Source organism: Variovorax sp. 05N34, from assembly GCF_056397405.1.
Genome location: NZ_JBFTNI010000011.1, coordinates 56,049 through 112,056 on the forward strand (window position 1 = coordinate 56,049; position 56,008 = coordinate 112,056).

53 protein-coding genes (2 of these 53 only partly in view) are annotated in these 56,008 nt (G+C 64.3%); 35 read left to right on the forward strand and 18 right to left on the reverse strand.

Going from position 1 to position 56,008, the window contains the following annotated elements; genetic code table 11:
- Positions 1-507: the 5' portion of a Bug family tripartite tricarboxylate transporter substrate binding protein gene (locus AC1DMA_RS26015; protein WP_478145928.1), read on the reverse strand. It extends 489 nt beyond the left edge of the window; the window shows 507 of its 996 coding nt (coding positions 1-507); the start codon lies at positions 505-507; the stop codon falls past the left edge of the window.
- Positions 508-615: 108 nt separating this feature from the next.
- Here AC1DMA_RS26015 and AC1DMA_RS26020 point away from each other — a divergent pair, with 108 nt between their 5' ends.
- The gene (locus tag AC1DMA_RS26020; RefSeq protein WP_478145929.1) at positions 616-1,521 is read left to right on the forward strand and encodes a LysR family transcriptional regulator; all 906 of its coding nucleotides are present in this window, start codon (positions 616-618) and stop codon (positions 1,519-1,521) included.
- 37 nt (positions 1,522-1,558) lie between these two features.
- Here AC1DMA_RS26020 and AC1DMA_RS26025 read toward each other — a convergent pair whose 3' ends face one another.
- Positions 1,559-1,912: a hypothetical protein gene (locus AC1DMA_RS26025; RefSeq protein ID WP_478145930.1), complete on the reverse strand. Its 354-nt coding sequence runs from the start codon at positions 1,910-1,912 to the stop codon at positions 1,559-1,561.
- Here AC1DMA_RS26025 and AC1DMA_RS26030 point away from each other — a divergent pair.
- Both AC1DMA_RS26030 and AC1DMA_RS26035 read left to right on the forward strand, forming a co-directional pair.
- Positions 1,911-2,528, forward strand: coding sequence for a response regulator (locus AC1DMA_RS26030; protein ID WP_478145931.1), 618 nt, complete (start codon positions 1,911-1,913; stop codon positions 2,526-2,528). The two genes, AC1DMA_RS26025 and AC1DMA_RS26030, sit on opposite strands and share 2 nt — an antisense overlap.
- The gene (locus AC1DMA_RS26035; protein WP_478145932.1) at positions 2,528-4,342 is read left to right on the forward strand and encodes an ATP-binding response regulator; all 1,815 of its coding nucleotides are present in this window, start codon (positions 2,528-2,530) and stop codon (positions 4,340-4,342) included. The genes AC1DMA_RS26030 and AC1DMA_RS26035 overlap by 1 nt, the downstream gene beginning before the upstream one ends.
- A gap of 33 nt (positions 4,343-4,375) precedes the next feature.
- Here AC1DMA_RS26035 and thiL read toward each other — a convergent pair whose 3' ends face one another.
- From thiL to apaG, 4 genes are all read right to left on the reverse strand, one after another.
- Complete coding sequence (gene thiL / locus AC1DMA_RS26040; protein ID WP_478145933.1) at positions 4,376-5,335, reverse strand: thiamine-phosphate kinase; 960 nt, start codon at positions 5,333-5,335, stop codon at positions 4,376-4,378.
- 20 nt (positions 5,336-5,355) lie between these two features.
- A complete protein-coding gene (locus tag AC1DMA_RS26045; protein WP_478145989.1) occupies positions 5,356-6,480 on the reverse strand; it encodes a YbdK family carboxylate-amine ligase in 1,125 nt (374 codons plus the stop codon).
- A 59-nt stretch (positions 6,481-6,539) separates the two neighbouring features.
- On the reverse strand, positions 6,540-7,805 hold the full coding sequence (locus tag AC1DMA_RS26050; protein ID WP_478145934.1) for a cation:proton antiporter: 1,266 nt from the start codon (positions 7,803-7,805) through the stop codon (positions 6,540-6,542).
- 111 nt (positions 7,806-7,916) lie between these two features.
- Positions 7,917-8,312, reverse strand: coding sequence for a Co2+/Mg2+ efflux protein ApaG (gene apaG / locus AC1DMA_RS26055; protein ID WP_478128636.1), 396 nt, complete (start codon positions 8,310-8,312; stop codon positions 7,917-7,919).
- Positions 8,313-8,371: 59 nt separating this feature from the next.
- Between apaG and rpe the strand changes: the two genes are divergently transcribed.
- From rpe to AC1DMA_RS26075, 4 genes are all read left to right on the forward strand, one after another.
- Positions 8,372-9,067 (forward strand): ribulose-phosphate 3-epimerase, encoded by a 696-nt coding sequence (gene rpe, locus AC1DMA_RS26060; RefSeq protein WP_478128637.1) that lies wholly within the window; start codon positions 8,372-8,374, stop codon positions 9,065-9,067.
- A gap of 172 nt (positions 9,068-9,239) precedes the next feature.
- Positions 9,240-10,250 (forward strand): succinylglutamate desuccinylase/aspartoacylase family protein, encoded by a 1,011-nt coding sequence (locus AC1DMA_RS26065; RefSeq protein WP_478145935.1) that lies wholly within the window; start codon positions 9,240-9,242, stop codon positions 10,248-10,250.
- Positions 10,251-10,489: 239 nt separating this feature from the next.
- Positions 10,490-14,281, forward strand: coding sequence for an anti-phage defense-associated sirtuin Dsr1 (gene dsr1 / locus AC1DMA_RS26070; protein WP_478145936.1), 3,792 nt, complete (start codon positions 10,490-10,492; stop codon positions 14,279-14,281).
- A 437-nt stretch (positions 14,282-14,718) separates the two neighbouring features.
- Positions 14,719-14,991 (forward strand): hypothetical protein, encoded by a 273-nt coding sequence (locus tag AC1DMA_RS26075; protein ID WP_478145937.1) that lies wholly within the window; start codon positions 14,719-14,721, stop codon positions 14,989-14,991.
- A gap of 3 nt (positions 14,992-14,994) precedes the next feature.
- On the opposite strand, the gene AC1DMA_RS26080 is transcribed toward AC1DMA_RS26075, so the two are convergent.
- Positions 14,995-15,960 (reverse strand): LysR family transcriptional regulator, encoded by a 966-nt coding sequence (locus AC1DMA_RS26080; RefSeq protein ID WP_478145938.1) that lies wholly within the window; start codon positions 15,958-15,960, stop codon positions 14,995-14,997.
- Positions 15,961-16,065: 105 nt separating this feature from the next.
- On the opposite strand from AC1DMA_RS26080, the gene AC1DMA_RS26085 reads away from it, so the two are divergent.
- Together AC1DMA_RS26085 and AC1DMA_RS26090 are read left to right on the forward strand one after the other, a co-directional pair.
- Positions 16,066-16,440 carry a nuclear transport factor 2 family protein gene (locus tag AC1DMA_RS26085; RefSeq protein WP_478145939.1) on the forward strand — a complete coding sequence of 125 codons (375 nt, stop codon included), beginning with the start codon at positions 16,066-16,068 and terminating at the stop codon, positions 16,438-16,440.
- A gap of 84 nt (positions 16,441-16,524) precedes the next feature.
- Positions 16,525-16,902 carry an antibiotic biosynthesis monooxygenase family protein gene (locus tag AC1DMA_RS26090; RefSeq protein WP_478145940.1) on the forward strand — a complete coding sequence of 126 codons (378 nt, stop codon included), beginning with the start codon at positions 16,525-16,527 and terminating at the stop codon, positions 16,900-16,902.
- Here the strand turns inward: AC1DMA_RS26090 and AC1DMA_RS26095 are convergent.
- On the reverse strand, positions 16,862-18,415 hold the full coding sequence (locus AC1DMA_RS26095; protein WP_478145941.1) for a methyl-accepting chemotaxis protein: 1,554 nt from the start codon (positions 18,413-18,415) through the stop codon (positions 16,862-16,864). The two genes, AC1DMA_RS26090 and AC1DMA_RS26095, sit on opposite strands and share 41 nt — an antisense overlap.
- Before the next feature lie 115 nt (positions 18,416-18,530).
- Between AC1DMA_RS26095 and AC1DMA_RS26100 the strand changes: the two genes are divergently transcribed.
- The 5 genes from AC1DMA_RS26100 (at position 18,531) to AC1DMA_RS26120 (ending at position 22,272) form a co-directional block, all read left to right on the forward strand.
- On the forward strand, positions 18,531-19,046 hold the full coding sequence (locus tag AC1DMA_RS26100) for a CinA family protein (RefSeq protein ID WP_478145942.1): 516 nt from the start codon (positions 18,531-18,533) through the stop codon (positions 19,044-19,046).
- Positions 19,047-19,130: 84 nt separating this feature from the next.
- Positions 19,131-19,622: a cupin domain-containing protein gene (locus tag AC1DMA_RS26105; RefSeq protein ID WP_478145943.1), complete on the forward strand. Its 492-nt coding sequence runs from the start codon at positions 19,131-19,133 to the stop codon at positions 19,620-19,622.
- Between the two features lie 192 nt (positions 19,623-19,814).
- A complete protein-coding gene (locus tag AC1DMA_RS26110) occupies positions 19,815-21,194 on the forward strand; it encodes a CHASE2 domain-containing protein (protein WP_478145944.1) in 1,380 nt (459 codons plus the stop codon).
- Complete coding sequence (locus AC1DMA_RS26115) at positions 21,191-21,538, forward strand: hypothetical protein (protein WP_478145945.1); 348 nt, start codon at positions 21,191-21,193, stop codon at positions 21,536-21,538. Before AC1DMA_RS26110 ends, AC1DMA_RS26115 begins: the two co-directional genes overlap by 4 nt.
- A gap of 29 nt (positions 21,539-21,567) precedes the next feature.
- The gene (locus AC1DMA_RS26120; protein WP_478145946.1) at positions 21,568-22,272 is read left to right on the forward strand and encodes a hypothetical protein; all 705 of its coding nucleotides are present in this window, start codon (positions 21,568-21,570) and stop codon (positions 22,270-22,272) included.
- Between the two features lie 35 nt (positions 22,273-22,307).
- On the opposite strand, the gene AC1DMA_RS26125 is transcribed toward AC1DMA_RS26120, so the two are convergent.
- The 3 genes from AC1DMA_RS26125 to AC1DMA_RS26135 all read right to left on the reverse strand — a co-directional run bounded on the left by AC1DMA_RS26125 (position 22,308) and on the right by AC1DMA_RS26135 (position 24,598).
- Positions 22,308-22,664, reverse strand: coding sequence for a hypothetical protein (locus tag AC1DMA_RS26125; protein WP_478145947.1), 357 nt, complete (start codon positions 22,662-22,664; stop codon positions 22,308-22,310).
- Complete coding sequence (locus tag AC1DMA_RS26130) at positions 22,664-23,869, reverse strand: hypothetical protein (RefSeq protein ID WP_478145948.1); 1,206 nt, start codon at positions 23,867-23,869, stop codon at positions 22,664-22,666. Before AC1DMA_RS26130 ends, AC1DMA_RS26125 begins: the two co-directional genes overlap by 1 nt.
- A gap of 126 nt (positions 23,870-23,995) precedes the next feature.
- Complete coding sequence (locus AC1DMA_RS26135) at positions 23,996-24,598, reverse strand: acyltransferase (RefSeq protein ID WP_478145949.1); 603 nt, start codon at positions 24,596-24,598, stop codon at positions 23,996-23,998.
- A gap of 187 nt (positions 24,599-24,785) precedes the next feature.
- On the opposite strand from AC1DMA_RS26135, the gene paaG reads away from it, so the two are divergent.
- From paaG to AC1DMA_RS26215, 16 genes are all read left to right on the forward strand, one after another.
- Entirely contained in the window at positions 24,786-25,586 is an 801-nt protein-coding gene (paaG, locus tag AC1DMA_RS26140) for a 2-(1,2-epoxy-1,2-dihydrophenyl)acetyl-CoA isomerase PaaG (RefSeq protein ID WP_478145950.1), read from the forward strand.
- A 6-nt stretch (positions 25,587-25,592) separates the two neighbouring features.
- Entirely contained in the window at positions 25,593-26,042 is a 450-nt protein-coding gene (gene paaI / locus AC1DMA_RS26145) for a hydroxyphenylacetyl-CoA thioesterase PaaI (RefSeq protein ID WP_478145951.1), read from the forward strand.
- A gap of 19 nt (positions 26,043-26,061) precedes the next feature.
- Complete coding sequence (gene paaK, locus AC1DMA_RS26150) at positions 26,062-27,381, forward strand: phenylacetate--CoA ligase PaaK (RefSeq protein WP_478145952.1); 1,320 nt, start codon at positions 26,062-26,064, stop codon at positions 27,379-27,381.
- Positions 27,382-27,539: 158 nt separating this feature from the next.
- On the forward strand, positions 27,540-28,553 hold the full coding sequence (gene paaA, locus AC1DMA_RS26155; RefSeq protein WP_478145953.1) for a 1,2-phenylacetyl-CoA epoxidase subunit PaaA: 1,014 nt from the start codon (positions 27,540-27,542) through the stop codon (positions 28,551-28,553).
- A gap of 29 nt (positions 28,554-28,582) precedes the next feature.
- Positions 28,583-28,909, forward strand: a complete 327-nt coding sequence (gene paaB, locus AC1DMA_RS26160) for a 1,2-phenylacetyl-CoA epoxidase subunit PaaB (RefSeq protein WP_478145954.1) — start codon at positions 28,583-28,585, stop codon at positions 28,907-28,909.
- Positions 28,910-28,920: 11 nt separating this feature from the next.
- Positions 28,921-29,694, forward strand: coding sequence for a 1,2-phenylacetyl-CoA epoxidase subunit PaaC (paaC, locus tag AC1DMA_RS26165; protein WP_478145955.1), 774 nt, complete (start codon positions 28,921-28,923; stop codon positions 29,692-29,694).
- Positions 29,691-30,212: a 1,2-phenylacetyl-CoA epoxidase subunit PaaD gene (paaD, locus tag AC1DMA_RS26170; protein WP_478145956.1), complete on the forward strand. Its 522-nt coding sequence runs from the start codon at positions 29,691-29,693 to the stop codon at positions 30,210-30,212. The genes paaC and paaD overlap by 4 nt, the downstream gene beginning before the upstream one ends.
- Positions 30,213-30,225: 13 nt before the next feature.
- Positions 30,226-31,311, forward strand: a complete 1,086-nt coding sequence (gene paaE / locus AC1DMA_RS26175) for a 1,2-phenylacetyl-CoA epoxidase subunit PaaE (protein WP_478128672.1) — start codon at positions 30,226-30,228, stop codon at positions 31,309-31,311.
- A 28-nt stretch (positions 31,312-31,339) separates the two neighbouring features.
- Positions 31,340-31,963, forward strand: a complete 624-nt coding sequence (locus AC1DMA_RS26180; protein ID WP_478145957.1) for a TetR/AcrR family transcriptional regulator — start codon at positions 31,340-31,342, stop codon at positions 31,961-31,963.
- 65 nt (positions 31,964-32,028) lie between these two features.
- Positions 32,029-33,183 (forward strand): ABC transporter substrate-binding protein, encoded by a 1,155-nt coding sequence (locus tag AC1DMA_RS26185; RefSeq protein ID WP_478145990.1) that lies wholly within the window; start codon positions 32,029-32,031, stop codon positions 33,181-33,183.
- Positions 33,184-33,337: 154 nt separating this feature from the next.
- A complete protein-coding gene (locus AC1DMA_RS26190) occupies positions 33,338-34,366 on the forward strand; it encodes a branched-chain amino acid ABC transporter permease (protein ID WP_478145958.1) in 1,029 nt (342 codons plus the stop codon).
- The gene (locus tag AC1DMA_RS26195) at positions 34,363-36,189 is read left to right on the forward strand and encodes a branched-chain amino acid ABC transporter ATP-binding protein/permease (RefSeq protein ID WP_478145959.1); all 1,827 of its coding nucleotides are present in this window, start codon (positions 34,363-34,365) and stop codon (positions 36,187-36,189) included. The genes AC1DMA_RS26190 and AC1DMA_RS26195 overlap by 4 nt, the downstream gene beginning before the upstream one ends.
- Position 36,190: 1 nt before the next feature.
- Positions 36,191-36,931, forward strand: a complete 741-nt coding sequence (locus AC1DMA_RS26200; protein WP_478128676.1) for an ABC transporter ATP-binding protein — start codon at positions 36,191-36,193, stop codon at positions 36,929-36,931.
- Between the two features lie 23 nt (positions 36,932-36,954).
- Entirely contained in the window at positions 36,955-39,000 is a 2,046-nt protein-coding gene (paaZ, locus tag AC1DMA_RS26205) for a phenylacetic acid degradation bifunctional protein PaaZ (RefSeq protein ID WP_478145960.1), read from the forward strand.
- A gap of 111 nt (positions 39,001-39,111) precedes the next feature.
- Positions 39,112-41,688, forward strand: a complete 2,577-nt coding sequence (ligD, locus tag AC1DMA_RS26210) for a DNA ligase D (protein ID WP_478145961.1) — start codon at positions 39,112-39,114, stop codon at positions 41,686-41,688.
- Between the two features lie 182 nt (positions 41,689-41,870).
- Entirely contained in the window at positions 41,871-43,043 is a 1,173-nt protein-coding gene (locus tag AC1DMA_RS26215; protein ID WP_478145962.1) for a hypothetical protein, read from the forward strand.
- 3 nt (positions 43,044-43,046) lie between these two features.
- On the opposite strand, the gene AC1DMA_RS26220 is transcribed toward AC1DMA_RS26215, so the two are convergent.
- Positions 43,047-43,880, reverse strand: a complete 834-nt coding sequence (locus tag AC1DMA_RS26220) for a transglutaminase-like domain-containing protein (protein WP_478128680.1) — start codon at positions 43,878-43,880, stop codon at positions 43,047-43,049.
- Positions 43,881-44,197: 317 nt separating this feature from the next.
- Here AC1DMA_RS26220 and katE point away from each other — a divergent pair, with 317 nt between their 5' ends.
- A complete protein-coding gene (katE, locus tag AC1DMA_RS26225) occupies positions 44,198-46,378 on the forward strand; it encodes a catalase HPII (RefSeq protein ID WP_478145963.1) in 2,181 nt (726 codons plus the stop codon).
- On the opposite strand, the gene AC1DMA_RS26230 is transcribed toward katE, so the two are convergent.
- A complete protein-coding gene (locus tag AC1DMA_RS26230; RefSeq protein WP_478145964.1) occupies positions 46,375-46,509 on the reverse strand; it encodes a hypothetical protein in 135 nt (44 codons plus the stop codon). The two genes, katE and AC1DMA_RS26230, sit on opposite strands and share 4 nt — an antisense overlap.
- 36 nt (positions 46,510-46,545) lie before the next feature.
- Between AC1DMA_RS26230 and AC1DMA_RS26235 the strand changes: the two genes are divergently transcribed.
- Positions 46,546-47,631 (forward strand): M14 family zinc carboxypeptidase, encoded by a 1,086-nt coding sequence (locus AC1DMA_RS26235; protein ID WP_478145965.1) that lies wholly within the window; start codon positions 46,546-46,548, stop codon positions 47,629-47,631.
- Positions 47,628-48,425, forward strand: coding sequence for an alpha/beta fold hydrolase (locus AC1DMA_RS26240; RefSeq protein ID WP_478145966.1), 798 nt, complete (start codon positions 47,628-47,630; stop codon positions 48,423-48,425). The genes AC1DMA_RS26235 and AC1DMA_RS26240 overlap by 4 nt, the downstream gene beginning before the upstream one ends.
- Here AC1DMA_RS26240 and AC1DMA_RS26245 read toward each other — a convergent pair.
- The gene (locus tag AC1DMA_RS26245; RefSeq protein WP_478145967.1) at positions 48,379-49,089 is read right to left on the reverse strand and encodes a glycine zipper 2TM domain-containing protein; all 711 of its coding nucleotides are present in this window, start codon (positions 49,087-49,089) and stop codon (positions 48,379-48,381) included. The two genes, AC1DMA_RS26240 and AC1DMA_RS26245, sit on opposite strands and share 47 nt — an antisense overlap.
- Positions 49,090-49,288: 199 nt before the next feature.
- Here AC1DMA_RS26245 and AC1DMA_RS26250 point away from each other — a divergent pair, with 199 nt between their 5' ends.
- Positions 49,289-49,966, forward strand: coding sequence for a response regulator transcription factor (locus tag AC1DMA_RS26250; RefSeq protein ID WP_478145968.1), 678 nt, complete (start codon positions 49,289-49,291; stop codon positions 49,964-49,966).
- A 199-nt stretch (positions 49,967-50,165) separates the two neighbouring features.
- Complete coding sequence (locus tag AC1DMA_RS26255; protein ID WP_478145969.1) at positions 50,166-50,828, forward strand: hypothetical protein; 663 nt, start codon at positions 50,166-50,168, stop codon at positions 50,826-50,828.
- On the opposite strand, the gene AC1DMA_RS26260 is transcribed toward AC1DMA_RS26255, so the two are convergent.
- From AC1DMA_RS26260 to AC1DMA_RS26275, 4 genes are all read right to left on the reverse strand, one after another.
- Entirely contained in the window at positions 50,762-51,031 is a 270-nt protein-coding gene (locus AC1DMA_RS26260) for a hypothetical protein (protein ID WP_478145970.1), read from the reverse strand. The genes AC1DMA_RS26255 and AC1DMA_RS26260 overlap by 67 nt on opposite strands.
- A 73-nt stretch (positions 51,032-51,104) precedes the next feature.
- Positions 51,105-53,108 carry a hybrid sensor histidine kinase/response regulator gene (locus AC1DMA_RS26265; protein WP_478145971.1) on the reverse strand — a complete coding sequence of 668 codons (2,004 nt, stop codon included), beginning with the start codon at positions 53,106-53,108 and terminating at the stop codon, positions 51,105-51,107.
- On the reverse strand, positions 53,105-54,109 hold the full coding sequence (locus AC1DMA_RS26270) for an ABC transporter substrate-binding protein (RefSeq protein ID WP_478145972.1): 1,005 nt from the start codon (positions 54,107-54,109) through the stop codon (positions 53,105-53,107). Before AC1DMA_RS26270 ends, AC1DMA_RS26265 begins: the two co-directional genes overlap by 4 nt.
- Positions 54,110-54,294: 185 nt before the next feature.
- Positions 54,295-56,008, reverse strand: partial view of an ATP-binding response regulator gene (locus AC1DMA_RS26275; protein WP_478145973.1) — the 3' portion only. 173 nt of this gene lie beyond the right edge of the window; only the last 1,714 of its 1,887 coding nucleotides appear in the window; its start codon lies off the right edge, out of view — the gene reads right to left on this strand; the stop codon is at positions 54,295-54,297.

The following is a 56,008-nucleotide window of genomic DNA, read 5'->3' on the forward strand; positions in this document are numbered from 1 at the left end:
GCCGTTGCCGCCATGGCCGATCGACAGCTTGCCGGGCTGGGCCTTTGCCAATGCGATCAGTTCCTTCAGCGTCTTCGCGGGGACCGACGGGTGGCCCACGATCACGAACGGAATCGCAGCCAGCATGCCGACCGGCTTGAAGTCCTTCAAGGGATCGAATGGCATGTTGGGATAGAGGCTCACGTTGGCCGACAGCGCGCCGGCTGCGCCGACGCCCATCGTGTAGCCGTCGCCCGGCGCCTTCGCCACGGCGGTGAGGCCGACGTTGCCTCCGGCGCCCGGCCGGTTGTCGACGATCACGGGCTGGCCAAGCTTTTCGTTGAGCCTCGGCACGAGCATGCGGACGATCGCATCGGCGCTTCCTCCGGGCGGGAAGGTGACGATCATGCGGATCGGCTTGTTCGGAAAGTCGCTGCTGTTGCTGCTGGCCGCCTGGCCGTGCGCTGCACCAGCAAGAAGCGCGCAGGACGCGCCGAGCAGCGCCAGGGCGCGGACTAGTTTCTTCATGGATCGATGCCTCTGTGGGGGTCGGACTGCCTTGTCTCCGGCGCCATTTGACGCCAGGGATATTCATTCGTAAATCAATAAATTCCGAATGAAATATGATGTTTTCTGATGAATCAGAAGTTCAGCCCCACCATCCGGCAGTTGCGCGCGTTTCTGGCCGTGCATCAGTTGCGCAAGCTCAGTGCCGCGGCCGAAAAGCTCTTTGTGACGCAATCCGCCGTCAGCATGCTGATCCGCCAACTCGAGGACGGACTCGGCGCGCGCCTCTTCGACCGCACCACTCGTTCGCTTCAGCCCACGGCGGCGGCTGAAGAAATGCTGGCGACGGCGGAACGCATCCTTCGCGATGTCGATTCGTTGAGCGCTGGGTTTCTCGAACTCTCGACGCTCCAGCGCGGCCGCGTCAGCCTCGCCATCACGCCGACGCTGGCTTCGTTCCTGATGCCGCCGGCCATCCGCCGCTTCAATGAAGCGCATCCGCAGGTGCGTGTGCTCGTGGACGACTGCGCGCCGGAGCAATTCGTCTCGCGCATCATCGGCGAGCATGTGGACTTCGGCATCGGCACGCCCGAGCGGTCGGGCGCGGAGGTCGAGACACAGACCTTGCTGCGCGATCACCTGAGCCTCGTTTGCACGCCAGAGCATCCCCTCGCGCAAAAGAAGGCTGTGCGCTGGGCCGACCTGGGCGGGCATCCCCTCATCACCGTGCGGCCGGGCTACGGCATCCGCCCCTTGATCGACGGTACGGCCACACGCGCCGGCGTCGCGCTCAACGTGGTCAACGAGGTGTCGTTCCTGTCGACCGCGATATGGATGACGGCGAGCGGCATGGGGCCGTCGATCATGCCTTCGGCCTTCGCAAAGGCTGCGGAGAATCCTGCGCTGGTCATCAAGCCGATCACCGCACCGCGCGTGTCGCGCGACATCTCGGTGGTGACCAAGCGGGGGCGTTCGCTGTCGGCGGCAAGCCGCAGCTTCATCGAAGCGTTGCGCCACGGGCTGAGAGAAAGCTGAGAGAAGGCAGAGAGATAGGCGAGGAACGCCTGCCCGTTCAGGCCGCCTGAAAATGCTGCTCAATGCGCTGAGCGACCGCTTTAGGGTTCGCGCGCAACGCTTCGGTCGCACAGGCACCGAGGAACATGCCCTCGAAATTCATCTCCACGCTCGCGAAGTAGTGGTTGAGCGACGCCCCTGCGTCAAAGAGGCACTGTTCCAGCGACGTGAAGGTGCCGCCGGCGTCCTGCGGTTCGAATCCTTGGGCGCTGATGCGATAGTAGTAAGCATCCGCTGCGATGCGCCGGATTTCGATCAGGGGTTTCATGGCACTCGGATGATTCCCGCAATGGCGCATGCGGTAAATAGTCCATTTGGACGGGGCTGACTTCGCGCAGAATTCGCGGGTCATGTTGCCGCCCCGAATCCTGCTTATCGACGACCATGCGCTGTTCAGGTGCGGGCTGCGCATGGTGCTGCTGTCCGGCATTCCCGAGCTCGAAGTGGCCGAAGCCGCGTCGCTCGAAGAAGGCATGAAGACCGCCATGACRGAGCCGGCGCTGGTCCTTCTCGATATTCAGTTGCACGGCCTCAACGGCCTTGAAGGCATCGCGCTGGTCAACCGCAAGTGGCCGGACGCGGCAGTGGTCATCCTGTCGTCCGACGCCGCGCCGCAGAACGTGCGAATGGCCCTGGAGCGCGGCGCCGCCGCCTTTGTCTCGAAAGCCGACACGGCCGACAACATCCTCGCCGTGATCGAGCAGTTGCGCCGCGGCCAGGAGGTTGTGTCCGCGGTGCAGCCCCATGCGCACGGTGATGCGGACGGGGCCCGCCAGTTGCTGACGCCTCGGCAGTTCGAAGTGCTCGACCTGCTGTGCCAAGGCCTCTCCAACAAGGTGATCGGCAGGCGGCTCAATCTTTCCGAGAACACCGTGCGCGGACACGTGCAGGCCGTGCTTGCCGCGTTGCAGGTATCGAGCCGCTCCGAGGCCGGCTTCGCGGCACGCCGAAGGGGACTGGTCGCCTGATGAAGAACCCGCTGCGCCTTGCCGATGGGCGCACCCTTGTCGAGCAATTGCGGCTGCTGTGCGGCAACGTCGGCAGCTCGGTCATCCCGACCATCCTCGTCGCGCTGCTGCTGGTGTGGGTGCTTTCGAACGAGCACAACGTGCTCGCGCTGCGCGCATGGGCCGGGGCCGTGATCCTCATGAAGCTCATCTGCGCGCGTGAGGCGCGGCGGACGCTCGCCTCGGTGATATCGCCCGAACGCGCCCGGCAGCTGGTCTGGCGGCAGATCGTGCTGAACGCGGTCGACGCCGCGGTGTGGGGTTCGCTCGGTTGGGCGGCGCTGGGCACAACGACGGTGGCGGGCTCGGTGCTCGTGGTGGCGGTGCTGGCAGGCGTCGCCGGCAGTTCGATGTCTTCACTCGCGCCGGTGCTGCCGGTCTTCATTGCCTTCGGTACGGTGCAATTGGTCGTGCTCGCGTCAAAGCTGTGGACGCTCGGCGATCCGGCCTACAACGCACTGGGAATGGCCGGCGTGCTGTACGTCGTCACCCTGCTCGGGCAGGCGCGCAACAGCGCCAAGGCGGCGCGCGCGGCCATCGACCTGCGATTCGAGAACATCGAACTGATCGAACGCCTGCGGGTGGAAACCGAGCACGCACAGGCAGCACAACTGAAGGCCGACGAGGCCAATCTCGCCAAGTCCAAGTTCCTGGCCGCTGCCAGCCATGACCTTCGCCAGCCGATTCATGCGCAGGGCCTGTTTCTCGAAGTGCTGGCGCGCAGCAAGCTTTCCGCGGCGCAGTACGACGCACTCGCCAATGCCCGCGCCACCTGGCAGGCTTCGGCCGAGATGCTCGACACATTGCTCGACTTCTCGCGCATCGAGGCCGGCGTGGTCGAACCGCAGATGCAGGTCTTTCATCTGCAGCCGCTGCTCAACAAGATCGAGAACGAACTCGCGCCGCAGGCCGACGCCAAGGGCATCGTCTACCGTTCGCGCGAAACCCATGTGGCGGTGCGCTCCGACCCTGCGCTGGTGGCGCTGATCCTGCGCAATCTCGTCTCGAATGCCATCCGCTACACCGAGCATGGCGGCGTGCTCGTGGCGTGCCGCGTGCGTGGCACCGAAGTGCAGATCGAGGTGTGGGACACCGGCATCGGCATCGAGGCCTCGCAGCACGAAGACATCTTTCGGGAGTTTCATCAGCTCGGCAATGCGGAGCGCGACCGACGCAAGGGCCTGGGGCTTGGCTTGGCCATCGCCCAGGGGCTGGCGCGTACGCTCGGCCATGCGCTGTTGCTGTTTTCGCGGCCCGGTCGCGGCAGCGTATTCAGGGTCAGCCTGCCGGTTGCGCAGATGGGTGTCGCGAGTGGCGTCGTCGAGGTCGTGCCCGGTCACGCGCGGGTCTTTGACGTGCGCGTGCTCGTGATCGACGACGACGATGCGGTACGCGCCGGCATGCGCCAATTGCTGGGCGCCTGGGGTTGCCAATGCGACGTCGCCGATTCGATCGAAGAAGCGCTGGCGCTGGCGCGCGTCAATCCGCCGGGTTTGGTCATCAGTGACTACCGCCTTCGCGAACTGCGCACAGGCGCCGAGGCGATCGCCGCGCTGCGGGCCGAGTTCGGCGAAACGCTGCCCGCCTTGCTGATCACCGGGGACACCGCGCCGCAGCGCCTGCGCGAAGCCCGCGCGAGCGGTGTGCCGCTGCTGCACAAGCCCGTGTCGCCGAATCAGCTCTATCACGGTCTGATGTGCGTGCTGAACGATGTCGAAATCGATTCGTCGTTTGCGCGGCTCGAAGGGGCCGGCGAGAGCCTTCGGCGCGCCTGAGGCCCCTGGGCCCCTGACACTCCGGCGGCGCAGTCAGGCGAAGTGATCGAAGGACGTGAAGCGCTGCGCGACAGCCCTGCCTTGCGCGTCCACGATGCGCAGCCCTGATTCGGCTTCGATGCGCCCGATGCGCGCGACCGGCGTTGACGCAACGCGGCCCGCCTGTTCGACGGCATCCCGAGCCGAAGGCGGCGCGGTGAAGGCGAATTCGTAGTCGTCGCCGCCCGCGAGCGTGCAGGTGCGCCGCACTTCTGGACTGATCGCCGTGCTCGCAGCAAGAAGGGCTCCGGCAACATCGGCATCGACTTGTGCGCCGACACCGCTGGCCTTCAGGATGTGCCCCAAGTCGCCGACAAGCCCGTCACTGAGATCAATCGCCGCAGTCGCGATGCCGCGCAACGCAAGGCCCAATGCAACGCGGGGCGTGGGTCGCTCCATCCGCTCGCGTGCCAGCTCGAACGCATCACCCGGCAACGCGAGCGTGCCCCGAAACACTTCGAGCGCGAGCCGCGCATCGCCGAGCGTGCCGCTGACCCAGATATCGTCGCCCGCCTTTGCGCCCGAGCGCAGCAGCGCACCGCCAGCAGGCACTTCGCCGAACACGGTGATGCAAATGTTGAGCGGCCCGCGTGTGGTGTCGCCGCCGATCAACTCGCAACCATGCGCATCGGCCAGCGAGAAGAGGCCGCGCGAGAAAGCTTCGAGCCACGCTTCGTCGACCACAGGCAATGCAAGTGCGAGCGTGAAAGCCAATGGCTTCGCGCCGCACGCCGCCAAATCGCTCAAGTTGACGGCCAGCGACTTGTGCCCAAGCCTCTCGGGACTGACCGTCGAAAGAAAATGCCGGCCCTCCACCAGCATGTCCGAAGACACCGCGAGCTGCATCCCGGCAGCCGGCGCGAGCAGTGCGCAATCGTCGCCCACGCCCAACGGAGAGCGCTTTGCCGGCCGCGTGAAGTAGCGCGCGATGAGGTCGAATTCACCGTTGCTCATGTCGGTGGCCGTCCCGTATTTTAGATGGCGGAACTGCGAAACCGCAGTGCCGATTGCCGAACCACTTCGGCCAGCAGTTTTTCCTTGCCCTGAAGCTCGCGCAGCCAGCGCGCGTCGTTGCGGTTCGCTTCGACGCTCGTGCGCAGATCGGACAACGCCTTCGTGGCGTTGAGCGCTTCGCTGTGCCATTCGAGCTGCGTCATCGTCATCAGGATGTGGTCGCGCAGCGGCATGTGCTCGCCGCTTGCAGGGTCGACGTAGACGGCGTCGAGCCCGAAGCGGCAGGCCTGAAAACGGTTGTACGTGTAGACGAGATAGTCGTCCTCGGACGGCGTGAAAGGCTGCTCCTGCAGAAACCAGGCCGCCAGCGATTGCACGTAGCCCGCGAGCGCCGCGGCCCGCTCTACCGTCAGCGGCGTGTCGAACACGCGGATCTCGATGGTGCCGAATTCAGGCTTGGGGCGAATGTCCCAGTAGAAGTCCTTCATGCTGCGGACCACGCCGGTGCGCGTCATTCGCATGAAGTAGTTCTCGAACTCTTTCCACGACAAGGTGAACGGCGCCCGGCCCGACAGCGGAAACGCGAACACCGAATTCAGCCGCGCCGAATCGAACTGCGTGTCCTGCCCCTGCACGAAGGGCGACGACGCGGACAGTGCGATGAAGTGCGGGATGTAGCGCGACATGCGGTGCAGCATCAGCAGCGCGCCGTTGGCGTCGGGGCAGCCGATGTGGACGTGCTGGCCGAAGATGGTGAACTGCTTCGACAGATAGCCGTAGAGCTCCGACAGCTCCCGAAAGCGCGGCTTGTCGTAGATGCGCCGCTCGTGCCACTGCTGGAAGGCATGCGTGCCGCCGCCGACCACTGCGATGTTGAGTTTGTCGGCATTGCGCACGAGCGCATCGCGGATCGGCGTCAGTTGCGCGATGACGTCTTGCGCCGAATGGCACACGTCGGTCGAAATCTCGATCATGCTCGACGTCATCTCCGGCACAACGCTGCCGGGCAGTGGCGTCTGGGCCATCAGCCGGAGCATGTCCGCCGCGTAGGGCGCGAGATCGTAGTCGTGCGTGTTGACGAGTTGCAGCTCGAGCTCCACGCCCAGCGACAACGCCACGGAATTGTTGAAACGCTCCAGCGGCACGATGCGGCTCGCCGGCGTCGCAGGCGTGCCATCCGCCTGGAGTTCCATAGGGCGTGAGCTCATCGCTGTTCCTCCACAGTCCCAAACGCCTCAGGCAGCCACGGCCTGGAACTCTCGCCCGCGCCGTGAATGGCAATGGTGGCAATCACCGCGCCCAGCACTTCCATCAGCAGGATGGCGGGCAGGGCCACTTGCGTGATCATCGCACCCAGGAGTGGCGACGCGGTGACGAAGGCCGACGTAATCAGCAATGCAATCGAGGACAAGGGCGACATGGCGCAGCCGACCCAGAAAGCCTGCTTCCAGCTTGCGCCGCTGCCCGGATTGGCGATGGCGACGCCGGCGACCTTGGAGAAGGCGCGCACGCCGATCACCGCCAGCACCAGGCTCGCGACCGGCAGGCTCCAGTCGGCTTGCGCGGCGACGATCGACACCAGCACGAACATCAGCATCGTGATCAGCGAAGCAGCCGTGCCCAACTGCCGGGGCCAAGTCCACGGCTTGGGATTGAGCGCCTTGAGCAGCACCCCGCCGATCAACGCCGCCAGCGGCGCCGAACCGCCGAAGTGCGCCGCCAGCGCAGCGCCCGCGGCAATGATCGCGAGCAGCAGGATCGACGTGTTTTCGCTGGTCGGGCTCATCACGCGCAATGCCGAGCGCAACGAAAGCGCCATCAGCGCGCCGACCACAAACGACATCCCCAGCACCACCAACACGGGCGACAGCTTCTGCAGCAGCCCCGTCGGCGCATGCTCAATCAGCCCAGCCTGCGCATAGCCGAGCGACAGCGCATAGAAAGTATTGAGCGTTGCCAGCGTCATCGCGCGCTCGGTCACAGGGCCTGATGCGCGCGTGTCAATCACGACCCGGCTCAGTACGGCCGGAGACGCGACGATCGCCATCAGCGCAATGGGGTTGGCGACCGGGTCGGGCACTTCCATCCAGTGCAGCACCCAGAAGACCGCGAAGTACGTGATCGTCGATTCGAGCAGGCTCTGCACCAGCACCATCGGGTTGTGCCGAAACCAGCGCAGCGGCAGGCGTCCGCCCGCCTCGAAAAGCACGATCGCCACGCCGAGTTCGACCAGGAAGAGGCTGATGCCCTGCAGCGGCCAGATCGCGCCTTCGAAGCCGGCAAAGCCCACCACCGTGCCGACGATCGAATAACCGATCACCTTGGGCATGCCCATGTAGCGTTGCACCAGATGGCCCGAGGCGGCCGCTGCCGCCAGCAGCAAGGCCCACAAAACGGTCGGCAAGCCGGCCGAGGGGCGGACCCACTCGGACCAGAAGCTCAGCAGATCGCTGGAAAAGAAAGACGTCATCAATAAGATTCAAACAAGGGGGAAACGCTGCGCTGCCACCCTTCGGCGCGGGGCCCGGCGAAACATCCAGGAGCGCACGAGGCGTTCATGGTGCGAAGAAGGAAAGTGCGATCAGTGCAGCACGCGCGAGGAGGGCATGCCCCCCGCGTCGGCTTCCAGCACGAACATGGCAATCGGGACGTCGAAGCGCTCCGCACGTTCCGTCACGATAAAAAGGCTGCCGTGCATCGTACCGCTCGGTGCCTGAAGGCGGCAGCCGCTGGTGTAGCGAAACGATTCCCCCGGCGCCAACAGGGGCTGCTTGCCGATCACGCCCAGCCCGTCGACTTGCTGCGTGTTTCCGTCTGTGTCGTGGATCACCCAGTGCCGCGCAATCACTTGGGCCGCCACGTCGCCGTGGTTGGTGATCGTCACCGCATACGCAAAGGTATAGACCCGGTCGGCGGGCGACGACTGGTCGGGCAGGAAGCGCGGTTCGACCTGCACCGTCATCGGGAAGTTGGACATCGCCGGATGGTAAGGCACGCCGTACGCGGGTTTGCCCTGTACTGCGACAATCCGGCCCCATGAGCAGCCCCTTTCGCATCGCCCCTTCCATCCTTTCCGCCGATTTCGCGCGCCTGGGCGCCGAGGTGAGCGACGTCATCGCCGCCGGAGCCGACTGGATCCATTTCGACGTGATGGACAACCATTACGTCCCCAACCTCACCTTCGGCCCCATGGTGTGCCACGCCCTCAAGCCGCACGCGCAAAAGCCCGACGGCACGCCCGTGCCTATCGACGTGCACCTGATGATCGAGCCCGTCGATGCACTGGCCGCCGCCTTTGCGCAAGCCGGCGCAGACTTCATCAGCTTTCACCCGGACGCATCGCCGCACATGCACCGGAGCATCCAGGCCATCAAGGCCGCGGGGTGCAAGGCCGGGCTCGTCTTCAACCCCGGCCTGGGGCTCGAAGCGCTCGACTGGGTCATCGACGAAATCGACCTCATCCTGATCATGAGCGTGAACCCCGGCTTCGGCGGCCAGAGCTTCATCGATTCGGCGCTGCGCAAGATCGAACTCGCGCGCAAGCTCATCGACGCCACCGGCCGCGACATCCGGCTGGAAGTCGATGGCGGCATCAAGGTCGACAACATCGCGCGCGTTGCCAGCGCCGGCGCCGACACCTTCGTGGCCGGCAGCGCGATCTTCGGTGCAGGGGACTACAAGAGCGTCGTGACTGCGATGAGAGAGCAACTCGACGGATCGCTCAAGGCTTGACCTTGTCGATGTAGACGCGGTCATTCTTTGTGGCCGGGGCCTTCGCGGTGAGCATGACTCGCTCCTGATTTGTTGCTTTTGATTCATTGCTCTTGGTGGGCCATGTTGTCGCACGGCATCGCGGCAAACACGGTAGGAACTGCCTACTCGGCGTTGTAGGATGGCCGGCGAAATGACAGCCCCCAGCATCGAGCCCACCCTCAACGACCCCCTCAGCGACTCTCTTCGCATTCACGGCATCGCGTCCCCCACGCCCGGGCCGAAGCTCATCGTGCTCGGCGGCGTGCATGGCGACGAGACCTGCGGCACCGTCGGCATCGAACGCGTGGTGGCCGACTTCGACACCGGCAAGCTGCAACTGCTGCGCGGCGAGCTGACGATGGTGCCCGTCGCGAATCCTCTTGCACGTCGGCGCATGCGGCGCGAAGGCGAGCGCAATCTCAACAGGCTTTTTCAGCCGACACCGCCGGGCGTCGAACCCGCCGACTACGAAGCCCGAATCACCAACCTACTGTGCCCCCTGCTTGATCGGCACGATGTGCTGCTCGACCTGCATTCGTTTCAGAGCGCCGGAGAGGCCTTCGCGATGATCGGGCCGCGTGACAACGATGGCACGCTGGAACCCTTCGCGCGTGCTTTCGAGGAAGGGCAGCTTGCGCTGCATCTCGGCACGCCGCGTGTGGTTGAAGGCTGGCTGGATATCTACGCCGCCGGAGTGGCCCAGCGCACGGGCGGACAGTCGGCTGATGAGGCGGAAGTCGCCTTTGGACGCGGCACCAATGAATACATGCGAAGCCGCGGCGGCTACGGTGTGACGCTTGAATGCGGGCAGCATGAAGATCCGGCTGCGCCCGAGGTGGCGTATGCGGCGATTCTTTCCGCGCTGCGATTGCTGGGAATGATTGCGGCCGACCCGCAAGCCGAGCCGCCGAAGCCGCCTTCGTTGCTACGGCTGGTGAGCGTGACCGATCGGCTGCATGAGGACGATCAGTTTGTGCGGGAATGGGCGACGTTCGATGCGGTCGCGAAGGGCGAGGCGATCGGCGTGCGCGAGGATGGGAGCGTGCTGCACGCTGATCGGGATGGGTTCATCGTGTTTCCGAATGCTGAGGCTTTGCCGGGGAGTGAGTGGTTTTATTTTGCTGTGGGGAGTGAGCGGGATTTGCGGGTGAGGGGGAGTTAAGGCCCAGCCACTCTAATTCGAAGGCTCGGACGCAGCCGCGGCAATCACCGGTCGTTTAAAGAATTAGCTTCGAGTGCCGGCGCACATCCGTCATCAAGTCGCTCGACAATTGCAGTCGGGGTGACGGTCCACGATTGACCGCTCGAGATAGGTAGTCATGCAGGCTGCGATGTCGCGAGTTTTCCCGCTTCGTCGGGTAGTGGCATGATCCGTTGATTGTTAGCAGATGTAGCCATTCGATGCAGTTTGTTCGCCACGGCCCCGATATCCCTGAACGACTTTTGCAGTCTCACGAAGACGGGCGCGTAGTGTTTTTCTGCGGCGCAGGGATTTCCTACCCCGCGCGGCTACCCGACTTTTCCGGTCTGGTGGATAGGCTCTATGAAGCCCTTTCAGTCACGCCCAGTCTGGTACAGCAGTCCGCAATCAAGGCTGGGCAGTTCGACACCGCCATTGGCCTGTTGGAAGCGGATGTCGTTGGTGGCCGAGGAAAAGTGCGAAGTGAACTAGCGAAGATCCTGACGCCTAACCTCACGGCCCCAGACGCGACTGCCACACATGAAGCCCTGCTAACGCTGGCGCAGAACCGCGAGGGCCGCACGCGGCTCATCACCACGAACTTCGACCGTCTGTTCGAGGAAGTCAGGACAGCGAAATCGCTGTCATTTGCGGACTTCAAGGCCCCTCTACTTCCCGTGCCGAAGACCCGCTGGGACGGCCTGGTGTATCTACATGGCCTGTTGCCTATTGCGCCAACGGGAGGCGATCTGGATCGGTTGGTGGTTTCCAGCGGTGACTTTGGCTTGGCCTACCTGACGGAACGCTGGGCGGCACGCTTCGTGAGCGAACTGTTTCGCAACTTCACCGTCTGCTTTGTCGGCTACAGCATCAACGATCCAGTTCTGCGCTACATGATGGATGCGTTGGCCGCCGACCGTCTGCTGGGGGAATCTCCGCCGGAGATGTTTGCCTTCGGAAGTTTTTCGAACGGGAAGAAGGTGAATCGCGACAGCGAATGGAAGGCAAAGAATGTCACACCCATTCTCTACCGCGAGCACCAGCATCACGCCTATTTGCACAAGACCCTGCGCGCTTGGGCCAATACTTACCGCGACGGCGTTCGCGGCAAGGAACGTATCGTGATCGAATGCGCCATCGCGCGCCCGCTGGTGAGCACGAAACAGGATGATTTTGTCGGGAGGATGCTATGGGCGTTGAGCGATCCGGGCGGCTTGCCCGCAAAGCGGTTCGCGGAACTCGATCCCGTGCCGCCACTGGACTGGCTGGAGCCATTGAGTGAGGAACTCTATCGCCATGCTGACCTCGGGCGATTCAGTGTGCCGCCTCAAACTGCCGTGGACAGCAAACTTGCCTATAGCTTGATTAGCAGACCCACCCCATACCTCCTTGCACCATGGATGAGGATTGCCGACTCCGGGCATCGCAGTGGAGGCTGGGATGCAGTGATGCTTCAAGTGGCCCGGTGGCTGCTCCGTCACCTTGACGACCCAACGCTGTTGATCTGGCTGATAAAGCGCGGTGGTCAACTGCACGACCAACTAATCTGGTTGATCGAACGCCGTCTCCACGAACTGGACAAGCTCGCAAATGGCGGCGACACCATCGAATTGCATCGCATTCGAGCGAATGCGCCCAACGCCATTCCCCGTCCCGCGATGCGAACACTTTGGCGCTTGCTGCTCAACGGGCATGTGAAGTCCGGACTGAGTGAGCTAAGCCTCTACAGTTGGCGCAAGCAATTCGAACACGATGGGTTGACGGCGAGCGTGCGCTTTGCTCTTCGGCGAATATTGACACCCTGCCTGTCATTGCGCGAGCCGTTTCGCTGGTCTGGCGCGAGCGATGGCTACGAAGCGCAAGATAGCATCAAGAAAATTGTGGAATGGGAAGTTGTGCTGGCATCGGATCACGTCCATTCTGGCCTGCGTGACATGCCGAAGGATGAACAGTGGGTCGCGGCCCTACCGGATCTGCTGGACGACTTCAGCGCCTTGCTCCGCGACGCGCTCGACTTGATGCGTGAGCTTGGCGGCGTCGATAGCGAGAACGATCATTCGTATTTCCATCAACCTTCGATTTCACATCACTCGCAAAATAAGGACTTCCACGACTGGACAGCACTGATCGAACTGACCCGCGATGCGTGGTTGGCCGCCGCAGCGAAGTCGCCGGAGCGAGCGCGAACGGTGGCTGAGACTTGGGCGCACGGGGCGTATCCGATATTCCGACGCCTCGCGCTGTATGCCGCCGCACAGGGTCTGGTCATTTCGCGTCGGCAGGCTCTCGACTGGCTGTTGGCGGATGAGCGGCGGTGGCTCTGGTCCGAGGAAACCAGACGCGAAACCATGCGCCTGCTGGTCTCGTTGGCACCCCAACTGGATGCGGCGATGCGGGCCGAACTGGAGCAAGCCATCCTTTCCGGGCCGCCCCGCAATCCACAACTCGCCGACGTCGAACCCGACGCTTGGAACAACATCGTTGATCACGGCACGTGGCTGCGGCTTGCAAAAATTGTCCAAGCAGGCGCAACCCTCAGCGAGGCTGGGCAGTCGCGGCTCGATGCTCTCTCAGCGCAGTACCCGTGGCAGCTTGCACCGGATGAGAGCGACGAATTTCCCATCTGGATGGGAGGCGGCTGGGTTGGTGACCGTGATCCATGGAAGCCATTCATTCCCATTCCGCGCACAAGGCGCGGTGTTCTGAACTATCTGCTGGCGCATCCCGTGCTGGACAACTCGCAGCAGGACGACTGGCGGAAGCTGTGCTCGGAGATGTTTCAGGCTACGGCCTACGCCTTGTGCAAGCTCGGGCAGAAGAAAAATTGGCCGGTCGAACGCTGGCGCGATGCGCTGCAAGCTTGGGCCGAAGAAAGGCTATGCGACAGTTCGTGGCGCTTCATGGCTCCGGTTGTCGTCAGCGCCCCTGATGACTTGGTGCAAGCCTTATCGCATGGCATCAGTTGGTGGCTGAAGACAGTCGCAAAAGGCTTCAGGGGTCATGAAGCTCACTTCCTGATGCTTGCGCAGCGCATCTTGCGCTTGGATTTTGAGGATCGTGGCGAAAGCGAAGATCCGGTGCTACGCGCCATCAATCATCCCGTCGGCCATGTGACCCAGGCATTGCTCGACTGGTGCTATCGCCAAGAACCGGACGATGGGCAAGGGCTGCCGGAATTCATCGAGCCCATCTTCACGGAGCTTTGCGATACACGGGTCGCCAAGTTCAGGCACTCTCGGGTATTGCTGTCAGCCCATGCCCTCTTTTTGTTTAGGGTGGATCAAGGTTGGTCAGAGCAGCACCTTCTGCCATTGCTCGACTGGAACCGTTCCGAAGTCGAAGCGCAGGCTGCCTGGGAAGGCTTCCTTTGGTCGCCACGTTTGTATCGCCCGCTGATGGAAGCGATCAGGCCCAGCTTTCTCGACACGGTGAATCACTATGTGCAGTTGGGCAAGCACAACCAGCAGTTTGCGGCGTTCCTGACATTCGCTGCGCTGGATCCCGGCGACACTTTCACGGTCACGCAATTGGCCACTGCCATCCGCGCACTTCCTCCTGACGGCCTGCGCGAATCGGCTCAAGCCTTAGTGCGGGCGCTGGAAGGCGCAGGCGATCAGCGGGAGCATTACTGGAAAAATCGGGTTCTGCCGTTTTGGGAAAAGATCTGGCCGAAGTCCAACGATCAGGTCTCGAACGCCAATGCCCAATCGCTAGCTCTTCTGTGCATTGCGGCAGGCGGTGAATTCCCGTCAGCGATGGCCGCCGTTGGAAACTGGTTGCGCGTGATTCAGCACCCCGACTATGTGATTCGTAGGTTGCAAGAATCCGACCTATCCACCCGTTTTCCAGAAGACGCACTGCGGCTGCTATTCACTACCTTGGGCGAGCAGCCGTTGTGGTTGTCACCGGCACTGCGCCAATGCCTTGCTGCGATCGGTCAAGCAGCGCCGTACCTACTTCAGGATCGCAGATTCATGAGGCTGGACGAATTAGCGAGGAGATTTGTGGCATGACGGCAAGGGCAGAGATATTTGAGAGCCCTATTGGCCGGGCCGCCGCGTGGAAGAACCTCCAGAAGCAGAACACCGTGCGTCCGAACAATGCTTCGAATTTCATGAGCAATGAGAGCCCGTTGTTCTAACTCACCTTAAGCCAGTACGCCACCAGCGCCGAAATTTTTGAGGCCGGTGGCTATACTCCGCCCGTCACGCCGAACAAAAGGCGTGATCGGGTTTGGAAGCCCGAAGCAAGCGATCAGGGAAGCTAGCCGCAGTCAACTCAAACGTCTGCGGCTTTGCTGTTCGTGCCCCAGTTTTGGCGGCTCGAACGGGGAGCCGAAAGGCTCGCCGGTTCTCCCTGGAGCTGCCCGGTCTTCCAACCTGTTCGAGCTGCCGCCCTCGTTTGGAAGCGAGCGTGGCGGTTGTAGCAAACCGCAGCTTCAGGAGGCCTCATGGTCCACCCTACTTGCGCGCTCGCGCGCCACCCGAACGTTCCCCCCGCACACGAACACTCAACCGTGGAGGCCGATCTCAGCGCATTAAGAGAGGCCTATCGCGCAATCGCATGTGTTCACAACCTGCTGCTTCATGTGCGAAGTCCGCACACACCCGAGCGCGACGATCTTCGCGGCGAAGTGGAAGCGCTGGTGGCGCTGATCAACTCTGAATTCGAGCGCCGCGCCAAGGCCGCAAGGGCCAGCATTGCTTCAATGCCGCGCCACTAGGCTCTAGGCGAATACGGATGTCGGCCGCTGGCGCGCGTCGTCGCGGCTCTCCGATAGCTGCCCGGGCATCATGCTCGCCACAAAGTCGATGAACGCTCTTACCTTGGCCGGAACGTGGCTCCGGCTGGGGTAGTACACGTAAAGAGGAAAGGTCTCGCCGGCCCAGTCCCTCAGAACAGGCTCCAGCGTGCCCGCACGCAGATGCATGTCGATTCCGAGATCGATCACCTGCGCGATACCGTAGCCCGCAAGGCAGGCGCCGATTTTGGTTCCCGCATCCGTGACTGTCAGATTCCCCTTGACGGCGACCTTCACCTTCTCGTTGCCACGCCAGAACTCCCATTCGAAGGGCCTGCCGCTCGCCGGATCGATGGCGTGGATGCATTCATGGCCGTCATCGACGAGGTCCTTCGGCGAGTTGGGTCGGCCGCGTTGCGCAAGATATGACGGCGCGGCCACTGTCAGGACTCGCGGACTGTAGAGCCTGCGACAGACCAAGCTTGAAACGGAGGGTGGTCCAAACCGAATGGCGAGATCGAATCCGTCGCTCACCAAATCCGACAGGTCGTTTCGGGTCTCCAGCTTCAATTGAAGTGCAGGATGGTCTTTCAAGAACTGCGCCAACTCCGGTGCCAGCACCAGGCGCGCAAACACGGCGTCACACGCAACGCGCAATGTTCCGCTGACGACCGAGGTTTCGCCCGAAGCGCCCACAGTCGCCTCTTCAATTCCCTGGAGCAACGGCAGCACCTTTGACAGCAGCGCATGCCCAGCGTCCGTGACTTCAACATGTCGGCTGGTGCGATGCACGAGCTTCGCGCGCAGGCGGTCCTCCAGTCGTTGAACAGCGCGACTCACGGCGGGCTGAGTCTTGCCCAGGCGAGATGCGGCGCGGCCAAAGCTCTTGGATTCGGCTACAGCAGCAAGGGCAAGCAGGCCGCTTACAAGTCCTCCATCGAGGTCTTCCATGATCTATGTGTTCCTGTAATGGCAGCGATAACCGCTTCGCAGTAGCCGAGCGCGGAGGGATCTTTCACTATACGAGTCCTTTCGACCCTTCAGGAAAGTCAGCAAATGACCCAGACCCAAGCCGTACTCGCCTTGATCGATGACTATTTCAATCTGGCGTACGAGCCTGCGAGCCGTGACTTCAATAAAGTCTTCCACCCGAGCTGTCTCATCCAGTGGATTCAAGAAGGCCAGCTCAACACCATGTCGTCTCCGGACTATTCGGCGCTCATCCACGGGAGGCCGAGTCCTCGATCAACCGGCGCGCCCAGGGATGAAGCGGTTCTCTCCATGGAGAACATTTCGGACATTCTTTCAACAGCGACAGTGAGGGCGCGGGTTGGAAACAGGCTTTTCAACGATCACTTCGTGCTGCACAAGATCGATGGAAGTTGGCTCATAGCGAACAAGGCGTCCTTCATTGTGCGTACGTTCGAATGAAGAATGGAGCGGCCGATGCCCCGCTCATAAACTCGCGCTCCGCGAAGGGCGCAGTGCCCTTCTCCCTCTCCCGTTCCACACGCAATGATTTCCGCTTCATTCATCTTCAACAAGGCCGAGTTCGACGACGAGTACTACCAGCTGGACGAACAAATCGCGCAAGCGGCCAAGGCCACTTCGGGGTACATCGGCGAGGAAAGTTGGGAGAACCCGCAAAGCGGAAAGGTTTGCACGGTGTACTACTGGGAGGGAAGAGAAGGGCTTCGCGAACTGATGGCGAATGCCGATCACCTCAAGGCCAAGTCCGCAAGCTCGCGTTGGCTGGCGGGCTATCAGGTGGTGGTGTCGGAGGTTCTGGCGACCTACGGCACCCAGGGCTACGAACACATTCTGAACGGCCGCGGGTTCGACAACAGCGGCCTCAGGTCACCGCTGGGTCCGCAAGCCCCGGCGTCAACGTAAAAACACTCACTGCCCGCACCAGGCTCCCAGCCTCCATCTGCAGCGACTGCGCCGCCGCCGAAGCCTCTTCAACCAGCGCCGCGTTCTGCTGAGTCACTTGATCCATCTGTGTCACGGCCTGGTTGATCTGTTCAATGCCCGAGGTCTGTTCCTGGCTCGCCGCGCTGATCTCGCCCATGATGTCTGTCACCCGGCGCACACTGGCCATGATCTGTTCCATCGTGCGGCCGGCTTCGTCCACCAGCGAACTGCCCGCGTCGACCTTGCCGACGGAATCGTCGATCAGACCCTTGATTTCCTTGGCCGCGGCCGCCGAGCGCTGTGCCAGTCCGCGAACTTCCGAAGCCACAACCGCGAAGCCACGGCCCTGCTCGCCCGCACGGGCGGCTTCCACTGCTGCGTTGAGAGCCAGGATGTTGGTCTGAAAGGCGATGCCATCGATCACGCCGATGATGTCGACGATCTTTTTGGATGACGCGTTGATTGATTCCATGGTGTCGATCACCTGACCGATCACGTCGCCGCCTCGCACCGCCACTTCCGATGCCTGCGCCGCCAGTTGATTCGCCTGCCGTGCGTTGTCCGCGTTCTGCTTGACTGTCGTCGTGAGTTCCTCCATCGACGCCGCTGTCTGTTCCAGCGAGCTGGCCTGCTCTTCGGTGCGCGACGACAGGTCCTGGTTGCCCGTTGCGATCTGGGTGGTTGCGCTCGCGATGGTGCCGGTGCCTCGGCGCACTTCGCCGACGACGGTACTCAGGCTCTCGTTCATGGCCTTGAGTGCCTGCATCAGTTGACCGGTTTCGTCTTTCGATCGCACTTCGATCCGGCTCGTCAGGTCGCCGCCTGCGACCACTTGCGCAATCATGACTGCCTCACCGATCGGCCGGGTGATCGTGCGGCTGAAGAGCACACTGGCCACGCCGCCGACCACGCACACGCCGAGCATGAGCGACAGGCTGATCCAGAAGGCGTGGTTCGCGTCCTCGGCCGCCTGTGCCGCGACCACCGCACTGTCCGTCTGGATGCGGCGTGCCGCTTCGCCCAGCAATTTTGTCGCTTCGCGATCGACGCCGGCGACGGCCACATCGCCTGCGTGTGGCTCGAATCCGCTGGTCTTGAATGCCTCGAAGCCCTTCCTGTAGGCCAAGCCCATCGCGATGTGGGCGTCTGCGAATTTTTTTACCAGCTCAAGGCCCTCGCCCGGCGGAAGGGACACCTGCAGTGCCTTGGCGGCGGTCGCCACGGCGGTCTCCTGCTTTTCAAAGGCCGACCAGTGGTCGGCCAGTTCGGCGGGGTCCTTGCCGCGCAGCAAGGTGTCCTTCCATTCCTGGACCTGAGCCTTGAAGGTCAACAGCATCTGAGTGATCGCGCGCTCGTCGGCGACTCGGGCCTGCACCGTGTTGCCATAGGTGTCGAGCGAGCGGTTGAGAAAAAACATCCCGGAAAGCGCCGCTGCCAGAAGCAGCGCAACGCCGGCTGCGAAGGCCAGTGGAAGCTTGATGCTGAGTTTCATGAAAGTTTCTCCCTTGATGAAGGACGGTCGAGGGAATCCGGATCCCGCCTCCATATGTGATCCCTATCGGCAGAACCGGGCGAAACTTGAGCACCTTTTTGCTGGATCATCAGTAATGGCCACACCGAGCAGCACCACTCTCCCTTCACTCGCCGAGATCGCGCAGCGCGTTGGCGCCGCGTTGAAGGAGCGCAAGCAAACGGTCGCAGTCGTCGAGTCTTCCGCCGGCGGCCTCGTTTCAGCCGCGCTTCTTGCCGTACCGGGCGCATCGAGCTACTTCCTCGGTGGCGCGGTCGTCTACTCCAGGCGCGCAGGCAAGGCGCTGCTCGGCCTCACGCCGGATGACGTCGCAGGCATGCGCGCGGAGACCGAGCCCTACGCGCTAATGGTCGCAGGCAAGGTCCGCGACATGCACCGCGCCTCGTGGGGCATCAGTGAAAGCGGCGCCGCTGGGCCATCGGGCAGTCCGTATGGCGATGCGCCAGGCCACGTGTGCATCGCAGTCGTCGGCGCAGCTTCGGCAAGCAAGACTATCGCAACCGGCAATGACGACCGCGCAGCGAACATGGACCTGTTCGCGCGCCATCTTCTTGTGCTCTTCGAAGAGACATTGCTCGCCGCCGATCGCTGAACGCCGGCACGCGCTCCCGGGGCTGGATGTCAAAGCCCAAGAATGCAAGACTACGTGGATCCCCCGAATCACGCGGAGCAAGTCATGTCGCCTACAGCCCCGATCACTGACGCCAACCCCACGGTCGCTGAAATGGAGGCCCGAGTTGCGCGTTTCCGTTCACTTCAACCCACGGACGACTACGCCGATGCAGGCATCCCCGGTTGCGAGCGAACCACCTGGCGCGTGCTGGGTACGCCACCGGCGGCGCCGCTCGCGGCAGAGGGCTTTCATCTCAACATCGTCTGTTGCAATCCGGGCAAGTCTGCGCCGCTGCACAACCACCTGACGCAGGAAGTGTTCGTCGCACTGTCGGGTCGGTGGGAGGTCTTTTGGGGCCCGGCTGGCGAACGCAATGTGGTGCTGGAGACGTGGGACACGATCTCGATACCGCCCGGTGTGTCGCGCGGATTCAGGAATATCGCGGCGGAGCCGGCCTATCTCATGGGCATGGCAAGCGGCCGTGATCCCGGCAACATCAATTGGCCATCCCAGATTCGAGCCGCGGCGGCGGCGGTTGGAGTTTCCCTGCCTTAGACGAGATGGATCGGAGAATTCTGCTGCGGAGTCTCGATCTGAAATCAATCCTCGGAGAGGCCGCTGATGCCCGCAGCCCTGACGCGAGGTTCGACCTTTAGATAGATTGCGTCGCCGAGATTGCCAAGGGTAGAGTTGGATTCGGTGCGTCGCCTGAGATCTCCAACTCAAACCCTTCAAAGGGCAACTGCGATGAGTTTCAACATTCGCACGAAGATCGCCCGGGCCTTCAAGGTCGTGTTGGGCCCTTTGGGATTGAACAAGCCAACGCGGGAGCCGTGGCCCAAGATTCTTCAAGTCGCAGCAGTCATTGCCCTGCAGACACTGGCGTACGGCATCGAGCAGCAAATCGAGCACCAAATTCTTGGCGAAAGGGTCGCCAACGTCGTCATCGCGGGTCAAAGCTGGTATCAGCTGATGGTGTCGGCGTACCCACGAGCGCTTTCGCCAAAGTTCAGCACCGTGGTGCACATAGACCCGAGGTTGGACCCGACCGCAGAATATTTTCCGAACAATTCATGCGTGCAAAGAAAATATTTTGCGGATCTCTTGCCTGTTCTGGCGGGCTTTGCGCCGCATGTCATCGTGCTCGACCGGCGCTTTCTGCCGCTTGGATGCGAACCAATGGCGTCAAACGATCCGACCGAAAGGCTGCAGCAGGCGATATCGCATGTCACCACGGTATTGCACGTCCCGATCATTCTCGGGATGGGTATCGAGGAGGCTCCTCCGACGCCGAGCGGCGATAGAACTGCGGCCCATGTCATTCCGTCGTTGGGTTTCGCGCCGTCCCCGCTGCTGACGGTCGGCATCCTCAATACAGACCGTACACCCGAAAGGCTCGCTCTCGGATGGACCGTCAAGGTGCAGCCTGGGGGATCGGAGGAATGGGTCAACGGACTTGCCCTGCAATCGGCGCTCCTCCGCGAGCCCAGGCTTGTGGATGACTCCTCCGTCCTCAAGCACCTCAAGGGGAGCGGCGAATCACCCTATATGAGCCTGATACGGCCCGAGAATCTTGTGCTCGTGCGATCAGGAGACTTGCTGTGCCTTCCGATGCCGTCCAGCGATCGGAGTCTGTCTAAGCGATGCCTTGATCTGAAGCCTTCTCTTCAAAATCTGGACCGCCTCCGTGGCAAGGTGGTTTTCGTGGGTGAGGTCGGACGGGGTGTCGACCGACACAGCACGGTCATCGGAGACATCTCCGGCGTCGATCTGCAGGCGAACGCACTTGAAGCACTTTTGGACGAGAGATTCTTCCCCCCCGCGCCGGCTCTCATCGATATTGTTTTCGGAATCTTGTTCCTGTTCGCAGTAGATTGGGCGCTTTCGCACAAGACCACCCTGGTGGCGATTGCGCGTTTCGTGTCCGTGGCGTGCATCACTCTGCTGTTGCTCGCTTTGACCATAAGGAGCACCGGCTACTACGTTTCACCATTGGGAGTGAGCGCGCTGGTCGTCATGAAGCTTATTTGGTGGGCAGGGGAACGCACAGGATTGTTTGGATCAGCCCACGCTCACCCCGACACAAGTGGTGTCAATTCGCAAACCAAGGACGGAGGCTCAGCATGAACGTCGACAGACCTCGTTTAGCTTTCGGGCTTCTTGCGCGAGCCTGCATTGCCTTGGCGGCTGTGGTCGCAACCGTCAGCGCCAATGGTCAAACGGAGACCGCTCCGCCCAAACATCAACGACCGCCAGGCGATGAGGCAGGTGGTGTGAGCAACAAGCCAGAGACTCAAAAGGAAAGCGAAGCTGCCGGTGCCACCGCCGGCGCCACGGCCGGTGCCGCGATGGGTGCCATGACCGGCTCAGCCAAAGAGAGCGCAAAGGCGGAAGCCCGGCGGGCGGAGGCAGCCACCAGCAGCAAAGCGCGGGCCAAACGGAGCGATTCGAACAAGATGAAGCAGGACTAGTAAACGCAAGAGGCTGTGGGGAGAAGGCAATGACCATCGCCAACAGCAGCCGGATCAGCGGCCTCGACGTTTTCCCGCCGCAGCGAAACTACATGCTGCTGACGCTGTCGGATCTCCTGGAAGCGCGCCGGCACTATCACGTCCACCTGGCCCGCCTCCCCAATGTCGTCGGTACCGCCGTGGGGCGCTATCTGATCCACGAGAAGGATTGGTTCGCGACCCACGCGCCAGGATACCTGCACGATGGCGAGCCTCAAGACAACGGAAAACCCAACCGCGGCGCTGGCGTGCACACCGAGTATGAAGAGACGATGCTGCGCCGGAATGCGGTGCCCTTTCTCGACAGCATTCAGAAGGCGCTCTCGTCGGGAGCCAGCCACGCCAGGACGCCAGCGACGGGCCACGCGGCGGCAGTCGAAACGGTGCGGCTGATGCAGCGCACCTTCAAGACTATCAAGCCACTGTCGATCGTTGATGCCTACGACGCAGGGGATGACCTGTGGGATACCTTCGGCACCAAGACGGTGGGCGTGATGGTCGACGGGGTGCGAACCCTTCGCGCGATCTGGCGGGGCGCATGGAATGTTGCGGGTGGCGAAAAACGCATCGTGGCCAGCCGGCTCGTCGGCGTTCCTCCCAAGGACCTCATTGACCTCTACATGCGCAACACGTGGATGCCGTCGAAGACGTCGAAGACGTTGAAGACGGTTGCGGCGGTCTTGAAGGGCTTGTAGCGGGGTGCTACCGCGGCGCCGCTTACGGGCGCCGCTTACGTCTTCGGCAAGCTGAGATAGTAGAAGACGAAGGACACGCCGCACCCCAACACAAAGAGGACGAGCGACACCAAATTCGAAGAGCCCTTCTCAAGCCAGGTCGGGGGCTTTCCCTCGGATGCCGGCTGCAGGCGTTTTGAGGCCTCGGCGGCGGTGGTCTTGAAGCTGCGTCCGTCGGCCAGTGTCACGGTGATCTCTTCGTTTCCAGGTGCCTGCCGGATTGCGTCGATGGCATCCGCGGAAAACCCATGACTGGTCAGAATTCCTGTCACCGCCGCCAGGTGAGGCTTGCCGCGCACAAAGTAGGCAATGACGGCCGAAATGACGATTCCCACAATGAGTATCCAGGTCATCACGTCTCCTTGGTTGATGAAGGCATGGTGGGAGCGGTGTGCGCCCTTCGGTGCAGTTCCACGACCGCGCGCCAGGTCGGAGAGAGYGCCACATTTTGCGCGGGGAAGTGCCCCGCAACAATGGTCCAGATGTTGTCGAAGAAGATATGGCAATGACGCGAGATCGTGTCGATCCGATCGGCAAGGTCGGGATGTGCGGCCTTGAGTTGCATCACCAGGAACGTCAAACGAGTACGGGGATGTGGATGCATGTCGTCACCATGGGCCCTGAAGTAGAGATGGCCCATGAAGGCCTCCGGCAGGAGTGAGTAGTCGATGCGAAACGCCAGGTAGTTGATGGTTCGATAGATCAAGCTCATGGTTTCGAACATCACCAGGACGGCAATGAGCGCAGGCATCGTGTTGTTGGCCGGCTGGTGGCTGGACAAGGTTCCCCGTAGCGCGTGCACGTCCGCATCGCACTCTCGCTGCTGCAAGGACCCCAAGCCGGCAGCGCCGGAGAAGTGACCCAGCGACAGATGCGACAGCTCATGCAAAAGACAAAAGGCGAAGGCATCCGACAAGAACTCGGCTGCGAACAGGTGGCTCCTCATGCTCGCGTAGTCGACGCCGTGCTCCGGATACGGCCAGTTCTGAGTGACGAGGCCGAATAGCGACTCGGCGACGCCATGCAGCGTGATCGCCGCTCTCTGGAGGTCCATCGCTGTGCTCTGGGAAAGAACCTTTTCCAGGTCGGTGGGTTGCGCAGGGCGGCCGTCTCCGGCGCGCGCAAGCACCTCACCGACGAGCATGTGCAGGACCAACATCCCAGTGCTGAATACGACGGCAGTCTTTCCGTCCAGGTCATTGCGAGTCACGCTGGGGTAGATGGAGGCCAGCGGCGCGGTGCCCATCAGCAACGAATCACCCAGCACGATGCCGGCGGGAATGGCGCCGGCTGCATTCAGCCTGCGGTAGGCCGCCTCCAGAAGAGGGAAGGTCAACTTCTCCTGGAAGCGCGATGGGGGCGAGGGGCCCCGAAGTTCAATGGGGCCTTGGCCACCCATCGTGATGAGTTCCAGTATCGAGATCTCCACTTCATGCGGCACGACATACTGGGCGGAGTAGGCGAAGCTCGGGTCGTCAACCCGGGCGAGAAAGCCAGCCTCTCGCCAGGCTTCTTGCTGGATGTACTCCAGCAAGGTCAACGCGGGCGGGGGCGGCACTTTTCGCCGACACAAGAACTGCAGCGCTCGTATTGGCACGTTGATCCTTTCGCCGCGGAGGACTGGTTCGCAAGAATACCGTGTGAGTGCCCCTACGCTGCGTCGAACGCCCGCCGGCTGACCAAGCTACCCGCGCTTCGTCGCGATCAACGGCTTCACATCCGGCGCATTGACGCGCGGCCGATTGGCCTCGACAGCGGGCAGCGCGTCGACTTCCTTCATGCTCGCAAGACTGCGCCGCGTGAGGTCCTGGTAGGTGCGGGTGCCTTCCAGCTTCCACGCGACTTCCTGATCGCTCAGCTCGCGCATCACCTTGGCAGGAATACCGGCGGCGAGCGAGCGCGGAGGGATTTTCTTGCCGGCCGGAACGAAGGCGCAGGCCGCGAGGATGGCCGCTTCGCCGACTTCGGCTTCGTCCATGACGACGGCGTTCATGCCGACCAGCGCGTCACGTCTGACGATGCAGCTGTGCAGCACGGCGCCGTGGCCGATGTGGCCGTTTTCTTCGACGACGGTGTCATGCGCGGGGAAGCCGTGAATCACGCAGGTGTCCTGCAGGTTGGAGCCGCGCTCGAGCACGATGCGTCCGAAGTCGCCGCGCAGCACCGCGCACGGCCCGACATAGCAGTCGGGGCCGACGATCACGTCGCCGATCAGTACGGCTGTCGGATGCACATAGGCGCTGGGGTCGATGACCGGCACCACTTCTTCGATCGAATAGCAAGGCAAGGCTGTCTCCTTTGAGTTGACGGGAAGGGGCGTCGGCAGATCGTCGGCAGATATGCGGGTTTCCCCGTGGGTCTTTTGACTTGCGCCCGACTGGTGTGCATCTTATGATTCACCGACCGGTCGGTCAATAATACTCGTGACCCGATCGGCCCCACCTCTCGACTGCGCCCATGACTGGAGACAAAGCTTGTCCGATTCACTCGTCCTTGCATCGCAAGACGGCCCGGTATTGACGCTCACGCTGAACCGGCCCGCCGCACTCAACAGCTTCACCGGTGCCATGCACGAGCAGCTTCGCGCTGCACTCGATGCGGCGGCGTCGAATGCCGAAGTCCGCTGTCTGATCCTGACGGGTGCGGGCCGCGGCTTCTGTGCCGGCCAGGATCTTGCCGACCCGATGGTCGCTCCGTCGCCTGCCGGCGAGCCGCCCAAGGATCTGGGCTGCGCGATTGAGATCCTCTACAAGCCCCTCGTGCGACGGCTGAAATCAATGCCGTTTCCGGTGATCGCCGCGGTGAACGGTGTCGCGGCCGGCGCGGGTGCGAACCTGGCGCTCAATTGCGATCTCGTGCTGGCGGGCCAATCCGCGAGCTTCATTCAGGCTTTCGCCAAGATCGGGCTTGTGCCAGACACGGGCGGCACGTGGTTGCTGCCGCGCATCGTGGGTCGCGCGCGCGCCATGGGGCTCGCGATGCTGGGCGACAAGCTCGGCGCTGCCGAAGCCGAGCGCATCGGCCTGATCTGGAAGTGCGTCGACGATGCAGCGCTGGCCGAAGAGGCGCGCAAGCTCGCAGTGCGCCTCGCCGCAATGCCGGTGAAGGCGCTGGCCGCCACGCGCAGCGCCATCGATGCAGCGCAACACCTCACGCTTGATCAGGCGCTGGACCGCGAAGCCGTTGTCCAAGCCGAGCTCGGCCGCGCACACGACTACCTCGAAGGCGTTGCCGCCTTCGGCGCAAAGCGCGCTCCCGTCTTCACCGATCGCTGATTCACCATGACCGCACCCCAATCCGACCGCACGCCGCAACAGACCGCGGAGCTCGTCCGCGAGCGCATGTTCGCCAATGACCGCGCCGCGAAGAGCCTCGGCATGGAAATCGCAGAAGTCTCTCCGGGCAACGCAACGATCTCGATGACGGTGCGCGAGCACATGCTCAACGGTCATGACATCTGCCACGGCGGATTGATCGCGACGCTCGCCGACACGGCTTTCGCGTATGCCTGCAACTCGTACAACGAACTGACGGTGGCTTCGGGCTTTTCAATCGACCTGATGGCGCCGGGCCGCGAGGGTGACGTGCTTACCGCGCGCAGCTTCGAGGTGTCGAAGGCGGGCCGGACCGGCGTCTACGACTGCGAAATCACCAATCAGCGCGGCGAGCGCATTGCCGTGTTCCGCGGCCGTTCGTACACCATCAAGGGCAAGCCGGCCGTCGCCGCGTGAGCCGCCCGAGGAGACATCCATGCCTGTGAAGCAACCCGCCCCGGGTGAACTCGACCCCATCGAGACCGCGAGCCGCGACGAGATCCAGTCGCTGCAGTTGCAACGCCTGCGTTGGTCGCTCAAGCACGCTTACGACAACGTGCCGCACTACCGCAAGGCGTTCGACGAAAAGGGCGTTCATCCGGACGATCTGAAGCAACTGAGCGACCTTGCCAGCTTCCCCTTCACGACCAAGAAGGACCTGCGCGACAACTACCCCTTCGGCCTGTTCGCGGTTCCGAGAGAGCAGGTCTCGCGCGTTCATGCGTCGTCGGGCACCACGGGCAAGCCCACGGTGGTCGGCTATACCAAGAACGACATCGACACCTGGGCATCGTTGGTCGCACGTTCGATCCGCGCTGCAGGCGGCCGTGCGGGCGACATCATCCACATTGCTTATGGCTATGGCCTTTTCACGGGCGGACTCGGCGCGCACTACGGTGCCGAGCGGCTGGGCTGCACGGTGATTCCGATGTCCGGCGGGCAGACCGAAAAGCAGGTGCAGCTCATCCGCGACTTCAAGCCCGAGATCATCATGGTCACGCCCAGCTACATGCAGGTGATCGTCGAAGAATTCGTGCGGCAAGGGCTCGATCCGCGCGAATGCTCGCTCAAGGTCGGCATCTTCGGCGCCGAGCCGTGGACCGAGGCCATGCGCCATGAGATCGAAGGCAAGGCCGGCATCGATGCGGTCGACATCTACGGCCTCTCCGAAGTGATGGGCCCAGGCGTCGCCAGCGAATGCATCGAGACCAAGGACGGCCCGGTGCTTTGGGAAGACCACTTCTATCCGGAGATCATCGATCCCGAAACGGGCGAAGTGCTGCCCGAAGGCTCGGAGGGCGAGCTTGTCTTCACGTCGCTGACGAAAGAAGCGCTGCCCATCATCCGCTACCGCACGCGCGACCTCACGCGTCTCTTGCCGCCCACTGCACGTTCGTTCCGCCGCATGGGCAAGATCGTCGGGCGCTCGGACGACATGCTGATCATCCGCGGCGTGAACGTCTTCCCGACGCAGATCGAGGAGATCGTGTTGCAGCACGCCAAGCTCTCAGGCCAATACCAGATCAATGTCAGCCGCGATGGGCTGCTGGATACGGTGGAAGTGCAGTGCGAGTTGCAGCCGCTTGCTGCGCCGACGACCGATGCGGCCGAGGTGCGCGAGATATCGCAGTGGCTCCAGCAGCGGATCAAGACGATGGTGGGCATCTCGACCACCGTCAACGTGCTGACGCCGGACTCCATCGAACGCACGCTGACTGGCAAAGCCCGCCGCGTGATCGACAAACGACCGAAATGAAGCCCAGGCTTCGCGCACTTCGTGTCGCTTCGCCATCCCCCTCGCTGGGGGCAATACCGGCGGACCGGCGGAGCCGGATCCGTGGTGTTTCCCGAAGAGGGGACGTTCGGTGGGGCCGGGGAGCGCAAGGCGCAGCGAACAACTGAAAGGATCAGATCATGTACACGCAAGCCATGGACACGATGGGCAAAGAGCCCGGCGACGGCAAGAAGGCCGTGCGCTCCGCTGACGAGATGCAGCTCGAACAACGCTTCGATGCCCGCATCGACGCTGGCGACTTCATCGAGGCGAAGGACTGGATGCCCGAGCACTACCGCAAGACGCTGGTGCGCCAGATCAGCCAGCACGCGCATTCCGAAATCGTCGGCATGCTGCCCGAGGGCAACTGGATCACGCGCGCGCCGACGCTCAAGCGCAAGGCCATCCTGCTGGCGAAGGTGCAGGACGAGGCGGGTCATGGCCTCTATCTGTATTCGGCCGCCGAGACGCTGGGTACTTCGCGCGACCAGATGGTCGATGCGCTGCACACGGGCCGCGCCAAGTACAGCTCGATCTTCAACTACCCCACGCTGACTTGGGCCGACATGGGCACGATCGGCTGGCTGGTTGACGGCGCCGCGATCATGAACCAGGTGCCGATCTGTCGCTGCTCTTATGCGCCGTATGCGCGCGCCATGGTGCGCATCTGCCGCGAAGAGAGCTTCCATCAGCGCCAGGGCTTCGAAGCGCTGCTCACGATGATGCAGAAGGGCACCGACGCGCAGAAGGCGATGGTGCAGGACGCGGTCAATCGGTGGTGGTGGCCGTCGATCATGATGTTCGGTCCGCCGGATGACCAGTCGCCCAACTCGGCGCAGTCAATGCGCTGGGGCATCAAGCGGTTCTCAAACGACGATCTGCGCGCCAAATTTATCGATGCCGCCGTCGAGCAGGCCAAGGTCTTGGGCGTGACGCTGCCGGACCCGGACTTGAAGTGGAACGAAGAGCGCCAGCACCACGACCACGGCCCCATCGACTGGAGCGAGTTCTGGCGCGTCATTGCCGGCGACGGCCCTTGCAACCGCGAGCGCCTCGGTGCTCGCGTGAAGGCGTGGGAAGACGGCGCCTGGGTGCGCGAAGCCGCGCTGGCCCATGCCGCGCGCCGCGCAGCCCCCGAACCGCTCGCGGCATAGCTCGCAGGCACACAGCAAGGAACACGATCATGAGCAGCAGCACCAATTCGACAACAACCGAAGCATCTGGCGTCGCGACCGAGTGGCCCCTGTGGGAGGTCTTCGTACGCAGCAAGTCCGGCCTCGACCACAAGCACTGCGGCAGCCTGCATGCCGCCGATCCGAAGATGGCGATCCAGATGGCCCGCGACGTCTACACGCGCCGGCAGGAAGGCACCAGCGTGTGGGTGGTGCGTTCAGACCAGATCGTCGCGAGCGATCCGGGCGACAAGGACATGTACTTCGATCCGATGGAAGACAAGGTGTACCGCCATCCCACGTTCTACCAGCTGCCAGGCTCGGTAGACCACATGTAAAGGCGGCCGTGATGCAAGGCTCCATTGCGCTCGATCTCCAACCTGCCGTGCAGTATTTGCTGCGCATCGGCGACACCTGCCTGATCCATGCGCAGCGCATCTCCGAGTGGTCGGGCCACGCGCCGATCCTCGAGGAAGACATCGCGATGTCGAACATGGCGCTGGACCTCATCGGCCAGGCGCGCGCCGTGCTGACGCTTGCCGGCCAGATCGAAGGGCAAGGGCACGACGAAGACCAGCTCGCGTTCCTGCGCGACGAGAAGGACTACCGCAATCTCACGATGGTCGAACTGCCGCGCGGCGACTTTGCGTTCACGGTGATGCGCAACGCGATGGTCGCCACGCTGATGAAGCTGCTGTGGGAACGCTTGCACAGCTCCAGGAACGCCGAACTCTCAGGCATCGCCGGAAAGGCCGTCAAGGAAGCGCGCTACCACCAGCAGCATGCGGCCGACTGGGTCGTGCGCCTGGGCGATGGCACGGATGAATCGCGGCAACGCATCGAGAAGGCGCTGAAGGACCTGTGGCTCTATGTGCCGGAGTTCTTCGATTCGGATGCGGTCGACGCCGCCGCGCACACCGCTGGCATCGGCCCGCGCTGGGTTGACCTGAAGGAAGGATGGCTCGCCGACATGAAAGCCATCCTCGAAGAAGCGAAGCTGTCACAGCCCGAAGAAGCCGCATTCCGCAGCACCGGCAAGCGCGGCGTACACAGCGAACACATGGGCTACATCCTCGCCGAGATGCAGCACCTGCAACGCGCCTTCCCAGGAGGCGTCTGGTGACCGCGTCGCCTGCCTCCGTCGCCGCGCGGTGCGATCAAGCGTGGGACGTGCTCGCCACGGTGCTCGACCCCGAAGTGCCTGCGCTGTCGGTGCGCGACCTGGGCATCGTGCGCGACGTGATCGAGCATGACGACAAGCTGGAAGTGGTGTTGACGCCGACTTATTCAGGCTGCCCTGCCACGGAGGTCATCGAGCACGACGTCCTCGCGGCGATCGACAAGGCCGGGCTCGGCCCCGCCTACGTCACGCTGCAACGCGCTCCGGCGTGGACCACGGACTGGATCAGCGCCGAAGGCCGTCGCAAGCTCTTCGAGTACGGCATTGCGCCGCCAGGACCGGTATCGCCGGACGGCGCCGTGCCGATCCGCATCTTCGGCCGCAAGGCGGATGCGGTCGCTTGCCCGCGCTGCGGCAGCAAGAACACCGAGCGCTTGTCGGCATTCGGTTCGACCGCGTGCAAGTCGATGTATCGCTGCATCGCCTGCCGCGAGCCTTTCGAACACTTCAAACCCATCTGAAGCGGCCAATGCCATGAGCGTCATGTTTCACCCACTGCGCGTGCGCGCGGTCGAGCCCGACACCGAAGAAGCGGTGATTGTTTCGTTCGACGTCCCGACCGATCTGCGCGACGTCTTCGGTTTCACCCAGGGCCAGTACCTCACCTTGCGCAAGGACATCGATGGCCAGGACCTGCGCCGCTCGTATTCGATCTGCGCGGGTGTGGACGATGGCGAGCTGCGCGTGGGCGTGCGCAAGGTCAAGGGCGGCACCTTCTCGAACTGGATCAACGAGCAGCTCCAGCCGGGCGACACCATCAACGTGATGGCACCGCAAGGCCGCTTCTTCGTGCCGATCGAGCCGCAGTCGCGGCGCCAGCACGTGGGCATCGTCGGCGGCAGCGGCATCACGCCGATTCTCTCGATCATGAAGACCGTCCTTGCGCGCGAGCCGCATTCGCGCTTCACGCTGATCTACGGCAATCGCAAGCTGCAGTCGACGATGTTCAAGGAGGAGCTGGAAGACCTCAAGAACCGCTACATGACGCGGCTGGTGCTGCATCACGTGTTCTCGGGCGAGCCGACCGATGCGCCGCTGAACATGGGCCGCATGAACCGCGACAAGATCGGCGAGTTCCTTCGCACGGTGGTTCCGGCCGGCAGCATCGACCACGCGTACATCTGCGGACCTTTCCAGATGAACGACGAGGCCGAGGCGGCGCTGCTCGCGGCTGGCGTGCCCGAAGAGCGCATCCACATCGAGCGATTCGGCGTTGCGGCGCCCGAAGGCGCGCCGGTGGGCGCCGTCATCCACGAAGCACGGCCCGGCGATGCCGAACTCGCGAAGATCGTCATCATTCGCGACGGCTTTCAGCGCGAGATCGAGTTCCACAAGGACCAGCCGAGCATTCTGGATTGCGCCTCGGCCGCGGGCCTCGAAGTGCCGTTCTCATGCACCTCGGGCGTGTGCGGCACCTGCCGCGCCAAGCTGGTCGAAGGGCAGGTGCGAATGGAGCGAAACTTCGCGCTCGACAAGAACGAGATCGCTGCCGGCTTCGTCCTGACCTGCCAGGCCCATCCGCTGAGCGAGCGCGTGGTCCTGTCGTTCGACGAACGCTAGAACATCCAACCCGAAAAGAAAAAATTCCATGGCACGCGGACGCTCACCCGGATATGAAGACCAGCGCGAAATGATCCTGGATCGTGCCGCGCAGCTCTTTGCCAACCGGGGCTATTCCGCGACGTCGATGAACCAGGTGGCCGAAGCCTGCGGCTTCTCGAAAGCGCTGCTCTATCACTACTACCGCGACAAATACAGCCTGCTGGTCAGCATCGCGGAAAACCATGTGTCGCGCCTTGAAGACCTCGTGGCCGATGTCGACCAGCAGGCCCTGTCGCCCGAAGCGCACCTGCGAGAGTTGATCCGGCGCTTCGTCCGGGAATACGCGGGCGCGCGGCATGCGCACCGCGTGCTGACCGAAGACGTGAAGTTCATGGAGCCCACGGACCGCGAGCGCGTGCTGGGCACCCAGCGCAAAGTGGTCGCCGGCTTCGCGCACGCGGTGATGGCGTTGCGCCCCGACTTGCGCAAGACCACGCTCGCCAAGCCACTGACAATGCTGCTGTTCGGAATGATCAACTGGATGTTCATCTGGATGCGGTCCGACGGCGAGCTCGACTACGACGCGATGGCGCCAGTAGTAGCAGACCTCTTCCTCGGCGGCCTTCCAGGTGTCAGACTTCCGCGGCCCGTTGTCCAGGCGGACGCCTGAGACAGCCGGACATCAATACCTTTTCATTTTTTCCAAACCAGCAAAACGGAGACAACCGCATGAGCATGAAACACCTCAAACCCTTCGCCGTGATCGCGGCGCTGATTGCATCGGCGTTCGCGCACGCCGACATCAACGTCGGCGTCACCGTGTCGGCGACGGGGCCTGCCGCATCGCTCGGTATTCCCGAGAAGAACACCATCGCGCTGATGCCCAAGACCATCGGCGGCCAGAAGGTCAACTACATCGTTCTCGACGATGCGAGCGACACCACGGCGGCGGTGAACAACACGCGCAAGCTGATCTCCGAGAACAAGGTCGACGTCATCCTCGGCTCGACCACCACGCCCAATTCGCTCGCCATGATCGACGTCGCGGCCGAGAGCCAGACGCCGATGATCTCGATGGCTGCCTCGGCCCGCATCATCGAGCCGATGGACGCCAAGCGGCGCTGGGTGTTCAAGACGCCGCAGAACGACATCATGATGTCGCTCGCCATTGCCGAGCACATGGCGGCCAATGGTGTGAAGACGGTGGGCTTCATCGGCTTCTCCGACGCTTATGGCGAAGGCTGGTTCCAGGAGTTCTCCAAGGCGGCCGATCTGAAGAAGATAAAGATCGTTGCCAACGAGCGCTATTCACGCACCGACACGTCGGTCACCGGCCAGACGCTGAAGATCATGTCCGCCAAGCCCGATGCGGTGCTCGTCGCGGGGTCCGGCACGCCGGCCGCACTGCCGCAGAAGAGCCTGAAGGAGCGCGGCTATAGCGGCAAGCTCTACCAGACGCACGGCGTGGCAAACGCCGACTTCCTGCGCGTGGGCGGCAAGGATGTCGAAGGCACCTTCCTGCCGGCCGGTCCGGTGCTGGTCGCGGAGCAGTTGCCCGCTTCCAATCCGGTGAAGAAGTCGGCGCTGGCATACGTGTCGGCTTATGAAGCCGCTTACGGCAAGGGTTCGGTGTCGACCTTTGGCGCGCACGCCTGGGATACCGGTCTGCTGATGACTGCTGCGGTTCCGGTCGCGCTCAAGAAGGCACAGCCGGGTACACCTGAATTCCGCGCTGCGTTGCGCGACGCGCTCGAACAGATCAAGGAACTGCCTGGTGCCCACGGCGTGTTCAACATGACACCGAACGATCACCTAGGCCTCGACCAGCGCGCACGAGTCATGGTCAAGATCGAAAACGGCGCCTGGAAATACATCCCCCCCGCGCAGTGAACGACGTGAGCTGGTTCCGCGCTATCTCTAAAACGTGCCCGGCGCTCCGGATCCTCTTTGCGGGAGCCGCCGCGGAACCGGCTTCGCCGGGCCGCTGGCAGCGCCCCCTTGAGGGGGGTGGCGGCCACACGCAGTGGGCGAGCCTGGGGGTGTGATGGATACTCAGATTGCTCTTTTGCTGGGGCAGGACGGCATCGTCAACGGGGCGGTCTACGGACTGATGGCCCTGGCGCTGGTGCTGGTGTTTTCCGTCACGCGGGTGATCTTCATCCCGCAAGGCGAACTCGTGGCTTTTGGCGCGTTGTCGATGGCGGCGCTCAACGGCGGGCGTACGCCGGCGACGCTGTGGTTGCTGCTGGCGCTTGCGGTCGCAACGCTTGCAGTTGAAGCCTGGCGCTGGAAGCGGGGCGCCACGGTGGATTGGAAGGCCACGGCTGTGTGGACGGTGGCCTTTCCGGTGCTGGCCTGCGCGCTGGTGCTCGGGTTGCATCCGTCGTCGCTCGCGATGCAGGCGGTGACGGCGCTGGTGCTCATCACGCCCCTGGGGCCGTTGTTGTACCGGCTGGCGTATCGGCCCTTGGCTGATGCGACGGTGCTGATTCTGTTGATCGTCTCCGTTGCGCTGCACGGCGTGCTGGTCGGCCTGGGCTTGCTGTTCTTCGGCGCCGAAGGATCGCGCACGCCTGCTTTCTCCGAGGCGCAATTCGATGTCGGCGGTGTGCCGATCAGCGGCCAGTCGATGGTGGTGGTCGGCGTCGCCTTCGTGCTGGTGGTGCTGATGTTCGTCTTCTTCGAACGCTCCATCGTCGGCAAGGCCCTGCGCGCCACGGCAATGAATCGCGTCGGCGCGCGGCTCATGGGCATCCCGACGGATCTTTCGGGGGATTTGAGTTTTGCCCTCGCAGCATTGATCGGCGCCGTCTCCGGCCTGCTCATCGCGCCGCTGACGACTGTCTATTACGACACCGGTTTTCTCATCGGGCTCAAGGGTTTTGTCGCGGCGATCGTGGGCGGACTCGGTAGCTATCCGATCGCGCTGCTCGGAGCGCTGCTGGTGGGGCAGCTCGAAGCCTTCTCTTCCTTCTGGGCCAGTGCATTCAAAGAGGTTCTCGTGTTCACGCTGATCATTCCCGTCCTGTGGTGGCGCTCGCTGCGCAGCCGTCATGTGGAGGATGAGGAATGACGCGGCGCTATCTCACGTTGCTGTGCATTGCGGCGCTGGCGCTCAGTTGGGCCTGGCTTCCGGAATTCACCGTCACGCTGTTCAGCTACATCGGTCTCTATTCGATGGTCGCGGCGGGCCTTGTCATGCTCACCGGCATCGGCGGCATGACGTCCTTCGGGCAAGCGGCTTTCGTTGCCGTCGGCGCGTATGCGACTGCCTGGGTCTGCACGTCGCCGGTTGCCGCTTCAGCGTTGGGCGGGGTGATTTCGCCGGGCGTGCTGCCGTGGGTCGGGCTGGTGCTCGGGCTCGTGCTCACCTTTGCGATCGCGTGGGGATTGGGCGCCATCACGCTCAAGCTGTCGGGCCACTACTTGCCGCTGTGCACGATTGCATGGGGGCTGAGCCTCTATTTCCTCTTCGGCAACCTGGAGTTCCTCGGTGGGCAGACCGGGATCACCGGCGTTCCGGCGCTCACGGTGGCGGGTTTCTCGCTCGCATCGCCGCGCGCATTGGGCCCGTTGATCTGGGCGGTCCTGCTGCTCGCACTCTGGGCGCTGCACAACTTGCTCGACTCGCGCGAGGGCCGCGCCATCCGCGCGCTCAAGTCCGGCCGCGTGATGGCCGAGTCGATGGGTGTCGATACGGCGCGCTATCGGGTCAAGGTGTTCGTTCTTGCGGCGCTGCTCGCGGCGCTGTCGGGCTGGCTCTATGCGCACATGCAGCGCTTCGTCAATCCGACGCCCTTCAACCTCAACATCGGCATCGAATACCTGTTCATGGCCGTGGTCGGAGGCGCCGGACATCTTTGGGGCGCAGTGCTTGGCGCAACGCTGATCACGCTGGTCAAGGAGCAGTTGCAGGACATCCTGCCCAAGCTGCTTGGCGCAAGCGGCAACTTCGAAGTGATCGTGTTCGGGCTGCTGATGCTCTTCGTGCTGCAACGCTTCGCCGAAGGGATGTGGCCCACGCTGGCGCGCGTGTCCGGTCGATTCCTCAAGCCGGACCCCGTGCCTGTGCCGAAGACGACCACCACGCTTGCCACTCGCAAACTACCTCCTGCGAGCCAACTGCTGCTGGAGGCGGACAAGGTCACGAAGCGCTTCGGCGGGCTCGTCGCCAACAACGCGGTGGCGATGACGCTCAAGGCCGGCGAAGTGCATGCGCTGATCGGCCCGAACGGCGCCGGCAAGAGCACCTTCTTCAACATGATCTCCGGCGTCGACGATCCGAGTGAAGGCGAAGTGCGCCTGATGGGCGAGCCGATGCGTGGCAGGCCATCGCGCGAGTTCGCGGCACGCGGGCTCGGTCGCACCTTTCAGCATGTGCGTCTGCTCGGCACGCGCAGCGTGCTGGAGAACGTGGCGCTTGGTGCCCACCGGCGCGGGCGACATGGCTGGTTGAGTTCGATGTTGCGGATGGACCGTGCGGAAGAAGCCGCACTTCTGGCCGAAGCCCGCCGCCAGATCGAGCGCTGCGGGCTCGGCGAATACGCCGACGCGCCGGCCGCATCGCTGGCGCTGGGCCAGCAGCGCGTGGTCGAGATCGCACGCGCGCTCGCGGGCCAGCCCGCCGCACTGCTGCTCGACGAACCGGCAGCGGGCCTGCGCCACCTCGAAAAGCAGGCGCTCGCAACGCTGCTTTCGCAACTGCGCGCCGAAGGGCTGGGCATCCTCGTCGTCGAGCACGACATGGAATTCGTCATGAACCTCGCCGACCGCATCACCGTGCTGGAGTTCGGCACCGTCATCGCCGAAGGCACGCCCGCTGAAGTGCAATCCAACCCCCGCGTGCTGGACGCCTATCTCGGCGGCAGCGACGAACCGATCCCGATGGCTGCATGACATGAACCCGCTCTTCGAACTCCAGGACTTCAGCGTCGCCTACGGCGCGGTCGAGGCGGTGCATGGCGTCGCATTGCGCGTCGACGAGGGCGAGATCGTCACGGTCATCGGCCCTAACGGCGCGGGCAAAACCACGTTGCTGTGTGCGGCGATGGGCTTGCTGCGCTCCACCGGCAGCCTCACGCTCGCAGGCGAGCGCATCGCACGGCCAAGCGTCGAAGCGATGGTGGCGCGCGGCGTGGCGCTCGTGCCCGAGCGGCGCGAGCTCTTCGGCGAAATGTCGGTCGAGGACAACCTGCTGCTCGGCGGCTTCTACCGCTGGCGCACGGGCAAGCGCGATCAGCGCGAGCGCATGGACGAAGTGTTCGCGATCTTTCCGCGCCTGAAAGAGCGCCGCGCGCAGCTCGCCAGCACGCTATCGGGTGGCGAGCGGCAGATGCTTGCTATCGGTCGCGCGCTGATGGCGCGTCCGCGTCTGCTGATGCTCGATGAGCCGTCGCTCGGCCTCGCACCGTTGATCGTGCGCGAAGTGCTGCATGTCGTCTCTTCATTGCGCTCGCATGGCGTCTCGGTGCTGCTGGTCGAGCAGAACGCGCGTGCCGCCTTGCAGGTCGCCGATCGCGGCTACGTGCTTGAAACCGGCGCGGTCGCATTGACCGGCCCTGCGCAGGCACTGCTGCACGACCGCCGAATCATCGACACCTACCTTGGCCTCGGCAACAAGAACGCCGTCGCTGCCTGACTGTCCGCAGAACGGAGAAATTCATGACCCAGACCCTTCAAAGCTTCATCGGTGGCCGCTGGCTCGGCCAGCAGGGCGCGCAAGAGCTTCGCAGTGCAATCAACGGCCGAGCCGTGGCGAGCACGCATGCCGAAAGCATCGATTTCGGCGAGGCGCTCGATCACGCACGCAACATCGGCTTGCCCAATCTTCTGGCGATGGATTTCCAGCAGCGCGCGCAACGCCTGCGAGCGCTGTCGAAGTACATCGCCGAGCACAAGGAAGAGCTGTACGCGATTTCTGCGCACACGGGCGCCACGCGCGCGGACAGCTGGATCGACATCGAAGGCGGTGCCGGTACGCTGGCCGCTTATGCCGGCATCGGCGGCAATGAACTGCCGTCGGGCAACCTCGTGCATGAAGGCCCGGCGATGYCGCTCGGCAAGAAGGGCGGCTTTGCGGGAACGCACATCCTGGTGCCTCGCCGAGGTGTCGCGGTACACATCAACGCGTTCAATTTCCCCGTGTGGGGCCTGCTCGAAAAATGGGCGCCGAGCTTTCTTGCGGGCATGCCCTGCATCGGCAAGCCGGCCACTTCGACCAGCTACCTGACCGAAGCGCTGGTGCGGATGATGCACCGCTCGGGTCTGTTGCCGGAGGGCAGTCTGCAACTGGTGATCGGCAGCACGGGCGACCTGCTCGACCGGCTCAATGGCTCCGATGTCGTGACCTTCACCGGCTCGGCGGACACTGCCGCGAAGCTGCGCGTGCATCCCAATGTCGTGCGCCAATCGATCCCTTTCAACGCCGAGGCCGACTCGCTGAACTGCGCCATCCTCGCGCCGGATGTCTCGCCCGACGATGAAGAGTTCGATCTTTTCGTCAAGGAAGTGGCGCGCGAGATGACCGTCAAGTCGGGCCAGAAGTGCACCGCCATCCGCCGCGCGATCGTCCCGCGTCAACATCTCGACGCCGTGGCCGACAAGCTGCGTGCGCGGCTCGCGAAGATGGTCGTCGGCGACCCCTCGCTCGAAGACGTGCGCATGGGCGCGCTCGCATCGCACGCGCAGCAGGCCGACGTCGCCGAGCGCGTGCGCATGTTGATGCAAGGCGCGGAACTGGTCTTCGGCGAGCGCGATGGATTTGCGCCGCGCGGCGAAGGCGCAGCGGAGGGCGCGTTTTTCTCGCCGACGCTTCTGCTTTCACGCGAACCGATGCGCCACGATGCCGCGCACGATGTCGAAGCGTTCGGCCCCGTGAGCACACTCATGCCTTATGAAGGACTCGATGAAGCGCTCGCGTTGGCAGCGCGCGGACGCGGCAGCCTTGTCGCCACGCTGGTCACCAAGGACCCGGCCACCGCCGCCAAGGCCATTCCCTTTGCGGCCGCACACCACGGACGCCTGCTCGTGCTCGACCGCGAAGCCGCAGCCGAATCGACCGGCCATGGCTCGCCTTTGCCCTTCCTCAAGCATGGCGGCCCGGGCCGCGCGGGCGGCGGCGAAGAGCTGGGCGGTATGCGCGCCGTCAAGCACTACCTGCAACGAGCGGCCGTGCAAGGCTCGCCGAGCATGCTGGCCGCAGTCACCGGCGAATACGTGCGCGGGGCGAAGCTGAACGAATCCGAAGTGCATCCTTTCCGCAAGCATTTCGAAGACCTGCAGATCGGCGACTCGCTGCTCACGCACCGGCGCACGGTGGGCGAGGCCGACATCGTTGCCTTCGGTGGCATCTCCGGCGACTACTTCTACATGCACTTCGACGAAGTGGCCGCGAAGGAGAGCCCCTTCGGCAAGCGCATTGCGCACGGCTACTTCGTGCTGTCGGCCGCCGCGGGGCTCTTCGTCTCGCCGGCGCCGGGGCCGGTGCTGGCCAACTACGGTCTCGACACGCTGCGCTTCATCAAGCCGGTGGGCATCGGCGACACGATCCGCGCGCGCCTGACCTGCAAGCGCAAGATCGATCGGCAGAAGAAGGATGCCAACGGCGTCGGACAAGGTGTCGTGGCCTGGGACGTCGAGGTGACCAACCAGGATGGCGATCTGGTCGCGAGCTACGACATCCTGACCCTCGTCGCCAAGCGGAGTTGATCGGCGCGGGCGTTCCACGCGCAAGGTGCAATCCTCCCGACGCTCGTCGCCGTTGCTTTCCTACAGCGGTGCGTGTCGGCGCATCCTAGGGTCCCAGCCTGGAGACCCGACATGCCCGCATCCGAACTCGAAGCGCTGGCGCCCTACCACCGCAAGCGCGACTTCAAGAAGACACCGGAGCCGAAGGCGGGCGGCAAGGCTGGCAAGGGGACGCTGTCCTTCGTCGTGCAGAAGCACCACGCGAGCCATCTGCACTACGACTTCCGGCTCGAACTCGACGGCACTCTGAGGAGCTGGGCGGTGCCGAAAGGGCCATGTCTCGATCCCAGCGTCAAGCGCATGGCCGTGCAGGTGGAAGACCATCCGATCTCGTACGCCGACTTCGAGGGCACCATCCCGCCGAAGCAGTATGGCGCCGGCACGGTGATCGTGTGGGACCGCGGCGAATGGTCCGCGCTGGGCGACGCGCGCAAGTCCCTGGCCGAAGGCAAGCTCAAGTTCGAACTGCGCGGCAAGAAGCTGCGAGGGCATTGGACGCTGGTGCGCATGCGCGGCAGGGGCGAAAAGAAGGAGCCCTGGCTGCTGATCAAGGAGCGCGACGACGAGGCGCGTGATCTCGCGGACTATGACGTCGTCGAGGCCGAACCCGACAGCGTCTTGACCGGACGAGACGTCGACAGCCCGCCGCCGGTCACCTACGGAACCAAGCCCGAGGCCGCCGCGAAGAAGACAAAGGTGAGCGCAAAGGCGAGCGAGACACCCGCTGTGGGCGCCATCGGTCGCAAGGCGCCATTGCCTGCAATGCTTTCGCCCGAACTCGCTACCTTGGTCTCCGCGCCACCGCTCCGGCCGGGCGATTGGTTGTATGAGCTCAAGTTCGACGGCTATCGCATCCTCGCTCGCATCGACGGCGACAAGGTGCAGTGCATCACGCGCAACGGCAATGACTGGACATCCAGGCTGCCAGGCGTAGCCAGGGCACTGGCGAAGCTCCCGACGAGATCGGCGTGGCTCGATGGCGAGATCGTCGTCCACAACGAGCACGGTGCGCCCGACTTCCAGGCGCTGCAGAACGCCTTCGACAGCGGATCCACTTCATCGATCGTCTACTGGCTGTTCGATGCGCCTTTTCTGGACGGGCGCGATCTGCGGGATGTTCCGCTGGAAGAGCGACGCGCAGCGTTGGCCCGGCTGATGGGAGACAAGCCGCCCGATCTCCTGCGCTTCAGCGAAGCCTTTGACGTCGCGCCGCGCGATTTGCTGGCTTCGTCGGCGAAGGTCGGCTTCGAGGGCATCGTCGGCAAGCGCAAGGGATCGAGCTACGTGTCGCGACGCTCGCCGGATTGGATCAAGCTCAAGAACCAGCGGCGGCAGGAGTTCGTCATCGGCGGCTACACCGCGCCGAAGGGCTCGCGCACGGGCTTCGGCTCGCTGCTGCTGGGTGTGTACGACGACAAAGGCGCGCTCCAGTATTGCGGCAACGTCGGCGCAGGATTCGACGTCGGTCGCCTGACGGACATCAAGGCGAAGCTCGACGAGGTGCAGACGAGAGAGTGCCCGTTTCAGACGCGGCCTGCGGGCGTCAAGGCGCAATGGGTCGAGCCGGTGCTGGTGTGCGAAGTGGCCTTTGGCGAATGGACGCAGGACGGGCGCATCCGCCACTCCGCATTCCAGGGGCTTCGCACGGACAAGCCCGCCGGGCAGATCCGTCGCGAGACCGCGGCGCCCCCTCAGCAGGCGACCCCGACCGAGGCGAAGTCCAAGAAGTCGACCAAGGAACCGAAACCTCAAGGAGCTTCGAAAGCCATGCCGCAGCGCATCACCCATGCCGAACGCGTGATCGACGAGCAGAGCGGCACCACGAAGGGCGAGCTCGTCGCTTATTACGCCGAGGTCGCCGAGCTCATTCTTCCGCACCTCAAGGGCCGGCCGGTGGCGCTGGTGCGTGCGCCGGAGGGCGTGGGCGGCGAGCTCTTCTTTCAGAAGCACATGAAGCAGAGCGAGCTGCCGGGCGTGAAGCTGCTCGACCCGGCGCTCGATCCGGGGCACGATCCGCTGCTGCAGATCGACAACGACCAGGGCATCCTGGCCGCGGCGCAGATGAACGTCGTCGAGTTCCACACATGGAACGCGACGTCGAACAACATCGGCAAGCCCGACCGGATGACCTTCGACCTCGACCCTGGCGAAGGCGTCGAATGGTCGCGTATCCAGGAAGCCGCCATGCTGGTGCGGACCCTGCTCGACGAACTGGGGCTGCCGGCATTTCTCAAGACCAGCGGCGGCAAGGGCCTGCACGTGGTCGTGCCGCTGCGTCGAAGCTACGACTGGGATGCCGTCAAGGGCTTCTCTCAAGCCGTCGTGCAACATCTGGCGGAGACCATCCCCGAGCGCTTTGTCGCCAAAAGCGGGCCTCGCAATCGCGTGGGCAAGGTCTTCGTGGACTACCTGCGCAACGGATTCGGCGCGACGACCGCATGCGCGTGGTCGGTTCGGTCCCGGCCGGGGTTGTCCGTGTCGGTGCCGGTGGCATGGGACGAACTGCCCGTGCTTGAAAGCGCCTGGCAGTGGACGGTGAAGAACATTGGCGCCCGACTGCCCACCGGCAATTCACCGTGGGCGGACTATGAGAAAAGTCGCACCGCCTTGAGCGCCGCGATGAAGCGGCTGGGCTACGTGGCGGGATAGGGCGACCGTCGCCAGCGCGCTGCCGCATAGATGGTTGTTGCATGGATGCAACTCTCCCTCCTCATCTTTGAGGATGACTCACCGGTTTTTTATGTGACAGGTTGTTTCACAACCTACGATTTATTGGTCAGGTGATCGTCAGTTCGACGCACCGACGCAATAAAAACGAAAGAGAAACCGAGATGAGGGCACCGTTTTCCGTCGCGAGCGCGACGATGTTGATCTTGAGTCTCGCCGCTTGCGGCGGCGGTAGCAGCGGCGGCAGCGCCGGCTTTTCGCTTCAGGCGCCGGGCGGCTCGGCCACCGGAGCCACCGGAAACACCCAGGCGCCGCAAACGACGCCGGAGGTCGCCGCCGACGCCCGCAACGGCACCTACCAGGTGTTCAGCGGTGCCGGCACGGAATTCAAGTTCAAGGTCGACTTCGACCTCAAGCAGTACGCGCTCCTCGACAGCGCAGGCGCCCTCATTCGTTCAGGCACGTTGATGACCGACCCTGAAACGGCCGGCACCTACGTCATGGTCGACGCGGTCACCAAGCTGGCGACCTCTAATAACGCGCGTTTTCGCGTCTCGGCGGATACGCTCGTCGGCGTTGCGCCGTTGCCTCTCCCGTTCGCCAATACCACCAACATCAGCGAGTCGCTTCCGTTTGTCGCCACGCGTTCACTCGTGACCGACAAGACCCAGCTCGACGGTCTGTACAACCGCCTGGACCTGACCTTGACTGCCGGATCGGGAAATTCGTTGCCTCAACTCAGTTCGCGGTTGCATGAAGTGAAGATTTCGGGCCAGGGCACCGGCCTCGACCAGTGCAACGAAACCAACACCTTGTCGAATCTCGCCAATTGCACGGGGACCGGCAAGACCCTGGTCCACTACACAGCCGCTGCCACTGCGGACGCGCAAGGGCACTGGACCTTCACGAACGACTCCGATGCGAGCGACAAGCTCGTCTTTGCGGTGGCGCGCATCGGCGGGGAGAACGTGCTGCTCGAATCGGATGCGGACGCACGCATGCCAGCGAATCGCGTCTTCCGCGTCGGCTTGCCGAGCGGCGCTTCGTGGCCGACTTCGACTGCGTATGGCGGCAGCGAAATGGGCGACTGGAGCAAGTACAGCATCGGTCCGACGTCGATCGACGTGACCAGCAAGGCGCTAGACGGCAGCAGCAGTTCCGAAAGCTACCCGCTCTCCGTTCCGTCGACCACCGAGCCACAGGGATGGAAGAAGGCGAGCTTCACCGTCGGCCAGACGACCGGAGTCGCCTTTGCGATGCAAGGCAAGGGCCTCTACGTCCTTATGGGCAGTCCCAGCATCCGCAACGGTTACCTCCATGTCGGCCTGACCCACTGAGGCTCACGCAAAGGTCGGCTGCGGCAGCACCTCATCCGTCGTCACCTCGAAGCGCTCCAGCGTGCTGGCACCGAACACCATCGTGATCGGCACGTCGGCCGCGTCCCGGCCGCGTGCGATCAGGATGCGACCGATGCGCGGCACGTTGTGGCGCGCGTCGAAGGTGTGCCAGCGGTCGCCCAGGTAGACCTCGAACCAGGCGCTGAAGTCCATCGGCGAGGGTATCGGCGGCACGCCGATGTCGCCGAGGTACCCGGTCACATAGCGTGCGGGGATGTTCATGCAGCGGCACAGCGTGATGGCCAGGTGGGTGAAGTCGCGGCACACGCCGACGCGTTCGCGATAAGCCTCCAAAGCGGTACGGGTGGCTCGCGCGCTCTGATAGTCGAAGCGCAGGTGCTGGTGAACGAAATCGCAGATGGCCTGCACGCGCTGCCATCCGGCCGGCACGCCGCCGAAGAGCCCCCACGCAAGCTGCAGCAGTTCGCTGTCGACCTCGCAATAGCGGCTGGGCAGCACGAACTGCAGTGTCGACGTCGGGAGGTCGGCAGGCGCATGCTCGATCGCATCGAATGTCGCCGGGTCAGGCAGGCCGGTGTCGTACACCACGCCCTGGCTCTGCAGGCGCACCTTGCTCACGCCGGAGGGTATGGCCACGCGCGCGCACTCGTTGCCAAACGTGTCCGTGTAGAAGTCTGTTCGCAGCGGCGGGCTGATCGTCGTGCTTTCGCCGGGCTGGATATCCTGCGCACGTGACGAGTGCACTCGCAGCATGTAGATCAATGCCGTGGGCGGAGTGACGCCCAGTTCGATGTCGAAGCCGATTTTGATGAGCATGATGCGCTGCGATCGAGTGGGTTGGGTCGGGTTGGGCCGGGTTGGGCCGGATGGGGTGGCGAGCGACTCATCCTATGCTCTTCGCGCCGGTGCCGGTGAGGGAATGAGCGCCTCAAGAAGCGTAGGCAAACGTCAGCCAGCCTCATCAGCCCCGCGCTTTCGTCGGTGCGCTCCTACTGTGAATCACTGGAGACTCCCACACGCTGCGGCGCGCGGCCACTACGGATTGCGGCACGGGGGCCACATACGCTTGCGAATTGGCACGCACTGCGCACTGCCCTGTCAGCACCGCCAGCTATCCCCGAAGGAATCTCCCGATGACGCAACAGAACAAGGCCGCCGCCCGGCGCCTCAAGCAGAGCGACGGCTATAGCGCGAAGCAGGAGCAACTCGAAGCCTTCACCGTCGACAGCAGCGCCACGCCGCTCACGACGAACCAGGGCGTTCAGATTCCGGACAACCACAACTCGCTGCGTGCCGGTGCGCGCGGCCCGACGCTGCTCGAAGACTTCATCCTGCGCGAGAAGATCACGCATTTCGACCACGAGCGCATTCCGGAACGCGCGGTGCACGCCAGGGGCTCCGCGGCGCATGGCTACTTCGAGGTCTACAAGTCGATGTCGCAATTCACCAGCGCCGACTTCCTGCAGGACCCGTCGGTGAAGACGCCCGTCTTCGCGCGCTTCTCGACCGTCGCAGGCTCTCGTGGATCGGCCGACACGGTGCGTGACGTGCGTGGATTCGCCGTCAAGTTCTACACGCGGCAAGGAAACTACGACTTCGTCGGCAACAACATTCCCGTGTTCTTCGTCCAGGACGCGATCAAGTTCCCCGACCTCGTCCATGCGCTCAAGCCCGAGCCGCACAACGAGATTCCGCAGGCGGCGAGCGCGCACGACACCTTCTGGGATTTCGCCTCGCTCATGCCCGAGACCACGCACATGCTGATGTGGGCGATGTCGGACCGTGCCATTCCGCGCAGCCTGCGCATGATGGAAGGCTTTGGCGTGCACACCTTTCGCTTCGTCAATGCGCGGGGCGACAGCCACTTTGTGAAGTTTCACTGGAAACCCAAGCTCGGCATTCATGGCCTGGCGTGGGACGAAGCGCAGAAGATCGCCGGCAAGGACGCCGACTTTCATCGCCGCGACCTCTGGGAGGCGATCGAGAACGGCGACTTCCCTGAATGGGAACTCGGCGTGCAGATGATTCCGCAGGACAAGGAGCATGCCTTCGGTTTCGATCTGCTCGATCCGACGAAGCTCATTCCCGAAGAGATGGTGCCGGTGCAGCGAATCGGGCGCATGGTCCTCAACCGCAATCCTGACAACTTCTTCGCCGAGACCGAGCAGGTGGCCTTCCACCCCGGCCATGTGGTGCCGGGCATCGACTTCACGAGCGATCCGCTGCTGCAGGGGCGGCTTTTCTCGTACACCGACACGCAGATCTCGCGGCTGGGCGGCGCGAACTTTCATGAGCTGCCGATCAACAAGGCCGTGTGCCCCTTCCACAACTTTCAGCGCGACGGCATGCATCGCCAGACCATCGCGCGCGGACAGGTGGCTTACGAGCCGAACTCGCTGGGCGATGGCAAGGAGTACCGCGTCGATGGCGGGAGCGCCGGCTTCCAGTCGTACCCCGAGGCGCTGGAGTCGCCCAAGGTGCGAAGGCGCAGCCCTTCGTTCGACGACCACTTCACGCAGGCCCGCCTCTTTTTCAACAGCCAGAGCGCGGCCGAGAAGGAGCACATCATCGGCGGCTTTCGTTTCGAGTTGTCGAAGGTGGACGTGCCTGCGATTCGCCAGCGCATGGTCGACAACCTCGCGCACGTCGACGAGAAGCTGGCGCGCCGGGTGGCCGAACCTTTGGGCATTGCCGCGCCCGATGCAAAAGCGGCTGCCGGCCGCGCGGGCTTTCGCGAGCACCGCATCTCGATGCCGATCGACGAATCGCCCGCGCTTCGCATGGTCGACACCGGCGACGGCTCGGTCAAGACGCGCAAGGTGGCGATCCTCGTCGCGGACGGCATCGATTCAGCCTCTCTCAAGCCCATCCGGGAAGCAATCGAGAAGGCGGGCGCCCAATGCAAGGTGATCGGCCCGCAGCTTGGCACGGTCGCGAGCATGTCCAAGCGGCAGCTCGACGTTGACGCCACCTTCGTCAACATGCCGTCCGTGATGTTCGACGCGGTGCTCGTGCCCGCCGGCGCTCAAGGTGCCGAGGCGTTGTCGCGCAACGGCGATGCGGTGCACTTCGTGCTGGAGGCCTACAAGCACTGCAAGGCGATATGCACAGTGGGCGACGGCGTCAAGCTGCTGTCGATGCTCGGCGTGCAGCCCGGCGCGAAGAGCTTTCCCGCCGGCGTCATCGTCGCCGAAACACCGGTGACCAATCTCGGCGACATCGCGGCCGCAACGCAGATTGCGCAGGACTTCGTCGCCGCCATTGCGAAGCACCGGCACTGGGACCGCGCCAACGTGGACAGCGTGCCGGCCTAGCCGGCCGGCGTGCGCCAGCGGGTCGACCAGCGCGACCGCGCCAGCGCGACGCATTCGACAGTGCCCCACAGGATGGCGAGCGCCACGCCGCGCACCTGGCGGCCGGATGAATGCTGGAAGAGACGGCTCATGATCACGCCAGCCTAGCCTGTGCGTGTGACGGATTGATGTCGCGGCAGGCCGCTATCCTGCGCGCACCACTCTTCCCGCTGCGCGTGACTTCAACGGACCTGCCAACAGACCTGCCCGAACTGCTGGAGCTGCAAAGGCTTGCTGAACTCGCCGGTGCGCACATCACCCGGCGCGTGCTCTGCCAGGTCGATGCGGGCCAACGGCAATTCTCCGTCGAGGCTTTCATGCTCGGCAGTGCGCGCGCGGACGCGCCGGCAGTCGGCTTCTTCGGCGGCGTGCACGGCCTGGAGCGCATCGGCGCCGAAGTCGCCATTGCCTGTCTGCGCAGTCTCGTGATGCGCCTGCAATGGGACGACACCCTTCATCGCCAACTGGAGTCGGTGCGCCTGGTCTTCGTGCCCCTGGTCAATCCGGGAGGGCTGTGGCTTGGCACGCGCGCGAATCCGAATGGCGTCGACCTGATGCGCAACGCACCGGTGGAATCCCGCGAGCGCGTGCCGTTCCTCATCGGCGGCCAGCGCGTCAGTGCCGCGTTGCCGTGGTATCGCGGCGCGGAGGGCGCGCCGATGGAGCGCGAGAGCGCCGCGCTGTGCGAACTCGTCGAGGCCGAACTGCTGGGCCGGCCGTTCAGCATCGCGGTGGATTGCCATTCGGGCTTCGGCCTGGCTGACCGCATCTGGTTTCCTTTCGCGCACACGTCGCGGCCGATTGCGCATCTCGCGGAGATGCATGCGCTCTGCGAGATCCTGGACGATTCGCTGCTTCATCACCGCTACGTACTGGAACCGCAGAGCCGCCAATACCTGACGCACGGCGACCTGTGGGATCACCTCTATCTGCGCGCCTGCGACAGGGCCGAAATCTTTCTTCCGCTGACACTGGAGATGGGCTCGTGGCTGTGGGTCAAGAAGAACCCGAGGCAGATTTTTTCGCGTCACGGCATCTTCAATCCGGTGATCGCGCATCGTCAGCAGCGCGTGCTGCGCCGTCACGTCGCATGGCTGGAATTCCTCGTGCGTGCGGCATGCAGTCACGAGCGCTGGGTGCCCACCGGCGCCCGCAGGATCGAACACACGCGCCGTGCGATGGCGCGGTGGTACGGCAAGGAAGGCGCGACATGAACACGTGGCTGCTGCTGCGCGGACTGACACGCGAAGCGGCGCATTGGGGAGCCTTTCCGGCGATGCTGCGCGATGCCTTGCCCGGGGCGCGCGTCATCGCGATCGATCTGCCGGGCAACGGCGGACTGAATGGGGAACGAAGCCCCGCCCGCATCGAGGACACGGTGGAAAGCTGCCGCCGCGAGTTGCGAAAGCTGGCAATCGAGGAGCCCGTCTGCCTGCTCGCCATGTCGCTCGGTGCGATGGTGGCGATCGAGTGGGCGCGCCGGTACCCCGACGAACTGGCCGCTTGCGCGATCGTCAACACCAGCGTGCGTCCTTTCAGCCCTTGGTACCAGCGCCTCCGGCCATCGAACTATGGGGCGCTGGCAAGCCTGTTGATGCCAGGGCGAGGCGATCGCCAGCGCGAGCAGACGATCCTGCGCATGACCACGCGCCACCCCCGGCAGCCAGCGGCGGTCATCGACGAATGGACGGACTTGCGCCAAGCCCGCCGCGTGCACGCTGCCAATGCATTGCGGCAGTTGATTGCCGCTGCGCGCTATCGTGCGCCTGCCGAGGCGCCGGCTGTGCCGCTGCTGGTGCTGGCGAGCCAATGCGACGCGCTAGTGAACGTGCAATGCTCGCGAGCACTCGCGCGGGCATGGAGACTCGCCATCGCCCTGCATCCCACTGCCGGCCACGATCTCCCGTTGGACGATGGGCCATGGCTGGCTCGCCAAATCGCCCAGTGGGCGAGCCTGTCGTTCACTTGCGGCCGTCAGCCGGGCGCAGCACGTTTCCCTTCAGGGTGACGGCCTTGCCGATGGGCGGCGCCGTGCTCGTTTCCACCCTGCGCACCGATCCGTCCTGCATGCGGACGCTGACGTCATAGACGGTCTTCGTGTGCGTGTGCTTTTCGATCGAGTTGCCCGCGAATCCCCCGCCGACCGCGCCGAGCACTGTGGCCGCGGTGCGGCCGTTGCCGCTGCCGATCTGATTGCCGACCAGGCCGCCCACCACGCCCCCGGCCACGGCGCCGACGCCCGATGTGGGTTGCTGGCGTTCCACCTTGCGAACCGACTCGACATGCCCGCAAACCGAGCACGGCTTGACCGGTGCGGGCGCCGGTGCGGAGCCAGAGGCGGCACCCGCAGGATTGGCCTGCACCACCTTGGGCGGAATGACCTCGGGGGCCCTGACGGGTGGCGGTGCCGGTGCCTGTGCCGGGGCCGCAGGTGGCGGAGGCGCGACTGCCTGCACCGGAGGCGGCCCGGGGAAATCGTCCGGCGTCTTGGCGGGCGGTGCGGCGGCGACGGCCGTCGAGGCCGGTGTGGGTGCTGTTGCCGTTGCGCTGCCGGTCACTTCCTTGTGAACCAGCGCGCCGCCGAGCGCCGCCACGGCGATCGCCAACACGCAGATCGCCGCCCAGAGCGCCTTGGACGGTTGCGACGGTTGCGGTTGCGTTTGCGGTTGCATGAAATCCTTCCTGTCATGGTGCGAAGGCACCGGATCAAGAAACAGCATCGCCGGCGCAGGGCGGCTGTCAATGCGCCCGAATCCCACAAACACTGTGCGTCTGCGGCTACATCGCTTTTGAAAGCCCGCTGTAATTCGCGTTCGTATGATGAACATCCGGCATTGCTCCCGCATTCATCTGCCATCTGCTTATTCATTCATGACGCCATCCAAGGACGACGCCTTCCATCAACTTTCCACGCAGACGCAAACGCCGCTCGTCTGCGTGGTCGACACCGACGAAGCTTTCCGGAATGCGGCATCCCATCAACTGAAGGTCGCCGGTTACCGCGTTCGCGCCTATGGCTCGATCGGCGAACTGCTCGAGACAGCGACGGAGACTGGGGACGAGGCGGCATGCCTTGTCCTGGACCTCCACATGGCCGCACCCGATTGGCTCGACCTGCAGGACGTGATCACGCGCAGCGCCGAGCCTCTTCCCGTCGTCGTGGTGACAGCAAGGGCCAGCGCGCGTGACACCCTTCAGGCCATGAAGGCCGGAGCGCGGGATTTCTTTCTCAAGCCGGTGGACGGCGAGGCGCTCGTGGGTGCAGTGCGAAACGCCGTGGCCCATCACATCTCGCGCCGCGAGGCCTTGAAGCAGGTCGACGCATTGAAGGCACGCTTTGCCACGCTCACACCACGGGAGCGGCAGGTGGCTGCCATGGTCGTGACGGGCGTTCCCAACAAGGACATCGGGATGGCGCTCGGCGCGGCGGAGCGCACGGTCAAGCTGCACCGTGCCAATGCAATGGAAAAAATGGGCGCCCGGTCATTGCCTGACCTTGTCCGGGCACTGGGCCGGATCGAAGCGGGCGTTTCGGGTCAGACTGCCTGAGTCGGCCGGGCGCCCAGCGACGCCCCACGAGAGACCGTGTCCTACATTCCGAAACTCGCCTGCCGGCCCATACTCGCCTGCTTTCGCTCCGGGGGAGATTTCGAATGAACACTCTGATCGTTGACGGCCGGCGGGTCCATGGGCGTCGCCAGTCGGGCGCTGCCAGCGGATGAAGGCATCGCCAGGCGCTCGCAGCTGGATGGCCGCCGGAGTGCGCCATGAATTGCTCACGCGGGCGCTTCCCGCGCTTCGCCACGAAATGGCCGCGCCGGTATCCGTGATTCGCATGAGTGCGCTTCTGCTGAAACGCCAGATGTCGGCCCCGAGCGAAGCGGACATCCCCGCCTGGACCGAGCGGGTGGGCTTGATCGAAGAACAGGTCGCGGCACTCGCGCTCGGCGTTCACGCCTTGCGCGACTGGGAGCTGTCGACCGATGACGAGGGCATCACCCGAGGCGATCTCGTGGCGCGTTGCACGGCGCTCATGCGGGTGGCTTTCGAGCTGCGCGGCATTCGTATCCAGGTCGCCGACGGGCTTTCGCCGGTGGAAGGCGAAAGGCGCTTTCCGGGCGGAGCGGCTCTGCGCTACATGTTCCTGGGTGCGTTGGGCTATTTGCACGACAGCGTGCCCAATATCGGAGAGATCCACGTCGAGGCCGACGGAGAGGATGCACTGCGCTTCTCGGCCCGGCCCGGTGAATCCGCGCCGGCCGATCCGTTGGCTCATGCGCATCGCGCGCCCCGCGCGCTGGCCATCGACGCCATTGCGCTGCAATCGCTGGCCGAAGGGCTGGGTTATGCGTTGTCCGTCGAAGCCGACACCGTGTGCTTCGCACTTGGCACCGCGCTGGCGCCGGCCTGAACGTCGCGGGTGGCCGGGGTGGCCTGAGCTCCCGGGGCGGATGCGTCATCGACCTCGGCCATCATCCGGATGCTGCGCTTGACGCGGCCGGTCATCTTCTCGTTCAGGTGCGTCCATCCGCGATACATCGGCACCACGACCAGCCAGCCCACACCGATGACGCCGCCCAAGGCACCCATGTACTCCCAATGCATCGGTTCCATCTCTGTCCGCTCGGCCAAAAATGGCAATGGTAGAGCAGTCGCAAGGCAGCCATGGAGCCGCTGAATGGTGGCGTCAACAGCACGCCAGGGCGCCGGTGCGGCGGGTCGACAGCAATGCCCGAAGTTTCGCTGGCGCGACCGGCTTGGTCAGGAGCATCACGCCGTCCTGGCGCAAACGCTGGAGTGATTCGGGCCCGGTCGCGCCCGACACCAGCACCGTCAGCGCATCGGGCTGAAGCCGGCGCGTGTCCTCGATCACTTCCATGCCGTCTTCATCGCCGGCCAGTTGCAGGTCGCAAAGCACGACGTCGAAATGCGCATCCGATCGGTCGAGCCGCGCGAGTGCTTCCTTGTGCGTGGATGCGCAGTCGACACGGCAGCCCCAGAGTTCGAGCAGGGTCCGGCTGGCGTCGAGGATGGCGGGATCGTCGTCCACCACCAGGCAATGCAGGCCCGCCAGCGGCGCCGGAATGGCGGGTTCTGGTCTGGGCAGCGCCACCCGCCGGGGATCGGCAATCGGGAGGTCGAGCGCGAAGGTGCTGCCGGCCTGAAGCGCCGACCGCACGCTGATGCGCGTGCCGAGCAGCAGCGCAATCCGAGCGCAGATCGACAAGCCCAGGCCGAAGCCCTGGCGGCGGTCGCGTTCGGTGTTCGCCACCTGGTAGAACTCTTCGAAGATGCGGGCCTGGTGGATGGGTGCGATGCCGACGCCGTTGTCGCGGACCTCGATGCGCACGCTGCGACCCCTGCGCCGCGCGACCACGAGCACCGTGCCGTCCGCCGGCGTGTGGCGAACCGCGTTGCTGACCAGATTGCCCACGATGCGCAGCAGCAAGGCAGGGTCGGTATGGACGGCGAGACCGCGGTCCTTCCACATCAGCCGCACGCGCGCCGCCTTGGCGGGAGCGGCATGCTGTGCGTCGAGCTGATCGAACACGGCGGCCAACGAGACGTTGGCGTTTGTTGGCGTGAGCACCTGTGCATCGAGCCGCGAGATCTCCAGCAGATCGTCCAGCAGCACGCCCATGAAGTCGGTGGCCTCCTGCAGGCGAAGCACGGCCGGCCGCTGGGCAGGGCTGGCCGTGGGCAGCAGCCCATCGATGAACAGGCCCATCGCATGCAGCGGCTGGCGCAGGTCATGGCTTGCCGCAGCAAGAAAGCGCGCCCGCGACAGCGCAGCCTGCTCCGCCTCGGCCATGCGTTGCAATGCGACGGCGGTGGCTTCGCGCACCTGCTCGTCGCTCAGTTGCCGGTTGCGCTGAAGGCGTTCCGCCAGTCGGTTGATGTCGTGCGCGAGGTTGACGAATTCATGCGGCGCGCGGTGCGTGCGGGCGCTCGCATCGCGGTCATCTTCCGCCGCCAGCGTCACGACATTGCATCGCGCATCGAAGCGGCCGGCCTCCAGCGCCGCGACGGTGCGAGAGATCCGGCGCAGCGGCTGCACGACGGCCCGGGCCGTGTGCCGCACCCACGCCCAGGCGAGCAGCAGCGCGATCATCGCAATGCCGATCCCCGCCATCAACGAGCGGGTGCGTTCGTGCGCATAGGCGGTGGTGTCGCGGAAGGTCTGGACCAATCCGATCGGGGCGTCGCCCGCGGCGGTTGCGCCTGCCGGTGCGAAGGCGCTGGTCGGTGAGGCTTCGCGCAAGTTGATGGGCGCCGTGAACGTGCGAAGCTGACCCAGCGGAGCCGGCTTCGGACCGGCGGTGACGAAGATGCCCGCGCCATTGCTGATCTCGACGCGCGTGGCCTGACCACCGCGCAATGCGGCATTGGCGACGTTCTGCAGCGCGGGCACGTCGCCCGCGTAGAGGCTCAGGTCGGACATGGCCGCGACCTGCTTCGCGACCGACTGCCCTTCGGTGTCGAAGGCGGCTTCGAGTGTGACGAGCCGGCTGTTCGTGAACCAGCCAGTGAGCGCCAATGCCACTGCCGCACACGGCACCACGCCGAGGCGGAACAGGTCGCGCTGAAGACTTCCCTCGACCTGCAGGTCGCGACTTTCCACGGCGGGCGGATCGCTCAGGCGCACCTCCGAAGCCGGGGCTGCCAATGGGTGGGGAGGCGCGGCGTTCATCGGACTGCGGTGACCCGCTCCGTGAGTTCTCGTTCATCAGGCAACCGCAAGCCCAGCCCGCGTGCCACGGTGGTGTTGACGCGCACCGTGGCCGGCGCCGCCGGCTCGACCATGACACCGGCACCGCCGTTCGCGGCCAGTTTCTGGCCCATCGCGCGAGCCTGCCGCGCCATTTGCGTCGGCGTCGACACGGCAGCGGCCAGGCCGCCGGAACGCACGAGCCCGTCGTTCGTGCCGAAGACAGGAAGGCCCGCGCCCGCGCCGGCGCGCAGCACCGTGAGGGTGGCAGCCTGGTTGTCGCCGATCATGTCGGGCAGCACGAGCAGGGCATCGCTGTGCGGCACCAGAACCCGCAGCGCCGCAGCCAGCGCTTTCGCATCGGGGGCGTATTCGACCTGGAGGTCCCAGCCTTGGGCGGCCGCCTCCATCTCGCGCACCACGGGCTCCGATTCGGCGGTTGCCACTACACCCAGCCGGCGCTTGTTCGGCAGCACGGCAGCGATCAATGCAAGCTGGTCGCTCATGGCCGGCTCGCGAAGCACCACGCCGATCTGGCGATCGGGGTTCCGCAGGGCCGGGGTCATCTTCAGGATCTCGTAGTCGAGCCGGCTCAGCATCACGAGCACCAGCGGATCCTGCCCGGGTCTCTCCACCGCCACACGAGCGGCAATCATCCCGACGGCCATGGTGATCGGCATGTCCGCGCCCGCGGGGCCGCTTCCGCCGCTTGTCTTCCGCGGGCTCGGGGCGCGGGGCTGATCCACACCAGGTATCCCGGCTGCCACCTGAACGAGGTCGATCGGGCTACCCGCCTCCTGGGTCTCGCGCAATTGCACGACGAAGTCCTTGTGGGCCGCGCTGTCGTCCGCCATCAAGACCGTGAGCCCGGCCGCGCTCGCGACGCTCCATGCCGCCGCACCGCAGCCAAAGGCAGTGGCGATGGAGATGGCCGCAATGGCGCTCCGCTTCTGGAGCAATGGGGGGAAACGGTTCGCAGGCATGAAGCTGCATTCGCAGTGAGTCTTGGGACCCAATGTACGGATGCGGCTCTTTGCGCGCGATAAGGCAGAGGGCTTATGTCGCCTGCGCGGGCTCGCATCGTGAGAGGGCAACGCCGCATCCTCGCCGTGGTGCGGTCTATGTCTGACGGCGTAAGGGCGAACCCAGCCACAACTCAGCAAGGCCGTCAGGCGACTTCGCGCACGGCTGCCAATTGGGCGCAGATCGCCTGGCGCAGCAGCTTGGGCGAGACCGGCTTGTACAGCACGGCCACACCGGCGCTCGCGACTTCACGCAAGCGGTCAGGCTTGGTTTCGCCGGTGACGAGCAGCCGCGCGGTCGACGGCCCGATGCCGTTCGGATGCCGTTCGAGCGCCGCCAGCACGTCCAGCCCGTTGTCGCCGCCTTGGAGGAGCAAATCGCTGATCACCACATCGGGCGGTTCGGTCCATGCGCTCGCGAGCGCCAGCGCTTCGGCGCGGGTCTGGGCGGCCATCACTTCGGCGCCCCAGTTCGAGAGGACGACCTGCAGACCTTCGATGATCGTGCGCTCATCGTCGATGACCAGCACGCGGATGTTCTGCAGGCTCGCCTCGTCCTCGGCGATCGCGCCGGCCAGCAAAGGAGCAGGCAGGCTGGTCGGGATCACCGGCTCGGTCGCGCGCACCATCACGCGCACGCAGGTACCCTCGTCGGGGCGCGAGTTGAGCGTGACCCGTGTGTTCAGCAAGGCGGCCAGCCGCTGGACAGTGGCAAGGCCCAGTCCCATGCCGCGCGTGCCGCGGCTGCCGGGGCGGCCGTTCGGGTCGACCTGATAGAACTCCTCGAACACTCTTGCCTGATGGTGTGCCGCGATGCCGATGCCCGTGTCCCAGACATCGATGCGGATGGCTTTGCCGCGCCGGCGTGCACCGATCAGCACGCCGCCTTCGGCGGTATGCCGAAGCGAATTCGAGACCAGGTTGTTGAGGATGCGCGACAGCATCACATAGTCGCAGCGTACCCATGCGTCGGTCTTGCGCACGACCAGCCGCAGGTTCTGCTGCTCGGCCACTGCCCGGAAGTTGCGGCTGATCTCGTCGAAGAGCGTGTCGAGCGCGAAGTCCGCCCATTGCGGCTGCAGCACGCCGGCATCGAGTTGCGACAGGTTGAGCAGTTCCGTGAAGAGCCTGTCGAGCGATTCGACGCATTCGCGGATGTGGCCGATGCGCTGCAGGCGTGCCGGGTCGGTTTCGCCGTTGGCCAAGCCGTCTGAAAACAGGGTGAGCGCGTGCAGAGGTTGCCGCAGGTCATGGCTGGCCGCTGCGAGCAGCCGCGTCTTGGCCTGGCTCGCGACTTCGAGCTGCTGGTTCTTTCTCGCGAGTTCGGCCGTGGCGTTGGTGATCCGGCTCTCGAGCTGGCTGCGGCTCTCCGACAGCGCGCGTGCCGCCTGGTTGAAACCATCCTGCAGGCGACGGACCTCGGCCGTGCCCTGGACCTTCACCTGAGCCTCTTCGCCCGCGCCGAGCCGATCGACGGCTTCTCCGAGTTCGCGAATCGGCGCGCTGATGCGTCGCGCCGCCCACCAGCCCGCCAGTCCGACGCCGACCAGGCTTGCAAGAAGCACCAGGAGCACGTTGATCCACACAGCTTGCCTGGCACTCTCGACGGCGGAGAGGCTCGTCTCGACCATCACCTTGCCGGCGTGCCTGCCGTCGTCCCCGATGATGGGCGCGATCACGCGCAGCCCTTCGCCGCGCTTGCCGGTCGTGCTTTCCGAATTGGCGACGATCTCCCCGTCTTCAGACCAGATCTGCACTTGCTGCACATGCGGCTGATGGCTGCCCGACTGCGCCGTGCGTTGCAGCGCGCGACGATCCATGTGCTGAATCTGCGATTGGGCCACCGTGGCGACCTGCAGT

What these genes read in the sequence shown, in the direction of transcription:
- AC1DMA_RS26020 (WP_478145929.1), top strand. Translation starts at nt 616, where the DNA reads ATGAATCAGAAGTTCAGCCCCACCATCCGGCAGTTGCGCGCGTTTCTG.
- AC1DMA_RS26025 (WP_478145930.1), bottom strand. Translation starts at nt 1,912, where the DNA reads ATGACCCGCGAATTCTGCGCGAAGTCAGCCCCGTCCAAATGGACTATT.
- AC1DMA_RS26195 (WP_478145959.1), top strand. Translation starts at nt 34,363, where the DNA reads ATGACGCGGCGCTATCTCACGTTGCTGTGCATTGCGGCGCTGGCGCTC.
- AC1DMA_RS26085 (WP_478145939.1), top strand. Translation starts at nt 16,066, where the DNA reads ATGACCCAGACCCAAGCCGTACTCGCCTTGATCGATGACTATTTCAAT.
- AC1DMA_RS26105 (WP_478145943.1), top strand. Translation starts at nt 19,131, where the DNA reads ATGTCGCCTACAGCCCCGATCACTGACGCCAACCCCACGGTCGCTGAA.
- AC1DMA_RS26115 (WP_478145945.1), top strand. Translation starts at nt 21,191, where the DNA reads ATGAACGTCGACAGACCTCGTTTAGCTTTCGGGCTTCTTGCGCGAGCC.
- AC1DMA_RS26265 (WP_478145971.1), bottom strand. Translation starts at nt 53,108, where the DNA reads ATGAACGCCGCGCCTCCCCACCCATTGGCAGCCCCGGCTTCGGAGGTG.
- ligD (WP_478145961.1), top strand. Translation starts at nt 39,112, where the DNA reads ATGCCCGCATCCGAACTCGAAGCGCTGGCGCCCTACCACCGCAAGCGC.
- AC1DMA_RS26180 (WP_478145957.1), top strand. Translation starts at nt 31,340, where the DNA reads ATGGCACGCGGACGCTCACCCGGATATGAAGACCAGCGCGAAATGATC.
- paaA (WP_478145953.1), top strand. Translation starts at nt 27,540, where the DNA reads ATGTACACGCAAGCCATGGACACGATGGGCAAAGAGCCCGGCGACGGC.
- AC1DMA_RS26080 (WP_478145938.1), bottom strand. Translation starts at nt 15,960, where the DNA reads ATGGAAGACCTCGATGGAGGACTTGTAAGCGGCCTGCTTGCCCTTGCT.
- rpe (WP_478128637.1), top strand. Translation starts at nt 8,372, where the DNA reads ATGAGCAGCCCCTTTCGCATCGCCCCTTCCATCCTTTCCGCCGATTTC.
- AC1DMA_RS26110 (WP_478145944.1), top strand. Translation starts at nt 19,815, where the DNA reads ATGAGTTTCAACATTCGCACGAAGATCGCCCGGGCCTTCAAGGTCGTG.
- AC1DMA_RS26235 (WP_478145965.1), top strand. Translation starts at nt 46,546, where the DNA reads ATGTCGCGGCAGGCCGCTATCCTGCGCGCACCACTCTTCCCGCTGCGC.
- AC1DMA_RS26270 (WP_478145972.1), bottom strand. Translation starts at nt 54,109, where the DNA reads ATGCCTGCGAACCGTTTCCCCCCATTGCTCCAGAAGCGGAGCGCCATT.
- paaB (WP_478145954.1), top strand. Translation starts at nt 28,583, where the DNA reads ATGAGCAGCAGCACCAATTCGACAACAACCGAAGCATCTGGCGTCGCG.
- AC1DMA_RS26260 (WP_478145970.1), bottom strand. Translation starts at nt 51,031, where the DNA reads ATGGAACCGATGCATTGGGAGTACATGGGTGCCTTGGGCGGCGTCATC.
- thiL (WP_478145933.1), bottom strand. Translation starts at nt 5,335, where the DNA reads ATGAGCAACGGTGAATTCGACCTCATCGCGCGCTACTTCACGCGGCCG.
- AC1DMA_RS26065 (WP_478145935.1), top strand. Translation starts at nt 9,240, where the DNA reads ATGACAGCCCCCAGCATCGAGCCCACCCTCAACGACCCCCTCAGCGAC.
- AC1DMA_RS26215 (WP_478145962.1), top strand. Translation starts at nt 41,871, where the DNA reads ATGAGGGCACCGTTTTCCGTCGCGAGCGCGACGATGTTGATCTTGAGT.
- AC1DMA_RS26230 (WP_478145964.1), bottom strand. Translation starts at nt 46,509, where the DNA reads ATGAGCCGTCTCTTCCAGCATTCATCCGGCCGCCAGGTGCGCGGCGTG.
- AC1DMA_RS26240 (WP_478145966.1), top strand. Translation starts at nt 47,628, where the DNA reads ATGAACACGTGGCTGCTGCTGCGCGGACTGACACGCGAAGCGGCGCAT.
- dsr1 (WP_478145936.1), top strand. Translation starts at nt 10,490, where the DNA reads ATGCAGTTTGTTCGCCACGGCCCCGATATCCCTGAACGACTTTTGCAG.
- AC1DMA_RS26250 (WP_478145968.1), top strand. Translation starts at nt 49,289, where the DNA reads ATGACGCCATCCAAGGACGACGCCTTCCATCAACTTTCCACGCAGACG.
- AC1DMA_RS26075 (WP_478145937.1), top strand. Translation starts at nt 14,719, where the DNA reads ATGGTCCACCCTACTTGCGCGCTCGCGCGCCACCCGAACGTTCCCCCC.
- AC1DMA_RS26185 (WP_478145990.1), top strand. Translation starts at nt 32,029, where the DNA reads ATGAAACACCTCAAACCCTTCGCCGTGATCGCGGCGCTGATTGCATCG.
- AC1DMA_RS26035 (WP_478145932.1), top strand. Translation starts at nt 2,528, where the DNA reads ATGAAGAACCCGCTGCGCCTTGCCGATGGGCGCACCCTTGTCGAGCAA.
- AC1DMA_RS26245 (WP_478145967.1), bottom strand. Translation starts at nt 49,089, where the DNA reads ATGCAACCGCAAACGCAACCGCAACCGTCGCAACCGTCCAAGGCGCTC.
- paaK (WP_478145952.1), top strand. Translation starts at nt 26,062, where the DNA reads ATGCCTGTGAAGCAACCCGCCCCGGGTGAACTCGACCCCATCGAGACC.
- AC1DMA_RS26190 (WP_478145958.1), top strand. Translation starts at nt 33,338, where the DNA reads ATGGATACTCAGATTGCTCTTTTGCTGGGGCAGGACGGCATCGTCAAC.
- AC1DMA_RS26255 (WP_478145969.1), top strand. Translation starts at nt 50,166, where the DNA reads ATGGCCGCCGGAGTGCGCCATGAATTGCTCACGCGGGCGCTTCCCGCG.
- paaE (WP_478128672.1), top strand. Translation starts at nt 30,226, where the DNA reads ATGAGCGTCATGTTTCACCCACTGCGCGTGCGCGCGGTCGAGCCCGAC.
- AC1DMA_RS26220 (WP_478128680.1), bottom strand. Translation starts at nt 43,880, where the DNA reads ATGCTCATCAAAATCGGCTTCGACATCGAACTGGGCGTCACTCCGCCC.
- AC1DMA_RS26125 (WP_478145947.1), bottom strand. Translation starts at nt 22,664, where the DNA reads ATGACCTGGATACTCATTGTGGGAATCGTCATTTCGGCCGTCATTGCC.
- paaI (WP_478145951.1), top strand. Translation starts at nt 25,593, where the DNA reads ATGACCGCACCCCAATCCGACCGCACGCCGCAACAGACCGCGGAGCTC.
- AC1DMA_RS26050 (WP_478145934.1), bottom strand. Translation starts at nt 7,805, where the DNA reads ATGACGTCTTTCTTTTCCAGCGATCTGCTGAGCTTCTGGTCCGAGTGG.
- AC1DMA_RS26200 (WP_478128676.1), top strand. Translation starts at nt 36,191, where the DNA reads ATGAACCCGCTCTTCGAACTCCAGGACTTCAGCGTCGCCTACGGCGCG.
- AC1DMA_RS26120 (WP_478145946.1), top strand. Translation starts at nt 21,568, where the DNA reads ATGACCATCGCCAACAGCAGCCGGATCAGCGGCCTCGACGTTTTCCCG.
- paaC (WP_478145955.1), top strand. Translation starts at nt 28,921, where the DNA reads ATGCAAGGCTCCATTGCGCTCGATCTCCAACCTGCCGTGCAGTATTTG.
- AC1DMA_RS26090 (WP_478145940.1), top strand. Translation starts at nt 16,525, where the DNA reads ATGATTTCCGCTTCATTCATCTTCAACAAGGCCGAGTTCGACGACGAG.
- apaG (WP_478128636.1), bottom strand. Translation starts at nt 8,312, where the DNA reads ATGTCCAACTTCCCGATGACGGTGCAGGTCGAACCGCGCTTCCTGCCC.
- AC1DMA_RS26100 (WP_478145942.1), top strand. Translation starts at nt 18,531, where the DNA reads ATGGCCACACCGAGCAGCACCACTCTCCCTTCACTCGCCGAGATCGCG.
- katE (WP_478145963.1), top strand. Translation starts at nt 44,198, where the DNA reads ATGACGCAACAGAACAAGGCCGCCGCCCGGCGCCTCAAGCAGAGCGAC.
- AC1DMA_RS26095 (WP_478145941.1), bottom strand. Translation starts at nt 18,415, where the DNA reads ATGAAACTCAGCATCAAGCTTCCACTGGCCTTCGCAGCCGGCGTTGCG.